The sequence below is a fragment of the Bradyrhizobium sp. USDA 4504 genome (assembly GCF_054063995.1).
Genome location: NZ_JBSSGV010000001.1, coordinates 6,372,166 through 6,429,836, shown reverse-complemented (window position 1 = coordinate 6,429,836; position 57,671 = coordinate 6,372,166). Strand labels below are relative to the sequence as shown.

49 protein-coding genes and 2 tRNA genes (1 of these 51 running past the window's edge) are annotated in these 57,671 nt (G+C 60.8%); 23 read left to right on the top strand and 28 right to left on the bottom strand.

All coding sequences use genetic code 11. The features are described 5' to 3' along the window. From ACVMB1_RS30255 to ACVMB1_RS30245, 3 genes are all read right to left on the bottom strand, one after another. A protein-coding gene (locus ACVMB1_RS30255; protein WP_456849640.1) for a methyl-accepting chemotaxis protein crosses the window boundary here: on the bottom strand, positions 1–1,276 show its 5' portion. Its footprint begins 869 nt before the window's first position; 1,276 of the gene's 2,145 nt are visible here — the first part of the coding sequence; its start codon is at positions 1,274–1,276; the stop codon falls past the left edge of the window. Between the two features lie 250 nt (positions 1,277–1,526). After that, entirely contained in the window at positions 1,527–2,270 is a 744-nt protein-coding gene (locus tag ACVMB1_RS30250; protein WP_076830931.1) for an outer membrane protein, read from the bottom strand. Positions 2,271–2,626: 356 nt separating this feature from the next. Beyond that, positions 2,627–2,947 (bottom strand): hypothetical protein, encoded by a 321-nt coding sequence (locus tag ACVMB1_RS30245; protein ID WP_141342966.1) that lies wholly within the window; start codon positions 2,945–2,947, stop codon positions 2,627–2,629. Positions 2,948–3,046: 99 nt separating this feature from the next. On the opposite strand from ACVMB1_RS30245, the gene ACVMB1_RS30240 reads away from it, so the two are divergent. Both ACVMB1_RS30240 and ACVMB1_RS30235 read left to right on the top strand, forming a co-directional pair. Beyond that, a complete protein-coding gene (locus ACVMB1_RS30240) occupies positions 3,047–3,172 on the top strand; it encodes a hypothetical protein (protein WP_256521266.1) in 126 nt (41 codons plus the stop codon). 641 nt (positions 3,173–3,813) lie between these two features. Continuing rightward, positions 3,814–4,209 (top strand): hypothetical protein, encoded by a 396-nt coding sequence (locus tag ACVMB1_RS30235; RefSeq protein ID WP_456849638.1) that lies wholly within the window; start codon positions 3,814–3,816, stop codon positions 4,207–4,209. Positions 4,210–4,356: 147 nt separating this feature from the next. Here ACVMB1_RS30235 and ACVMB1_RS30230 read toward each other — a convergent pair. Continuing rightward, positions 4,357–4,431 (bottom strand) — tRNA-Thr (locus tag ACVMB1_RS30230). 569 nt (positions 4,432–5,000) lie between these two features. On the opposite strand from ACVMB1_RS30230, the gene ACVMB1_RS30225 reads away from it, so the two are divergent. From ACVMB1_RS30225 to ACVMB1_RS30210, 4 genes are all read left to right on the top strand, one after another. After that, positions 5,001–6,698 carry an FAD-dependent oxidoreductase gene (locus ACVMB1_RS30225; RefSeq protein ID WP_141342968.1) on the top strand — a complete coding sequence of 566 codons (1,698 nt, stop codon included), beginning with the start codon at positions 5,001–5,003 and terminating at the stop codon, positions 6,696–6,698. A 168-nt stretch (positions 6,699–6,866) separates the two neighbouring features. Beyond that, entirely contained in the window at positions 6,867–7,175 is a 309-nt protein-coding gene (locus ACVMB1_RS30220; RefSeq protein ID WP_057018148.1) for a UBP-type zinc finger domain-containing protein, read from the top strand. Between the two features lie 177 nt (positions 7,176–7,352). Next, the gene (locus ACVMB1_RS30215; protein ID WP_057018160.1) at positions 7,353–7,853 is read left to right on the top strand and encodes a hypothetical protein; all 501 of its coding nucleotides are present in this window, start codon (positions 7,353–7,355) and stop codon (positions 7,851–7,853) included. Between the two features lie 140 nt (positions 7,854–7,993). Continuing rightward, positions 7,994–8,818, top strand: a complete 825-nt coding sequence (locus tag ACVMB1_RS30210; RefSeq protein WP_050382324.1) for an alpha/beta fold hydrolase — start codon at positions 7,994–7,996, stop codon at positions 8,816–8,818. Between the two features lie 352 nt (positions 8,819–9,170). On the opposite strand, the gene ACVMB1_RS30205 is transcribed toward ACVMB1_RS30210, so the two are convergent. After that, entirely contained in the window at positions 9,171–9,776 is a 606-nt protein-coding gene (locus tag ACVMB1_RS30205) for a TetR family transcriptional regulator (protein WP_229193278.1), read from the bottom strand. Between the two features lie 169 nt (positions 9,777–9,945). Here ACVMB1_RS30205 and ACVMB1_RS30200 point away from each other — a divergent pair, with 169 nt between their 5' ends. The 7 genes from ACVMB1_RS30200 (at position 9,946) to ACVMB1_RS30170 (ending at position 15,429) form a co-directional block, all read left to right on the top strand. Further along, positions 9,946–10,884 carry an SDR family oxidoreductase gene (locus ACVMB1_RS30200; protein WP_141342971.1) on the top strand — a complete coding sequence of 313 codons (939 nt, stop codon included), beginning with the start codon at positions 9,946–9,948 and terminating at the stop codon, positions 10,882–10,884. 29 nt (positions 10,885–10,913) lie between these two features. After that, complete coding sequence (locus ACVMB1_RS30195) at positions 10,914–11,573, top strand: Rossmann-fold NAD(P)-binding domain-containing protein (RefSeq protein ID WP_057018151.1); 660 nt, start codon at positions 10,914–10,916, stop codon at positions 11,571–11,573. Between the two features lie 84 nt (positions 11,574–11,657). Then, positions 11,658–12,086, top strand: coding sequence for a DUF2948 family protein (locus ACVMB1_RS30190; protein ID WP_057018152.1), 429 nt, complete (start codon positions 11,658–11,660; stop codon positions 12,084–12,086). 198 nt (positions 12,087–12,284) lie between these two features. Then, a complete protein-coding gene (hisD, locus tag ACVMB1_RS30185; RefSeq protein WP_141342972.1) occupies positions 12,285–13,580 on the top strand; it encodes a histidinol dehydrogenase in 1,296 nt (431 codons plus the stop codon). Further along, positions 13,577–14,083 (top strand): UPF0262 family protein, encoded by a 507-nt coding sequence (locus tag ACVMB1_RS30180; RefSeq protein WP_016841326.1) that lies wholly within the window; start codon positions 13,577–13,579, stop codon positions 14,081–14,083. Before hisD ends, ACVMB1_RS30180 begins: the two co-directional genes overlap by 4 nt. A 54-nt stretch (positions 14,084–14,137) precedes the next feature. Then, entirely contained in the window at positions 14,138–14,602 is a 465-nt protein-coding gene (locus ACVMB1_RS30175) for an arsenate-mycothiol transferase ArsC (RefSeq protein ID WP_141342973.1), read from the top strand. 197 nt (positions 14,603–14,799) lie between these two features. Further along, positions 14,800–15,429 carry a Maf-like protein gene (locus tag ACVMB1_RS30170; protein ID WP_141342974.1) on the top strand — a complete coding sequence of 210 codons (630 nt, stop codon included), beginning with the start codon at positions 14,800–14,802 and terminating at the stop codon, positions 15,427–15,429. Between the two features lie 332 nt (positions 15,430–15,761). Here the strand turns inward: ACVMB1_RS30170 and ACVMB1_RS30165 are convergent, their stop codons facing one another. Further along, entirely contained in the window at positions 15,762–17,078 is a 1,317-nt protein-coding gene (locus tag ACVMB1_RS30165) for an ISNCY family transposase (RefSeq protein WP_253625312.1), read from the bottom strand. 353 nt (positions 17,079–17,431) lie between these two features. Here ACVMB1_RS30165 and yacG point away from each other — a divergent pair, with 353 nt between their 5' ends. Both yacG and ACVMB1_RS30155 read left to right on the top strand, forming a co-directional pair. Then, entirely contained in the window at positions 17,432–17,626 is a 195-nt protein-coding gene (gene yacG, locus ACVMB1_RS30160; RefSeq protein WP_141342786.1) for a DNA gyrase inhibitor YacG, read from the top strand. 139 nt (positions 17,627–17,765) lie between these two features. Further along, positions 17,766–17,841: transfer RNA gene (locus tag ACVMB1_RS30155), tRNA-Phe, on the top strand. 1 nt (position 17,842) lies between these two features. On the opposite strand, the gene ACVMB1_RS30150 is transcribed toward ACVMB1_RS30155, so the two are convergent. The 8 genes from ACVMB1_RS30150 to ACVMB1_RS30115 form a co-directional block, all read right to left on the bottom strand. Continuing rightward, on the bottom strand, positions 17,843–18,208 hold the full coding sequence (locus ACVMB1_RS30150; RefSeq protein WP_456849636.1) for a hypothetical protein: 366 nt from the start codon (positions 18,206–18,208) through the stop codon (positions 17,843–17,845). A 9-nt stretch (positions 18,209–18,217) separates the two neighbouring features. Continuing rightward, positions 18,218–19,096, bottom strand: coding sequence for an ArdC family protein (locus ACVMB1_RS30145; protein ID WP_456849634.1), 879 nt, complete (start codon positions 19,094–19,096; stop codon positions 18,218–18,220). A gap of 809 nt (positions 19,097–19,905) precedes the next feature. Continuing rightward, entirely contained in the window at positions 19,906–20,964 is a 1,059-nt protein-coding gene (locus tag ACVMB1_RS30140) for a RecB family exonuclease (protein WP_456849632.1), read from the bottom strand. 152 nt (positions 20,965–21,116) lie between these two features. Then, on the bottom strand, positions 21,117–27,227 hold the full coding sequence (locus tag ACVMB1_RS30135) for a DEAD/DEAH box helicase (protein ID WP_456849630.1): 6,111 nt from the start codon (positions 27,225–27,227) through the stop codon (positions 21,117–21,119). Positions 27,228–27,230: 3 nt separating this feature from the next. Next, positions 27,231–30,197 carry a hypothetical protein gene (locus ACVMB1_RS30130; RefSeq protein ID WP_456849628.1) on the bottom strand — a complete coding sequence of 989 codons (2,967 nt, stop codon included), beginning with the start codon at positions 30,195–30,197 and terminating at the stop codon, positions 27,231–27,233. A gap of 202 nt (positions 30,198–30,399) precedes the next feature. Beyond that, positions 30,400–30,774: a very short patch repair endonuclease gene (locus ACVMB1_RS30125; protein ID WP_456849626.1), complete on the bottom strand. Its 375-nt coding sequence runs from the start codon at positions 30,772–30,774 to the stop codon at positions 30,400–30,402. Beyond that, complete coding sequence (locus tag ACVMB1_RS30120; protein WP_456849624.1) at positions 30,710–31,996, bottom strand: DNA cytosine methyltransferase; 1,287 nt, start codon at positions 31,994–31,996, stop codon at positions 30,710–30,712. Before ACVMB1_RS30120 ends, ACVMB1_RS30125 begins: the two co-directional genes overlap by 65 nt. Positions 31,997–32,160: 164 nt before the next feature. Further along, the gene (locus ACVMB1_RS30115) at positions 32,161–33,360 is read right to left on the bottom strand and encodes a restriction endonuclease (RefSeq protein ID WP_456849940.1); all 1,200 of its coding nucleotides are present in this window, start codon (positions 33,358–33,360) and stop codon (positions 32,161–32,163) included. 354 nt (positions 33,361–33,714) lie between these two features. On the opposite strand from ACVMB1_RS30115, the gene ACVMB1_RS30110 reads away from it, so the two are divergent. From ACVMB1_RS30110 to ACVMB1_RS30100, 3 genes are all read left to right on the top strand, one after another. Beyond that, positions 33,715–34,047, top strand: a complete 333-nt coding sequence (locus ACVMB1_RS30110) for a hypothetical protein (protein ID WP_456849622.1) — start codon at positions 33,715–33,717, stop codon at positions 34,045–34,047. Positions 34,048–35,144: 1,097 nt separating this feature from the next. Then, positions 35,145–35,501 carry a hypothetical protein gene (locus ACVMB1_RS30105; RefSeq protein ID WP_456849620.1) on the top strand — a complete coding sequence of 119 codons (357 nt, stop codon included), beginning with the start codon at positions 35,145–35,147 and terminating at the stop codon, positions 35,499–35,501. Positions 35,502–35,536: 35 nt separating this feature from the next. Further along, a complete protein-coding gene (locus ACVMB1_RS30100; RefSeq protein WP_456849618.1) occupies positions 35,537–35,809 on the top strand; it encodes a hypothetical protein in 273 nt (90 codons plus the stop codon). A 324-nt stretch (positions 35,810–36,133) separates the two neighbouring features. On the opposite strand, the gene ACVMB1_RS30095 is transcribed toward ACVMB1_RS30100, so the two are convergent. From ACVMB1_RS30095 to ACVMB1_RS30085, 3 genes are read right to left on the bottom strand one after another with little or no spacing between them, the layout of a single operon-like run. After that, positions 36,134–37,030: a plasmid partitioning protein RepB C-terminal domain-containing protein gene (locus ACVMB1_RS30095; RefSeq protein WP_456849616.1), complete on the bottom strand. Its 897-nt coding sequence runs from the start codon at positions 37,028–37,030 to the stop codon at positions 36,134–36,136. 25 nt (positions 37,031–37,055) lie between these two features. Further along, complete coding sequence (locus ACVMB1_RS30090; protein ID WP_456849614.1) at positions 37,056–37,934, bottom strand: ParB/RepB/Spo0J family partition protein; 879 nt, start codon at positions 37,932–37,934, stop codon at positions 37,056–37,058. After that, positions 37,912–39,450 (bottom strand): recombinase family protein, encoded by a 1,539-nt coding sequence (locus ACVMB1_RS30085; RefSeq protein WP_456849613.1) that lies wholly within the window; start codon positions 39,448–39,450, stop codon positions 37,912–37,914. The genes ACVMB1_RS30090 and ACVMB1_RS30085 overlap by 23 nt, the downstream gene beginning before the upstream one ends. A 121-nt stretch (positions 39,451–39,571) precedes the next feature. Between ACVMB1_RS30085 and ACVMB1_RS30080 the strand changes: the two genes are divergently transcribed. The 3 genes from ACVMB1_RS30080 (at position 39,572) to ACVMB1_RS30070 (ending at position 41,563) form a co-directional block, all read left to right on the top strand. Further along, positions 39,572–39,943: a hypothetical protein gene (locus tag ACVMB1_RS30080; protein WP_456849611.1), complete on the top strand. Its 372-nt coding sequence runs from the start codon at positions 39,572–39,574 to the stop codon at positions 39,941–39,943. Between the two features lie 428 nt (positions 39,944–40,371). After that, entirely contained in the window at positions 40,372–40,851 is a 480-nt protein-coding gene (locus tag ACVMB1_RS30075; protein ID WP_456849609.1) for a Panacea domain-containing protein, read from the top strand. Beyond that, entirely contained in the window at positions 40,820–41,563 is a 744-nt protein-coding gene (locus ACVMB1_RS30070; protein WP_456849607.1) for a hypothetical protein, read from the top strand. The genes ACVMB1_RS30075 and ACVMB1_RS30070 overlap by 32 nt, the downstream gene beginning before the upstream one ends. 243 nt (positions 41,564–41,806) lie before the next feature. Here the strand turns inward: ACVMB1_RS30070 and ACVMB1_RS30065 are convergent, their stop codons facing one another. The 5 genes from ACVMB1_RS30065 to ACVMB1_RS30045 form a co-directional block, all read right to left on the bottom strand. Next, positions 41,807–42,238 carry a hypothetical protein gene (locus ACVMB1_RS30065; protein ID WP_456849605.1) on the bottom strand — a complete coding sequence of 144 codons (432 nt, stop codon included), beginning with the start codon at positions 42,236–42,238 and terminating at the stop codon, positions 41,807–41,809. A gap of 12 nt (positions 42,239–42,250) precedes the next feature. Then, positions 42,251–42,559 (bottom strand): hypothetical protein, encoded by a 309-nt coding sequence (locus ACVMB1_RS30060; RefSeq protein ID WP_456849603.1) that lies wholly within the window; start codon positions 42,557–42,559, stop codon positions 42,251–42,253. A 269-nt stretch (positions 42,560–42,828) separates the two neighbouring features. Next, positions 42,829–45,435: an AAA family ATPase gene (locus tag ACVMB1_RS30055; protein ID WP_456849601.1), complete on the bottom strand. Its 2,607-nt coding sequence runs from the start codon at positions 45,433–45,435 to the stop codon at positions 42,829–42,831. Positions 45,436–45,753: 318 nt separating this feature from the next. Next, a complete protein-coding gene (locus ACVMB1_RS30050) occupies positions 45,754–46,221 on the bottom strand; it encodes a hypothetical protein (RefSeq protein WP_456849599.1) in 468 nt (155 codons plus the stop codon). Further along, positions 46,214–46,579, bottom strand: a complete 366-nt coding sequence (locus ACVMB1_RS30045) for a tyrosine-type recombinase/integrase (RefSeq protein ID WP_456849597.1) — start codon at positions 46,577–46,579, stop codon at positions 46,214–46,216. The genes ACVMB1_RS30050 and ACVMB1_RS30045 overlap by 8 nt, the downstream gene beginning before the upstream one ends. A 490-nt stretch (positions 46,580–47,069) precedes the next feature. On the opposite strand from ACVMB1_RS30045, the gene ltrA reads away from it, so the two are divergent. After that, a complete protein-coding gene (ltrA, locus tag ACVMB1_RS30040; RefSeq protein WP_069280038.1) occupies positions 47,070–48,419 on the top strand; it encodes a group II intron reverse transcriptase/maturase in 1,350 nt (449 codons plus the stop codon). On the opposite strand, the gene ACVMB1_RS30035 is transcribed toward ltrA, so the two are convergent. Further along, positions 48,386–49,366 carry a tyrosine-type recombinase/integrase gene (locus ACVMB1_RS30035; RefSeq protein WP_456849595.1) on the bottom strand — a complete coding sequence of 327 codons (981 nt, stop codon included), beginning with the start codon at positions 49,364–49,366 and terminating at the stop codon, positions 48,386–48,388. The genes ltrA and ACVMB1_RS30035 overlap by 34 nt on opposite strands. 363 nt (positions 49,367–49,729) lie before the next feature. Here ACVMB1_RS30035 and ACVMB1_RS30030 point away from each other — a divergent pair, with 363 nt between their 5' ends. Continuing rightward, positions 49,730–50,989, top strand: a complete 1,260-nt coding sequence (locus ACVMB1_RS30030) for a tyrosine-type recombinase/integrase (protein ID WP_456849593.1) — start codon at positions 49,730–49,732, stop codon at positions 50,987–50,989. A 123-nt stretch (positions 50,990–51,112) separates the two neighbouring features. On the opposite strand, the gene ACVMB1_RS30025 is transcribed toward ACVMB1_RS30030, so the two are convergent. The 5 genes from ACVMB1_RS30025 to ACVMB1_RS30005 all read right to left on the bottom strand — a co-directional run bounded on the left by ACVMB1_RS30025 (position 51,113) and on the right by ACVMB1_RS30005 (position 57,625). Continuing rightward, positions 51,113–51,853, bottom strand: coding sequence for a hypothetical protein (locus ACVMB1_RS30025; protein WP_456849591.1), 741 nt, complete (start codon positions 51,851–51,853; stop codon positions 51,113–51,115). 3 nt (positions 51,854–51,856) lie between these two features. Continuing rightward, positions 51,857–52,339: an MFS transporter gene (locus ACVMB1_RS30020; RefSeq protein WP_456849589.1), complete on the bottom strand. Its 483-nt coding sequence runs from the start codon at positions 52,337–52,339 to the stop codon at positions 51,857–51,859. Positions 52,340–52,434: 95 nt separating this feature from the next. Further along, complete coding sequence (locus ACVMB1_RS30015) at positions 52,435–53,784, bottom strand: nucleotide disphospho-sugar-binding domain-containing protein (RefSeq protein ID WP_456849587.1); 1,350 nt, start codon at positions 53,782–53,784, stop codon at positions 52,435–52,437. Positions 53,785–53,985: 201 nt separating this feature from the next. Continuing rightward, on the bottom strand, positions 53,986–55,707 hold the full coding sequence (locus ACVMB1_RS30010) for an ATP-binding protein (RefSeq protein WP_456849585.1): 1,722 nt from the start codon (positions 55,705–55,707) through the stop codon (positions 53,986–53,988). Between the two features lie 1,129 nt (positions 55,708–56,836). After that, on the bottom strand, positions 56,837–57,625 hold the full coding sequence (locus tag ACVMB1_RS30005; RefSeq protein ID WP_456849583.1) for a response regulator: 789 nt from the start codon (positions 57,623–57,625) through the stop codon (positions 56,837–56,839). Positions 57,626–57,671: the final 46 nt, after the last annotated feature.

Below are 57,671 nucleotides of genomic sequence, written 5' to 3'. Positions count from 1 at the left end.
CCTTGTTCTGGTTTTCCGTGAGCTCGCGGCTCTCGACCATGCTCTCGCGGAACACCTGCAGCGCGTCGGCCATGACGGCGATCTCGTCGCGCTGGCGGCTCTGCGGGATCTCGGTGTCGAGGTCGCCGTCGGACAGCAGCTGCATCGAGCGCTGCAGGCCGCGGATGCGGCGCAGGATGTTGCGTCCGACATAGAGCCAGACGAACAGGAACGAGCCGACCAGCGTCAGGGCGCCGAGGCCGATCATCACCATGGTCGCGAGCGAGATCTGCTGCCGTGCCTGGAAGGTCGAGCTGTCGGTCTCCTTCTGCACCGCGTCGACCAGCTGCTGGACGCTGATGCCGAGCCCGACATTGAGCTTGCGCGTCTCTTCCAGGATGGTCTGGCCGTAGTCGATCGCGTCGAGCTCTTTCTGGCGGATCTTGAACACGCCGGTCTTGCCTTCGCCGAGCACGAGCAGCCTCGAGGCGGTGTCGCGCACCGCAACGATCGCGGGATTGTTCGGCAGGTCCTCGAGGTTGGACTTGACGCGTTCACGCGCGGCCTTGAACTCGGCCTCGATCGCATCGAGCGTTTCGCTGGAATTGGCCGACAGCGCCGCGGTCATGTCGGCGGCCATCAGATTGCCGGCGGCGAGCACGTTGCTGATCTGGCCGACGGTGCGGGCAGCTTCAGTGGCGTCGTCCGCGGAGACTGCGGCCGCGGCGAGGATGGCGTTGAGCCGGGTCTGCGCGTCGAGCATCGCGGGACTTGCGGCGGAGACGAACGCCGCCTGCGCCTTGCGCAGTGCGTTGTACTGCTTGTCGCGCAGCGCGCCGACCTCGAGCCGCTCGCGCGCCGCCGAGATCAGGCTCTTGGTGGCCTCGTCGGTGTTCTTGACGTTCTCCTGCAATGCGCTGACCACGGATTTGTCGGCGCCGAGCTCGATGATCTCGCCGAGCTTGGCGCTGGTGAGCCGCGCGACGTCCTGCACCTTCTTGGTGCGATCGTTCAGCGCGTCCTCGCTCTGCACGGCGAGCAGGCCGGGGCCTTGCGCCGCGAGCGAAGCGCTTTGCGCGGCAAGTTGCAGGCTCGCGGCAAGCCGCGGAATGTCGCGGCCGGAGAGATCGGTCATGGTGCCGCCGAGCTGATGCAGCACGATGCCGGCGCCTGCGCTGATCACCAGCGCCATGCCTGCGATCACAGCGAACGCCGCGAACAGGCTGCCCCTGACGCCCATCTGCGGCAGATGGATACGCTTGAGATTTGGTTTGCCGAGCTTGAACCGAAACGCCATTGCCCCTGTGCCCCCTGGCCCACTACGCTTGGCCACTATCCTTGGCCACTACTCTTGGATGTTTCCCCGGCGCGGGAGTATCGGTGCGGCCGGTTAACAAAATCGGGAAAATTGCGACGATCTGCGGGATTTTTCAGGGCTGCCGCGCAGTGGCGACGTCTCGGTTCGCTGTGCGGAATCGATGCACGCGATCGGATGCAAAAAGGCCGGCGTGAGCCGGCCTTTTCCACTGTTGGTTGTGGGCGTGCTCTCAGTAGCGGCCGTAAGCAGGGCCGCCGAGGTTGCCGAGATTGAAGCGGTAGTTGAGGCCCGCCTTCACCGTGTGCTCGTCATTGTGGAAGCTGCCGACCGGCACCAGCGCGCCCGGCGCGGTGAAGCGGCTGTCGCCGAAGTCATAGTACTGGTACTCGACCTTGGCCGACCAGTTCGGCGCGAACATGTATTCGGCGCCGCCGCCGATGGTCCAGCCGTTGCTGTGGTTGTCGCTGAGCGTGAATCCGACCGGCGCGCCGCCGAGCGTCACCGTTTCGTTGTTGTCGGAATAGGCATAACCGCCCTTCACATAGATCAGGCCCGGACCCCAGGTGTAGCCGACGCGGCCGGTGATCGAGCCGATGCCGCGCTGGTTGTTGTTGTAGACGTAGCCGCCCGGGAAGATCGCGTTGAGCTGATGGCCGCCGACCCAGGAATACTGGCCTTCGAGGCCGATCACCCACATCGGCGACAGCTGCCAGTCGTAACCGGCCTGCACGCCGCCCATGAAGCGGGCGTCGGAGTCGGACAGCGCGAGGCCGTTGAAATTGTTGTTCTGGGAGAAAACGCCGCCGAGATGGCCGCCGAGATAGAAGCCGGTCCAGTTGTAGAGCGGAGCGGCGTAAACAGGCGCGGGCGCCTTCTGATAATAGCCACGGTTGAAATCGGCGGCGTTGGCGGTCGCGCCAAAGGCAGCGACGGCCGCCGCGACGGCGGCGGTTGCGAGCAGGAACTTCTTCATGGGGGCAGTCTCCGGACAAGTCATGAGGCGCAGCGTGAATGGCGCCATCCACGGCGACGGGTTAGACCGCATTTGAATAAAATGCAGTCACCGGAACGCTGCGCGGAGCGTTAAGTCGCAGCCTTTGCGGCGAAACGTTTTGTTGTGCCTAACGAACGCTTAAGGTGGAATGAAGCAAGGCTTAACGCGGTGTGCGCGGCGCGCATTTCCTGTTAACCAAGCCGTCGGTTAGAGCATAATCCGGAAAAGTGCGAAGCGGTTTTCCCTCTCGACAAACGCGGAACGCGTTTGCGCGGAGATCATGCTCAAACAAGGAGCTAAAGCGCGATGATGATTCAACCTAATGTGATCGCGCTTTAGGCCAGTCGCTTGCGCACATCGTCGCGCATCTGCTCGCGGAACGCCTGGCGGCGCGCGGCGCGATCCCTGACCGGGACGTCATGGCGATCGAACACGTCGAACTTCTCCAGGATCGGATAGTGCTCGCTCGCCATCGCCAGCACGCGCAGCACGGCGGCAACCTTCGGGGTCGGGCCGGTGACTTCCCATCTGCGCAGCTTCTCGGCACCGCCGGCGGCCGATAGCCCGCACAGCTTCGCCATATCCGCCGCCGTCAGCTTGCGGCCCAGCGCCTCGCTGAGATGTTCGCGCAGTTTCTTCAGTTCTGGGCCGGTCACGCTTGGTCCGCTCCGCGATGGCAAAATGTGAAGTGAGTCACATGAGGTGCTTGAGGCGCGGGTTATACGCCACGCAGGCGAGTTCTAAAGGAAACCATCATGCACGGCATCATCGAAAGCCTCAGCCCCGAACACGATCAGATCGATTGGAAATGGGTCGGCAGTGTGTTCGCCTTCTACGTCGTGCTGACGATCGGCGGGATGGGCGCGCTGCTGGCGCATTGATTCCAGCGCACGCGGGCGCACCGCGTGCCTGCGACTGCCATCGTTTTGCGAAGATCCTGGTGCTGCCAGACAGGATTGAACTAGCGCTTCTTGCTTTGATTTGATTGCGTTTTTTTCGGTCCAAGGATCTGAGCTCCGCTGTCTCGGCTTTTGCTTGGTCTGATTCGCGCATAAGTTGTTCCAACTTTTTTGGGCGTTGGGGGGCACATGCGGATTTTCGTAGTCGGTTTCTTATGTTTGTTTCTCGGAGCGTGCGCATACGGAGGAGGATCGTCTCAAGTTGCGCCCGGATCGCAGGTCGGCGGTGTGGGAAATATCCAGTACGATCATAAGCTACTAAATGCGAACACACACATGGTTACGGTTCATGTCGCGCCAGGAGTATTGGAGACGGAAAGCTCAATGAGTCAGCGGATGATTGTGTTCGCCAACGAATTCGCGGGGCAAACTTGTCCGAGGGGCTTCAATTTCATTGCTGACCCAAACCCTGACGTTCGAGTGAATCAACTCACTCAGCGTACCAAGGTCTACACTTTCCGCTGCACGTAGCCCCGAACGCGAAAGCGGGCTGCTTCTGTCAAAAAGCCTCTAAGCCTCGCAATGTAAGTCGGTGCGACCGGATTGAGTCATCTAAGACCAATATGGGCAACGAAAAGGGCAAAGAGCATACGGTGCTCAATCTGGGAGACAGCCGCATGCATAGCTTCCCACTCATGATGGAGCGGCTATACCCGGTCCAATTCAAGGGGGTATTCGACGCACTGGAGAATGAAGACTCCATTCCGGGCGAAGAAATTGGTCGACGGATCGAAGCTAGAGATCGTGAGGCCAATAATATCTCAAATCGCGAGGCCAAGAGGGCCTCTCGAGTCAGAGGATTGCCCCTCTCTCCCGAAGACGACGAATGGCTTGCGAGCACAAACGTGGGAAAGCACTTTGAGCTCTTCAGAAAGGCACTTTTAGCTGTCGCACGTCACGTAGAGAAATCGGTAAATGACGCCGAAAAGACCGGAAGAACCTTGGTGCTACTTAGGTGAAAATAGAGAAATAGCCCAGACCGACCGCTTTCGGTACCTTGTGCTTCAGCGCCGATTGTGGCCATTGCCCTCCAACGCTTGGATCTGCGCAAAATTGTTACTGTATGGTCAATGGGGGATCGGAGGCTAGCTAAGTCATTGAAAAGATGGTGCTGCCAGACAGGATTGAACTGTCGACCTCTCCATTACCAATGGAGTGCTCTACCACTGAGCTACGGCAGCATGCCCGGGAAAAATGAATCGGCCCCGAGGGCCCGTCCAAGCGGGCGGTTCTTGCCACAGGCCTCCCTTTGGCGCAAGCGAAACCGCGCCCCTGTCGCCCTTGAAATCGGCAGAAATCGACCGCCTCGCCGTTGATTCCGGCCAATCTGGCCGATTTCGGCCGGATTGGGTTCCCGATCGCGCCGAAACTATCCCGATCCGCGCTTGCCGCCGAATCATATCGCCGCAACTGACCGACCGGGCAGGGTGCGCGGGCACCCGCCATTGGCTATGCTCGCCTCGCGCGCAGCGCGGCGGCGGTTCGAGAGTTTTGCAATGACAGGCGACCAGGACAGAGGCGGCGGGCAGGCCGGAGCCCGCGTGAAGGATTCACGACAGGATCGTCTCAAGCTCGCGCTGCGCGAAAACCTGAAGCGGCGGAAATCGCAGGCGCGCGGTCGTGACGATGCGGCCTCTTCCGAAGCCGCCCATGGTTCGCTAGATGGCGGCTCACCAGATGACGCCGGCGGAAACGAGCCGCGCCGTTAACCCGGTTCGTGCGCATTGTTATAAGGAAGCGGGTTGCCGAGATGGCTGTAGATGAGACGACGATCGATCGGCTGAGCGCAACCGCCTACGCCTTCCCGCGCCATGAGCAGACCTTTCCGACCCTGACCGCGCACGAGATCGAGCGGATGCGCCGCTTCGGCGAGCCGCGCTCATACCAGGACGGCGAGGCGCTGTTCGAGACCGGCAAGCCCGGGCCCGGCATGTTCGTGGTGCTGTCGGGCAATGTCTCGATCACCCAGCGCGACGGCCTCGGCCATGTCGCGCCGATCATCGACCAGGGACCGGGCCAGTTCCTCGCCGAGATCGGCCAGCTCTCCGGCCGCCCGGCGCTGGTCGACGGCCATGCCGATGGGGTGGTCGAGACGCTGCTGCTGCCGCCCGACCGGCTGCGCGCGCTCTTGGTTGCGGAGGCCGATCTCGGCGAACGCATCATGCGCGCGCTGATCCTGCGCCGCGTCAGCCTGATCCAGGGCGGCGCCGGCGGGCCGGTGCTGATCGGCCCCGCCTCGGTCGGCAACATGGCGTCGCTGCAGAATTTTTTGGCGCGCAACGGCCAGCCGCACCACCTCCTCGATCCCGAGACCGACAAGGATGCCGCCGACCTCGTCGCGCGCTATTCGCCGACGCGCGCCGAGCTGCCGCTGGTGGTCTGTCCCAACGGCACGGTGCTGCGCAATCCGTCCGAGACCGCGCTTGCGATGGCGCTCGGCATGATCGGCAACAGCGCGCATGAAAAACTCTACGATGTCGCCGTGGTCGGCAGCGGCCCGGCCGGGCTTGCCACCGCGGTCTATGCGGCGTCGGAAGGCCTGTCGGTTGCGGTGTTCGATTCCCGCGCCTTCGGCGGCCAGGCCGGCGCCAGCATGCGCATCGAAAACTATCTGGGCTTTCCGACCGGCATCTCCGGCCAGGCGCTGGCCGGGCGCGCCTTCAACCAGGCCCAGAAATTCGGCGCCGAGATGCTGATCCCGGTCTCGATCAAATCGCTCGACTGCACGAAAGCGTCCGGCGCATTCGTGCTCGACACCGCCTGCGGGCATACGCTGCGCGCGAAATCCGTGGTGGTCGCCAGCGGGGCGCGCTATCGCCGGCCCGAGATCGACAATCTCGATGCCTTTGAAGGCCGCGGCGTCTGGTACTGGGCCTCGCCGATCGAGGCGCGGCTCTGCGCCAACCAGGACGTCGTGCTGGTCGGCGGCGGCAACTCCGCGGGGCAGGCGGCGGTGTTCCTGTCGGCGCATGCCCGCAAGGTCAACATGATGATCCGCGGCGGCGGGCTCGGAGCCAGCATGTCGCGCTATTTGATCGAGCGCATCGAGGCGACGCCGAATATCGAATTGATGTTCAACACCGAGGTGATCGGGCTCGACGGCGCGGAGACGCTGCAGCGGGTGCGCTGGCGCAGCCGGCTCGCGCCCGACGAGTTCACCATGGATATCCGCAATCTCTTTTTGTTTGTCGGCGCCGATCCGGCGACCGGCTGGCTCGAGGGCTGCGGGGTGCAGGTCGACCGCGGCGGCTTCGTGATGACCGGCGTGCAGACCGGCGAAGGCGCGCGCGCCGTGCCGCTGCTCGAGACCACGGTGCCCGGCGTGTTCGCGGTCGGCGACGTCCGCTCCGGATCGGTCAAGCGCGTCGGCGGCGCGATCGGCGAGGGCGCTCAGGTGGTGGCCGCGCTGCACGGCTATCTCGCTGACGCGGGTGATCACACACTGTAGCAACGTCGATGCGACGCACGCAAACGTTTTCCCGTCATCCTGAGGAGCCGCGAAGCGGCGTCTCGAAGAATGAATCGGCCACAGTGTGGCCGTGCATCCTTCGAGGCTCGCAAGAGCTCGCACCTCAGGATGACGGATCAGATAGCTGCGACAGGTAAGGGCCGAAAAATGACGAAAGGCTGCACCCATATCGCCGGCATCCAGGATGTCACGCCGAGTGCGCTTGGCTGCGAGGAATGCTTGAAGAGCGGCAGCCGCTGGCTGCATTTGCGCATCTGCCGCACTTGCGGCCATGTCGGCTGCTGCGACGACTCGCCGAACCGGCATGCGACGGCGCATTTCCACGCCACCGGCCATCCCGTGATCGAGGGCTACGATCCGCCGGAAGGCTGGGGCTGGTGCTATGTCGACGAGGTGCTGTTCGACCTGTCGAAGCGCAAGACGCCGCATAACGGACCGATCCCGCGCTATTATTGATGAGGCTTCTCGCACGGCGCACGTGCCGCATCGTGTGACATATGTGCGAAAATTTTCAGCAATCGCCCGCGCCGGCAATTTTTGATGGGATGTCGGCCGTCCTGCCATCGAAGCATGTAGCAATTTTCCGTCACGCATCGTAACCTCGCACGCGGGTCTCAACGGGGAGTGCGCCACATGACGACATTGGTGCTCGTGCACGTCATTATCAGCCTGATTGCAATCGTCGCCGGCGTGCTCGTGATGTTCGGGCTGCTCGGCTCGCGCGCGATGCCGGGGCTGACCGCGATCTTCCTCGCGCTCACGATCCTGACCAGCGCCACCGGCTTCGTGATCCCGCCTTTGGTGACCGAGAAGCTGCTGCCGTCGCACATCATCGGCGGGCTTTCGCTGGTGCTGCTCGCGATCGCCTGCATTGCGCTCTATGCGATGCAGCTCAAGGGCGCCTGGCGTCCGATCTATATCGTGACCGCGATGGTCTCGCTCTATCTCAACGTCTTCGTGCTGGTCATCCAGAGCTTCCTCAAGGTGCCGGCGTTGCAGGCGCTGGCGCCAGCCGTGCCGCCGAACCCGCCATCCGGGCCGGTCTTTGCCGTGGTGCAGGGCATCGTGCTGGTGTTCTTCGTCCTGGTGACCATCGGTGCCTGGCGCCGGTTCAGGGCGGTCACGTTCGCCTGATCCGGGGCGGATGACCTCATTTCGTGGCGACACGCAGCATAGAAGACGAGATGCGGTGGCGTGTCCGCGATGCGCCGTCGCCCAAGGTTCGTTCACGCCTGGCGTGTCCGGAATGACGATCAGCTGAAGGAGTGCTTCCAATGCCCACCATCACCACCAAAGACGGCGTCGAGATTTTCTACAAGGATTGGGGCTCGGGCCAGCCGATCGTGTTCAGCCATGGCTGGCCGCTGTCGTCGGACGACTGGGACGCGCAGATGCTGTTCTTCGTGGGGCACGGCTTTCGCGTCGTCGCCCATGACCGCCGCGGCCACGGCCGCTCCGCCCAGGTCGCCGACGGTCATGACATGGATCACTATGCCGACGACCTCGCTTCCGTCACCGCGCATCTCGATCTGAAGAACGCCGTCCATGTCGGCCATTCCACCGGCGGCGGCGAGGTGGTGCACTACATCGCCCGCCACGGCGAGAGCCGGGTGGCGAAGGCGGCGATCCTGAGCGCGGTGCCGCCGTTGATGGTGCAGACGGCGAATAATCCCGGCGGCTTGCCGAAGTCGGTATTCGACGGCTTGCAGGCTCAACTCGCCGCCAATCGCTCGCAATTCTACCGCGACCTGCCGGCCGGGCCGTTCTACGGCTACAACCGGCCCGGCGCAAAACCGTCGGAAGCCGTGATCCAGAACTGGTGGCGGCAGGGCATGATGGGCGGCGCCAAGGCGCATTACGACGGCATCGTCGCGTTCTCGCAGACCGACTTCACCGAGGATCTGAAGAAGATCAACGTGCCGGTGCTGGTGATGCATGGCGACGACGACCAGATCGTGCCCTACGCCGACTCCGCCCCGCTCTCGGCCAAGCTTCTGAAGAACGGCACGCTGAAGACCTATAAGGGTTTTCCGCACGGCATGCCGACGACGGAGGCCGAGACGATCAACGCCGACCTGCTGGCGTTCATCAAGGGCTGAAGGTGAGAGAGGCTGTGCTCTGCGCCGCGCGTCTCAACATTGCGCAGCCTCAATCCACCTCGCCCGGTGGCTCACTCCTCTCCCCACAAGGGGCAGGGCAATCGCATACGGAATGAACCGATTCTTCCGCGCCGTCATGGCCGGGCTAAACACTTGTCCCGGCCATCCACGTCTTCTCTTCGCGTGGAAACGAAGACGTGGATGCCCGGGACAAGCTCGGGCATGACGAGTTTGTGGGAACTCCGATCGCCTCAAACGGCCATATGCGATTGCCCTACCACAAGGGGGAGGAGTCCGAAGCATGTGCTCGCCTTACGGAGACTATGTTTCGGAAGCGCCGTGATCGGCTGGCTCACTCGAAAATCGCGCGGATCGCGGCGAACAGGCGCTTGGCGACCAGGTCCGGCTTCTCGCGGGCGCCATCGTCGGCCCAGAGCTCGCTGCCGACGCGCATCGCGCCGGTCGTGATCATCGCGACCAGCCGGGCTTTCATCCGGTCATTCTTGTGGTTGGCGCGCTTGAGCAACGCGTTGGCGAGTTCGCGCTCAAGCCCTTCATATTTGGCCTGATCGCGCGCCTGCAGCGCTGGATTGTCGCGCTTCAGCCGCGCCAGCGCGACCGCCTCGCGCGGATCGATCTGCTTGACCATGTCGGCGATGGCGTTCTCGGCGGCCTGCAGCATGGATTCAGTGGCCGGGCGCGCCGCAACGGCTGCGATCAGTGCCGCGGTGCCGTCCTCCTGCCAGGCCAGCACCACGTCTTCCTTCGAGGCGAAATAGTGAAAGAAGGTGCGGCGCGAGACGTCGGCGGCGGCGACGATGTCGTCGAGCGTGGTCGCCTCGAAGCCGCGCTCGAGAAACAGCATCATCGCGGCCTTGGTCAGCCGCTCCCGGGTCTCCTGCCGCTTGCGCGCGCGCAGGCCCGCCGCCGGCGACGCCGGATTCGCTTTGGATTGCACCGACTTGACCGGTTTCTTGGCCGATTTCCTGGCCGGTTTGCGCGCGGGCGCCGGACGTTGCAATTTTTCACCCCTTGCAAAAATGCACTTAGTGCACATTTCGTCGGATGCGGCTGGACCCGCAGGAACCCGACGAGAAACCCGAATCGTGTTGCAAGGAGATATAAGCATGACCGGCTGGAGCACTGCAGACATTCCGCGGCAGGGCGGCAGGACCGCCGTGATCACGGGCGCTACCGGCGGACTCGGCTACGAGACCGCGCTGGAACTGGCGCGCGCCGGCGCCAATGTCGTGCTCACCGGCCGCAACGGCGCCAAGGGGCAGGACGCGCTGGCGCGGATCCGCGCGCAGCTTCCCGATGCCGCGGTGACCTATGAAACGCTCGACCTCGCGAACCTCGCATCGGTCGCCGATTTCGCCGGGCGCTTCGCCGCCACGCATACCGCGCTCGATCTTCTGATCAACAATGCCGCGGTGATGTCGCTGCCGAAGCGGCAGGTCACCGTTGACGAGTTCGAGATGCAGTTCGGCACCAACTATCTCGGCCACTATGCGTTGACCGCGCTGCTGTTGCCGCAGCTCCGCCGCGGCCACAACACCCGCGTCGTCAATCTTTCCAGCCTTGCGCATCGCTCCGGCGTCATCAATTTCGACGATCTGCAGGCCCGCCGTTCCTACGCGCCGTGGCGCGCCTACTGCCAGTCGAAGCTTGCGATGCTGATGTTCGCGCTCGAACTGCAGCGTCGCAGTGCGATCAACGGCTGGGGACTGATGAGCAATGCCGCGCATCCCGGCTACGCGCGCACCGAGCTGATCCCGAACGGTCCCGGCACCGACAGCCTGTCGTGGCGGTTCGGTCGATATTTGCAGCCGATCATGAGCCACTCCGCGGCGGTGGGCGCATTGCCGACGCTGTTCGCGGCGACCTCAGCCGCGGCCCAGCCGGGCGGCTATTACGGGCCCAACGGGTTCTACGAGTTGAAGGGCCCACCTGCGCCGGCGCGCATCATGCCGCACGCCAGGGACACCGCGGTAGCGCAGCGGCTATGGGATATCTCGGCGGCGCTGACCGGTGTATCGTTTGATCAGGTCGCAACCGCCGCCTGAACGGATCGGGCGGCAGCAGGGCAATCGAGATGAAGGTCATCCTGTTCGGCGCGACCGGCATGGTCGGGCAGGGCGTGCTGCGCGAATGCCTGCTCGATCCCGGTGTCGAGCGCGTGCTCGCGGTTGGGCGCAGCCCGACCGGGCAGCGCGATGCCAAGCTTGTCGAGTTGATCCACGACAATTTCGTCGATTACAGCGCGATCGAACCGCAGCTTGCCGGCTACGACGCCTGCTTCTTCTGCCTCGGCGTCTCCTCGATCGGCATGGACGAGGCACGCTACCGCCATCTCACCTACGACATCACACTGGCCGCGGCGACGGTGCTGGCGCGGCTCAATCCCGGCATGGTGTTTACCTATGTCACGGGGCGCAGCACCGATTCCACCGAGCGCGGCCCGTTGATGTGGGCGCGGGTGAAGGGCAAGACCGAGAACGATTTGCTCAAGCTGCCGTTCAAGGCCGCCTACATGTTCCGGCCCGCCGGGATCCAGCCGCTGCATGGCGTCCGCTCCAAGACCGGCTGGGTGCAGGCGATCTATCTCGCGACCTCGCCGCTGCTTTCCTTTCTGGTGCGGGTCGCCCCGAACTACATGACGACGTCGGAACAGCTCGGCCGCGCCATGCTGAAGGTCGCCCGCGACGGCTACCCCAGGCCGGTGCTGGAGAGCGAGGACATCAATCGCCTCTGAAGCGCGGTGGGCCGGTTCCCTCGAGCGGCGATTTCGCCAGGTCTCTTGGTACCTCCCGGGCCGCGAGGCGTTATAACCACCGTCATGTCCCCACCCGCGCCGCTGAAACTGATTGCTCTCGATGCCGATGACCTCGCGGTCATCTCGGCTCATGTGCAGGACGCCCACGTCCAGCCCTCCGACATCGTCTGGCGCCAGGACGAGAAGCGGCTCGTGGTCGGCCTAAACCGGCTGGACTGGGAGCAGACCCTGTCGGGCGGCGCCTGCTCGCGGCGGCTGATCGCCGCGCTCAGGTTCGACCGGGTGCTGGCATGCAAGTCGCGCAATATCGACCTGGAAGTCCCGGAAGCCACCCTGGAACTGCTCGGGATCGAGTTCTATGCCTCCGACCCGCCGGGCGGCAGCGCGCTCCTGATGTTCGGCCATGGTGGGGCGCTGCGGCTGGATGTCGAGTGCCTGGAGTGCGAATTGACCGATCTGGGCATCGACGATCTCGGCGTGGCGCCGGGGTGATTGGGCACGTCATTCCGGGGCGGTCCCAACGGGTCCGCGCAAGGCGCGGCCCGATGACAGGCTCCGGACCGAACCCGGAATCTCGAGATTCCGGGTCTGGTCCTTGGGACCATCCCGGAATGACATCCCCCAAGGGTTGACGGCCATTATCCGTCGCGCCATTGAGCAGGGACCCGAATTCCTCCTAAGAAAGCCGTCATGCCCGTTCGCCTGGACCGACAGAGCGCCGATTTCGAGCAGCGATTCCGCGATTTCCTGGCGGCCAAGCGCGAGGTGTCGGCCGACGTCGAGCGCGCCACCCGCACGATCGTCGACGACGTGGCGGCCCGCGGCGACGCGGCGCTGCTCGAGGCGACCAAAAAGTTCGACCGGCTCGATATCGACGCGGCCGGCCTGCGCATTACCGCAGCCGAGATCGACGCCGCGGTTGCGGCCTGCGACCCCAAGACCGTCGACGCCCTGAGGTTCGCGCGCGACCGGGTCGAGACCTTCCACCGCCGCCAGTTGCCGAAGGACGAGCACTTCACCGATGCCGCCGGCGTCGAGCTCGGCTGGCGCTGGAGCGCGGTCGATGCGGTCGGGCTCTATGTGCCCGGCGGCACCGCGGCCTATCCGTCCTCGGTGCTGATGAACGCGGTGCCGGCCAAGGTCGCCGGCGTGCCGCGGGTGGTGATGGTGGTTCCGGCGCCGGACGGCAAGCTCAACCCGCTGGTGCTCGCCGCCGCCCATCTCGGCGGCGTCTCGGAAATCTACCGCGTCGGCGGCGCCCAGGCGGTGGCGGCACTGGCCTATGGCACCGCGACAATCGCGCCGGTCGCCAAAATCGTCGGCCCCGGCAACGCCTATGTCGCCGCGGCAAAACGGCTGGTGTTCGGCAAGGTCGGCATCGACATGATCGCCGGCCCCTCCGAGGTGCTGGTCATCGCCGACGACACCGGTAATGCCGACTGGATCGCGGCCGATCTCCTGGCCCAGGCCGAGCATGACGTCAGCGCGCAGTCGATCCTGATCACCGACAGTGCACGGCTCGCCGCCGACGTCGAGCGCGCGGTCGAGACGCAGCTAGCGACCTTGCCGCGCGGCGAGATCGCCCACACCTCGTGGAACGACTTCGGTGCCGTGATCAAGGTGGCAAAACTCGACGACGCGGTCGAGCTCGCCAATGCGATCGCGGCCGAGCATCTTGAGATCATGACCGCGGATGCCGAGGGCCTGTCGAACAAGGTCCGCAACGCCGGGGCGATCTTCCTCGGGGCCCATACCCCGGAGGCGATCGGCGACTATGTCGGCGGCTCCAACCATGTGCTGCCGACCGCGCGCTCGGCGCGGTTCTCCTCGGGCCTCGGGGTGCTTGACTTCATGAAGCGAACCTCGATCCTGCGGTGCGGGCCGGATCAGCTGCGTGCGCTCGGGCCCGCCGCGATGACGCTCGGCCAGGCCGAGGGTCTCGATGCCCATTCACGTTCCGTCGGATTGCGCCTCAACCTCTCATGAACAAGCCACCAGACGACGAGGATTCCAACAATCGCATCGTCGCGGTGACGCTCGACGAGGAATCGATCGGCCGTTCCGGGCCCGATATCGAGCATGAGCGGGCGATCGCGATCTACGATTTGATCGAGCAGAACCTATTCGCGCCCGAGGGCGCCGCCGGGCCGGGGCCTTACACCCTGCATATCGCGATCACCGGCAACCGGCTGATGTTCGATATCCGCAAGGAGGACGGCGCGCCGGTGGTCGCGCATCTGTTGTCGCTGACCCCGTTCCGCCGCGTCGTGAAGGACTACTTCATGATTTGCGACAGCTACTATCAGGCGATCCGGACCGCGACGCCGGACAAGATCGAGGCGATCGACATGGGCCGCCGCGGCATCCATGACGAGGGCTCGCGCACGCTGCAGGAGCGGCTCAAGGGCAAGGTGCGCGTCGATTTCGAGACCGCGCGGCGGCTGTTCACGCTGATCACTGTGCTGCACTGGAAGGGTGAAGGCGCATGATCGGTGAAGCGGTGATTGACGGGGGCGTACCCCGATCGAAAAAAGCCTGATCGCATGGAAGCGCCGCGCGCGCGCAATCCCCAGGCCGTGCTGTTCGCATGCGGCCTGAACAGCGTGCGGTCGCCGATGGCCGAAAGCCTGCTGCAGCAGATGTTTCCGCAAGGCCTCTATGTTCGCTCGGCCGGCGTCAAGAAGGGCGAACTCGACCCGTTCGCCGTCTCGGTGATGGCCGAACTCGGCCAGGACATTTCCAGCCACAAGCCGCAAACCTTCGAGGAGCTCGAGGACTGGGAGGGGCTGAACTTCGATCTCATCATCACGCTGTCGCCGGAGGCGCACCACAGGGCGCTGGATCTCACCCGCACGCTCGCCGCCGATGTCGAATACTGGCCGACGCAGGATCCGACCGGCACCAGCGGCAACCGCGAGCAGAAGCTCGCCGCCTACCGCGAGGTCTGCGACGGCCTGTTGCTGCGCATCCGCCGCCGCTTTGCCAAGGCCGGCGCGGCAAACCTGTGAGGCTCGGCCAGGCGAGGGGACCAGCGTGTTCCGATTCGCAGAACCGCCGCTTGTCGCCAGACTGACAAACAGCTGTGCTTATGGGGCCTGGTCTCAGGCGGGGGCGCGATTCGCGGCCGGTTCCAAGGTTGTGCATCCATGCCCCATCCGATAGGTTCCGCCCGCGTCCGTCCCCCCGATTCAGCCCAAAAGCCCGCATGATAGGCCGTCCCAAATTCGTTCTTGCTTCCGGTTCGCCGCGGCGGCTGGCCCTGCTCAACCAGGCCGGCATCGAGCCCGATGCGCTGCGCCCGGCCGATGTCGACGAGACTCCGCGGCGGGGCGAGTTGCCGCGCGCCTGCGCCAACCGCCTGGCGCGTGCCAAGGCCGACGCGGCGCTGAAATCGGTGCATCTCGACGACGACCTGCGCGGCTCCTTCATCATTGCCGCCGACACCGTGGTCGCGGTCGGCCGCCGCATCCTGCCCAAGGCCAATCTGGTCGACGAGGCCGCGCAGTGTCTGCGGCTGCTGTCGGGCCGCAATCACCGCGTCTACACCGCGATCTGCGTGGTGACGCCGCGCGAGGCATTCCGTCAGCGCCTGGTCGAAACGCGCGTGCGCTTCAAGCGGCTCAGCGAGGACGACATCCAGGCCTATATCGGCTCCGGCGAATGGCGCGGCAAAGCCGGCGGCTACGCGGTGCAGGGCATTGCCGGATCGTTCGTGGTCAAGATGGTCGGGTCCTACACCAACGTGGTCGGCCTGCCGCTCTACGAGACCGTGACCTTGCTCGGCGGCGAGGGCTTTCCGATCCGCCACGGCTGGCTCAACTCCGTCGCGGTGTGAGGTATCCACTGAGGTCGTATCGCATCGAAGATGCGATACGGATGGGGCTCTTTCCTCCTGAACGACCCGCGATGAGACCCCACCTCAACTGCTCCACATCGTCATGGCCGGGCTATGCAACGAGGCCGATAGCCGGACGCGATAGCCTGCCGCAGGGGCGCGCTGCCAAAATATCGAAAACAACCCCATGCAAAGGAGCCGACAGCTAGCGTGTTCGACACGGCAACTGTCCGTAGCGGGTGAAGATGTCGTGTTTTTGTAGCTCGTGATCTGTCGCCTTCGTTTCTGATTTGCAGGGGAGCCGGAAGGCGGGGACGGCTTTCCCTGATTGATCATGCCACGGCTGTTGTGGCGGTTTTAGCCCTGTGGGTGAGTTTCTTTGTTCGACTTGAAGCCCGTTTCTCCGTCCCGACCCGCGCTTTCTCGACGGCGGTGCGCGCAGGAGCGGTCAAGGACGCGCGCTTGCGCGCCCGCCAGGGCTTGTCCTTGACGGCTCCGAGCACGCCGCCAGGCTGGGGCGCGTCGGGGCTGATCTGCTGTCCGTTGGCGCTAAACATCGCCAACCGATGCGGTCCGAGGAACACGCTGACGGTGCCATCGGGATACTCATGGAGGCGCACCACAGCCTTGACGAAGTGAGGCCTGAGCCGGCTCTCCGGCAACTGCAGCCGCCGACCGTTCCATGCAACGGTATTGTCGTTGGCGACGGTTCGCTCCTCGATCACGCACAGCGCCTCGCGCCAGGCCTCATGCCGGTCGGCCACGAATGCCGTGCCTTCCTGTTCGGGCTTGATCGCAAACGCGGCGTTGTGCCCGGGGATGTAATGCGCCTTCAGCCACGCGTTGGCAGCCTCAACCGTCGTGATCCCGGCAAGCCGCAGCTCCTTCGGCAGCCGGTCCTGCAAGGTGCCGAACACCCGCTCGGAGCGCCCGCGCGCCTGCGGCGAATAGGCTGCGATATGCTCGATCCCAAGATGCGACAAAGCCCGTCCCACCTGGGTTTGTTGCGTCTTCGAGATCTTCTCGCCAGCTTTTGGGGTCAGGAAATAATGGCTGCCGCGGTCGGTGTAGAGCGCGCAGAACAGGCCATGCTCGCCAATCACTTCGCGCAAGGCCTGGAAGGTCGAGGCCGTTCCTTCTTCCTCGACCAGCACCATCGAGTAGATCTCGCTGGTCGCATCGTCCATCGTGACGATCAGGTCCCTCGCGGGCAGGCCTTCGATCCAAACGTGGCGCGATCCGTCCTGGTGCAGCAGCATGCCCCGAAGCGGCCGCCGCGGCCGCTTCTTGCGGTGCGCCGAACGCTTCGGAGCCTTCCGCACCAGCCCTGCCGCGTGCAGCGCCAGCTTCGTCACCGTATAGCCCAGCACATAGTCGTGCCGCTTTTGCATCTGCTCGTGGAAGTGCTTCACCGTGAAGTCCGCGTACTTGTCCCGGTACAGCGCAAGCATCCGTTCCAGCTCCTCCTCCGGCGCCCGCCGTGGCGAACGACGCCCCAGCCGGCGGTCGACAAGCCCGTCGTCGCCCTCCGCCTCATAGCGCTCCGCCCAGCGTTGAAACGTCCGAACACTGATCCCAAGAACCTCCGATGCTGCCTCCTGCGTCAGTTCCTTCGCCTCCGTCCGATCCAGCAAATCTGAAAACCGCATCCGTCGTACACCCTCGTGAATGGATGCCGTGCCCATCGTGCCCCCCTTGTTCCGGAGCACCGAAAACACGACACTTCACGAGCTACAAACAGGCGACAGATCACGAGCTCAGCGTTCGACACGACAACTTGACTCGTCGGGCAAATCGGCGGCATTCTTCCATTATCCAGAAATCGCGGAGACGCCCTTCGCTCCGAGGCTATCGCCCTGCGCTTGCGGGCGAGGCCGCCGTCTCGAGCCACTCGGCCAAGCACCTGCGCGGCCGGCGAAGACGCATATGCGATTGCCCTACCCGCAAGCAGGGAGGGAACGCAGCGGAACATGCGGCAGATGATGTAAACTCCGGCCCAGCCATGACCGACCAAGCCCGAACGCCCAAGGCCATACCCTCTGCCACCCCGCGTGCCTGCGCGATCTGCGGCAAGCCCGTCGAGCAGGCCTTCCGCCCGTTCTGCTCGGCGCGCTGCCGCGACGTCGATCTCAACCGCTGGCTGACCGGCCGCTATGTCGTCCCAGGCCGCGAGGACGACGCGGAGGACCCGGAATAGCCAAGATTTCCCAACAAGTTGGGGAAAGAGTGCCGGTCGGGCTCGCCGCGCCGAAGCCTTTGGCGAAGGCGGGTGGACACGGCGCTCCGACCTCTCTATAAACCGCCCGCTCGCTCTGGCCTTTCGGCCCCGCGGGTATGCCCAGGTAGCTCAGTTGGTAGAGCATGCGACTGAAAATCGCAGTGTCGGTGGTTCGATCCCGCCCCTGGGCACCATCTAACCACCTGAAATTTCATCTAAACTGGAAGAGAGGATCGCTCGTTCGGTTCGTTGCGGGCGGCGTTGCAACCGCTTTGCAACCTGAGCCGCTCTTTTTGACAGTCGCAGCGGTGGAACTCCGTTGCTTCCCGTGAATTCGCCGGCGCGTGACGAGGCCATCGCATTCCGGTACGCGGCGTAACCTGTAGGGAAAGGCCCGATCGCCGGCCCGGTAGGCGCGAACCCGCTCCGGCGCGGCCACCAGAACCAGCCAGCGCCGCGCCAGCCGAACGTTTCGAGCGACCGGTCAGCAAAGAATACCTCGATAGAGGCGCCGGTCACCGGGTGGATGTCGAAGAACGCCTTATGGGCGGGAGAGGCCATGACGGTGCCTCATGCTGCAACACCTGCCGGTGCTGCCAGCGCCAAGCCACGCAAATAGTCAGCGGCCTTTGACGCTTGGCCGCACGCGGTAAAGAACGCCCGCTTGTCGGCCTTCAGGAGATCGATCCAGGTCGCAATGTAAGCCGCGTGCCGGAGATCGCCGTCAAAGCCGAACTCTGCACACAGGAAGGCTGCGCCGAGTTCTGCAATCAATTCTTCCGCCGCGTAACTGCGCGAGCCGAAGCGGTTCTTCAAATCGCGATCAAGGCGGCCCTTGCGCGCTGTCCAGTGCACAATCTCGTGGAAGGCCGTGCCGTAGAAGTGATCGGCGCCCATGAACGCCTCGAACGCCGGCATCGAGATGAAATCGCGGCTTGGCAGGTAATACGCCTCCCCGTGCCCCTCACGGATGTCGGCGCCGGTTGCGTGCAGGAATTCATCGGCAAGCTCGTCACGGCGATCGGGATTGCGAACGCGCAGCGACTTGCCGGTGGTGACGGCGTCGGGGAGGTCATCACACTGCTCGACGTTGAAGACGGTGTACTCCCGCATCATGGGGACCAACCGCGCCGAAGTGTCGTCTTCCCCGTCTTCCCGGATTTGCAGCTGCTTCACGAAATACACTTTCGTGCCACGTTCGCCTTTGCGCACGTGGCCGCCTAGCTCAAGCGCTTGCTTGAAGGTGAGAAAGCGCGGCGTGCGATAGCCCACCGCCTGCGCCATCCACAGCAAAACGATGTTGCAGCCACTGTACGGCCGATTGGTCACGACGTTACATGGCGAATTCGCGCCAGGGGTTGCCGACCATGGCTTGATCCAAGGTGCCGCGCCGGCTTCAAGCTCGGCGAGGATGCGCACCGAGACTTCCGCATAGTAGTCGCGTTTCATGAGTGCTCGCTGGCTTGGGGGTGATGCGACCAAGGAAGATCGCGTTGCCATAGCCGCGTCGGGCCCTTAGGCCGCAGGCTTCAAATTTTCACCCACCGGGGGGCATGGACAGGCCGGGGGTCTCGCGCGCGCGAACACGTACGCCGAAAATATCTAGGGTCAAAAATCCGAAAGGTTGCTACTTTCTTAACGCGACTCGATTTGACGCCAGGACCGATCATCAGACGGAATTATGAATACCAATTAAATCAATCATTCGGGCGCGTGGGGAAAAAATGAAGGGCGAACCGAAGGCAATCAAGACGAAGTTCGGTCAGCTGCTGCGATCACCAAAGATCCGATTTCCAAGCGCCGGTGACCGACTCAGTGCCCCCAATCTTCATGGCGTGTACATTGTCTACTCGCCGAAAGGACGGGTGGCTCACGTTGGTCGAACTGTAAGGGGCAAGAACGGCATACGTCAGCGGCTCAACAACCACCTTCATGGGGCCTCCTCGTTCGTCACCAAAGCACTGAAAGGTAAAGGGGCCAAACTCCGGAAGGGTTACAAGTTCAGATATCTCGCGATTGAGGAAGGTCGTCTGAGAGCACTCCTAGAGGCCTATTGCATCGGTCAGCTCTGTCCGGATCACTTGGGCGAAGGCGGAGTCTGAAAGCGCGTAAAATGGTCATGGCAGGTGACACCGAACCTATCGTTCACATGGCGTTGGCAGGAGCGCACGCTGCAATAGCAACATGACGGCCCGCGAGCAAATTGGGCGGCCTTTGCGTTCGATGGTCTTGCAAATCGCGTCCCCTGGGTGCTGCCATCAACGCGCGGTGGCCTTGAGTGCGTCCGTCCCTTCGGGTCCAAGAAATACCTGCGCGCCCCAGGCACGCCGCTCGAGTCGGTCGCGTGGCAATTCGTAAAAAACGCGTGGGTGGTAGCGGTTTCCCTTGAAGTCCCTGCCAGGTCCCGGACTTTCGAGATCGAACAGCCAAATCTTACGACCTGCAGCTGAGGCAGTAAGACCGTGACGGTGAGCCAGTCGATCGACCCGAACGCGTCTTCCAGCGGCATCCTCCAGCGTCACGTCCGTTCCGCCTGCGCCCGCATTCACGGCCAGAACCGTCCCCCAACTATCATATGGGATCCGCGCCGATTTGTCCGGGTAAGTCAGCCACCAGGAGGGTACCTGTGTGAGATAAGCACGGCATAGATGCCGTATACGGCATCCTAGACAGTCAGCGCCTGGTTTAACCAAGCTTTCCATTGGATAATGCCCCGCCTCCGGAACGGGCGCCAATAGCGCTTCGATCCTCTCCCGCGCACGCGCGCGAGTCGCCTGATCGAATCCAACAGGAATTTCTCTGCCCACATCGACGATGAGCGTGACCTCTGCACCTGGCATGGCCTCCAAAAACATCAGGCCGTAGGCCTGCAGTTGCAGCGCGATGCTCTCCTTCACCTCACCATCATCGTCCAGCACTGCACCTGATTTGTAATCCCGGATCTCGTAGCTCTCTGCTGCAACGCGGCGAATACGGTCAGCGCGCCCTTTGAGCCGCAACGCTTGGCTCGTGAGCGATACTTCCACGCCCAACAACCGCCTCGGTGCCATTCGATTGAGTGCTTCTCCTCGGCTGCGACCCGAATGAGTTCGCCCCAAGGTCTCACAGCGACGAAGAACCCAAGCCCGGAAGCCACTCCATTCGGCCGGGCCGAACACTTCGGCGAGATCGGCAAAGACCGCCCGCGCGGAATCGGCCCTGAGCTCGTCGCGTAGGGCTTCATAGTTGGCAACAAACACTGTTGCCGGGTTGTCCGAGCCCTCGCCCTTGAACCACTGCTCGATGACTCGGTGAGCAAGAGTGCCCCTGGCAGCCACCGGACCGCCTGGCAAGAGCGAAAGAGCCTCCCTGGAGCGCTGAGACGCCTGCACTAACTTGGCGACGCACCCGCTCCAACCACCTAGCGAGGACGCCGCCAGCTTATCTGGCACATCAATCGACCGCAGCGCTTGAGGTAGCGCTTGCATCTTCAGGTCCAGTCGAGCAGCGCTCGCCGGATTGTCACCGGCCGCCTCGCCAGATTGAAGGAATCGATGATCGTGAATGGCTCGCTACCCAGTTGAGCCACCGCATCCCCGAGTACTCCATCGAGTGCCTCAGGGTTCCAGAGCGGATGCGCTATCACGCCCCAGCGTGTGTTCCCATCGAATCGTATCGCGCGTAGCGCGCCAATCTCGCGCACTTCCGCCGTGCTGAACTGCCGCCGAACGCGCTGCAGATCCCGCTCAACCAACTCCGACCACATCCTCAGGGCTGGCCCCTCGAACCGCCCATCGAGACCGCATCGGAAATCAAGGCGATTGAGCGCTTCAAGGAACGACAAGCCGAGTCGCCAATCCAGCAGGCCATGAAATGGCTGATTGCGGTACCGCAGCAAGCACCGGTAGCAGGACTGTTCGCAAGCGTGCTCATGATTGTCGCGCATGAAAGCATTGAGAGGATATTTGCTCTCATCGCTCACTGCTTGACGCAGCAACGATGCGATCAATGTCGCTCCCGATTCCGGGTCTGGTGTGCCCAGCGCATTGCTGAAGCCTGCACCGTTCACAAGATGATCGGCTATTTGCAGCACTGGCAGGGCGACGCCTCCCGCCGGCCGGAACATCCGCGGCTCGATGACGTCGAACTCCTCGGGATCGATGTCTAGCTCCAGAGCCGCCTTGTTCACTAGAATAAACGTCGCCGAAAGTGCAGCAGCGCGCACGCTTGTTGATGCAAGTGCCTCAAGGACATCCCTGCCTACCAGGCCATCCAAATTACGGCGCCCGACCACGCGCTCCAGACTGAGTCCACGAGGCATCTGGGCTGGTGCGATATACAGCGCATCCGTCGTTTTCGGCGCGGCGAGCCACACAGAATCGATGCGCCGCTGCTGATCGCCAGTGTACGCCGTGAAATCGCTTGGCCCCACTGCATCACCGATGAACTCGTCGGCGATCCATTGCGAGTCCAGAAATGCCTCTTGACCGGGCCTTCTGAGCCGCTCCTCGCCGGCCGCTGCACTGAATCCCTTCCATCGCCCTGGTGTATCGGGGTCGAGACCTCCCCGGTTGAGCCGATACGTTTTGATCTGTTCACCCACCTGGTAAGACAGATTCGAACCGGGCGACTGCGCCAACACAAGTGCACCCGCCTCCGACTGGATCGACCGATGACGTCCGCTCGGCCCATCGCTGTCCACGTCAGGTGACGGCCGGAAGTTGGTACGGAATCCGAGCGGTTCGCGGCATGGTGACGAACGGTCCGGGGAGAGCGGATGTCCGCAAGATGCACAATCGGCCAGTCCCTCCTCGGGCATCGTTTCGTGTCGGTACCACGACCCACAGTTCTCGCACTCAAGCATCCAGAAAGTCGGCCCAAGTGCTTCGGACATCAGCGGGACATGCATCGGACTCGGTGAATTCAGTCTCCGAAAGCCGAAGCTCCCTAGTCGCCCCGTGAAGCCGATGCAGACGTTCTCGCGCTTGTCCTTCACGATGATCGAACCAGGCGCGAACTCGAAGACCGCCAGGTCGAGATCGCGGTCGATCGTGGTCCACTCGCGCTCGTTCGTCGCGCGGGAGAAGCGATACCCGACATACAAATCGCGAACCCGCGTAGGCATCCCATACAAGGGCAAATCACCCTGCTCGGCGAGCGAATGCGCGAGGCCGTACTGCTTCGACTCCGGATGGTCCTCCAAAGTGTCAATCTCCCGCACCAATTGCTCGGGATCCATCCACACCGCGTGAAAATCCAACGAAGAGTCCTGACACACCAGGTCCACAAATGCCCGTGCCGACGCCTCCTCCGTTATCAAGGCGTCTCGCAGGCGATCGCGCCACTCTTCGGCGAAGTACACATTTGACTGCATGAACTCGCCGTGGATGTCGGGTGGACGCATATCGTCGGCCGGCCAATTGGCTGCATGCGCTTCGCGTAGGCGCCCGAACGCCGCGTTCAGCCACCACTTTCTCAAAAAGCGACGGGCGATGTTCGGCATGCCACGGGTCAAGAACGGAGGCGGCGGCACGTCACCAGTGATCCTACGTGGTTCGCGGAAGTAGTAAAGGTCGTGGCTCTTCGTTCTGCATACCGTCAGCACCATAGAATACGCCTGGCGCCTACGGCCAGCACGTCCGACCCGCTGCTGGTAATTGAACCGTTGCGGTGGCATGTTGGCCTGCAACACGGCCTGCAACGGCCCGATATCGATTCCGACTTCCATGGTGGTGGTCACCGCTAGAACGTCGATCTCTTCTCGCTGCCTCAGGAAGGAACGGTCGTCGGGAACCAGAACCTCCTGCCCATCCTCATCACGGATGAGCTGGCCGTTTGCATCACGCGCCGGCTTTACGTCGGGAAACAAGATCCCTCGAAATTTTCGCTGACGTTCTGCGCCGTTGTCGGTCTGGCCGGTCAGCTCCTCGCAATGCAGCCGGAACGGTTGTGCACCCCGACGGATCAGCCGCTTGGCCAGAAAATTCTGTTCCACAACCTCGGTGACCGAGCCGCTAGGCTCGGTAGGTAGATCACTGAAGCAGCGTGTGCATATCTCTGCTCCCCGGTGCAGGTGCACACGCGCGCATTTTCCGCATCGCCAATATCGATCCGACGGATCTACCAGCTTGACGCGCAAGGCTGAAGTCGTGAGCAATCCGTCTCGATGACCGGCTTGAGAAAGCTGCTGCAGAACGTCGCGCAGCCGCGCTCGCGCCTGGTCTCCCCACAGGCGCGTTGCGAACTTTAGCACACGATTGTTTTGATCGATCCGGTTCTCATCCACCCAGGGATCAGGCGTCCGATCGTAAGGACTATCAAGCAATCGATAGGCATCGGCAAAGACGCGCAAAAACGCCGAGTGCACTGCATGGGCGCGCGCATCCTCACCGAAAGCTTGGCGCGGCATACAAAGATGGCCGAGCCCCGCCTCTTCGATAGAAAAATATGTGCGGCTCACCAGGATTTCCGTGACCAGCTTCTGCGTATCCTCGACGACAAGCCGCCGGGCCTGATCGAGCCATTGCTGCTGCTGCACGTCATCGCGCCAGTCGAACCCGCCATCATGAGGCTCGAATAGCTCGTTCCACTCGAACCAACGGGTCTCTCCATCGGCCACCGCAGCAATCGACCGCGTTCCGGCCGGGTCAGTGGGATGGACGCCAAGCTCGACAAAGGCGCGGATCAATGGCTTGAGCAACTGTCGCGCCCCGCGCACGCCAAAAAATCTCGCGGCGGCGCGTGCATCTTCAAGGATGTCCCCGATGAGGACGCTATCCTCGCCGACGCCTGCTCGCGCGCGATTTAGCGCACCGATTTGTGCGCTGAGCAGTTCTTCGGCGGTGTGATCATTGATGTCTTCGGCGTTGCGGCGTTGGGCACGCAGCTCCCGAAGCTGTGCGTCAATCGCTTCGGTAGACGGCCGACCACGCAGAACGGCCTGAAGCTGCGTGACGACCAAATCTCGCCGCAGGTCCTCGTGGTGCCGGCTTTCCACGTCGAGCGCCGCCTTGGCGGCGTCCTGACGACTATCCGAGAACGAGACCAGTTTGGGGCTCTCGGCATGCAGTTTGAGGAGATCGAAAACCTCGCTCGCAAGGAGCTGTGTAGTCTTTGCAAAGCCTGTCCGAAAGTGTCGAAGCGGCGAAAGTCTTGCACTGGTTTCGATCCGACGCGGCGAATAGTCTGTCTCACAATTCGGACACTGGTACGGTACGTTCGTGCCAGGGCGGGCATTGCTCCGCTGGTGCCGATCAGCACTCTCTCGTCGTGCGAATAACCAGCCCAGAATATCGGTGTCCTGTGCTGCTTGCCTGCTGAGGCCAATGGTCCGGACCACACCGGTCGCAGGATCGAGCCTGGCTGCTGCCCAACCTTCCGGCGAGCTGCCGCGATACTCGGCCACCTTGGGCGGTTCGCTCCGAGCTGTCGGCCAGAACACAGCATACTGGTTGAATGATAAATCCTCGAAGCGCTGGCTGACGGCGCTATCGGGTAACCCGTCCAGATCCGCATCGCTCGGCAGCAGCTCGATTTCGTTGTTGCCGCGGCGACGACGCATGCCACCGATGAACATCTCGCCGCAACATTCGCAATACAGCATCTCGAACAATCGCAGCGGCAGCGCCGCGCCCGCGCCGCCCACTTGCTCCTCGCTGACCGTGCGCTCGATCGAAAGGCTGCCGGCCACGCGGCTCTCGGAACGAAAAGCCGGCGCGACGCCCAACCCGCGGTCCAGCGGGGCATAAAGCCCTTCGATACTGCGGAAGAATGTGTGCAGCCGGAACGAAGGCGCGTCGATCCGCGGAACGGCTTCCCCGAACCATCGCCCGAACGCATCGCCGAGACCGCGGACCAGCATGAGGCCGCGGACTGCGCCGCGCTCCCGATCACCGTTTCCTCCAAACAGTGTGCTGCTCAAAACGGACCATTCCGTCGCTCTGACCCGCCCATCCTCCTCCGACCAACAGGCCACCGCGAGTCTGCGTCCCGCCTCTACGACGCAAGTCCGTACCACATCTACAAGGGGCCCATCCGATGTCACGCCCAACCCAGCCGCGACGTCACGCCACGGCGCCTCAAGAAGCGGAACGTCTCCAGCGCAGGCCGGTTCGGTAGTCGAGCCTCCATGGGCTTCGACGAAGGCAATAAATGGCTCGGGTACCAACGGCTCCGTTCCAAGCGGATGCTCGGGCTCGGTGTCGCCGGTGATGATCGCCGAACGCCAGCCTTGCCGGTCTGCAACACCAGTTCCGTTTGCCTCGTATGTCCCAAAGCGCCCGAACATGTCCCAAAGATAGGCAAGGCTTTTCGTCCCTTCCTCGCCCTCTGCGGGCAACGATGCACTGGATGCCAGAATACGAAGCTTGTGCCGGTGCGCCGGTTCCGTGAGACCGAGACGCGCGAGAAGGGTACGAATGAGATATGCCACCTCCGTACCCGCGGCGCCTCGCTGCAGATGCAGCTCATCCAGGACCAAATAAAAATATGCATCCTCGGACTGCAACCATCGACGTGTCCGGTCGAAGATCGGCGCGTCAACCTCACGATTGAGCATGGCGCCCAGCATGCTGACGTTGGTGATTAGCAGATCCGGAGGAGACGTCTGCATGTCCCACCGAGACAGCAGCTCGGCCCCATCGACCGATGGGAAGAGGTAACGATCATCCGGTTCTGCTTCGCCGCTCGCGATCAACGTCTCCACGTTGCGTTGTGTGCGCTCGTAATCGACCATCTCGGCGAACAACTTGCCGAGTTGGCGCGCGCGACGTTCCCAATCAACCTCTGCTGCTTTGCGAGGGTGCACGTTGAAACCGGTAACCGGCGTATCGCTCGTGTAGCGGCCGAAGAAGATGCGGTTGCCCTTGAAGCTTTGCGCCGTGATTTCGCGCGCAGAAGCCGAATCGAGCGCCTTGCGCAAGCGCGCCAGCTGATCCTCGACCAGCGCGTTCATCGGATAGAGGATCAAGCAACGCACGGCTGCCGCGCGTCGCTCGCCAGCACGATGCGCCACGAATGGATCGGCCGCGGGATTGCGCTTCAAGGGGCGACGCTGCTTTGGAATTCCACCCTCGCCACCGTAACTCTCGTAGCTTCGTCCATTCGCATCCTGCCACCACCGACGCGTCAAGTATCCGGCCTGTGGCGCTTCCCAGCTCAGTGCTTCACGCGCGATGCTTGCGAGTACTGGCAACAGAAAAGACTCGGTCTTTCCCGATCCGGTGCCAGAGGTCACGATTCCAGGTCGCGCGTTCCTACTGCCGCGGCAAAGCATTTTCGCTTGGTGAAGGTAGAGCTCAATATCGGCACTATCGAAGAGTCCCGAAGCGACCAGCTGAACGAATACTTTGCGCTCGTTACGCGTGAAGTGATCGAGGGCCTGTTCATCCCCTTCGCGGTCGACGAGTTCGCTGAGCTTCCATGAGGTGGTGCGGTAACGAGGCAGCGGCTCAAGAAGCGGATCCGTGCACAGGGTTCCTGGACGCTCGATCAGGGCCCGGCGTTCGGCGCGAACCATTGGATCGCCAATACGAAAGGCGGTGTCGAGGTACGTGACGTACAACTCGCGCACTCTCAGAAAACAGCCGATCGGATCGTACATGGCTCATCCCATCATAGCTTGCGCATGCCGTCGAAGGCGGTGCGGATCGAAAATTGTCTCAAGAACACTCAATATGCTTCTGCTCAGGGCTGTTGACGCGCACGGATACCTGTATCGGCCATCCTCACCGACGCCTGGCGCGGTCCCGCTGAGAATTGCCAAGCAACGCGCCATGGGCAACGGAAGAAAGGCTTGTGCCGCAATCAGCTGTCCGCCGTCCACTGTGGCGAATGGGTTTTGCCTCAACATTGCTAGCCCCCAAAGGCGGGCCGTGTTGAGGTCAAACGACCACACCGAACGATCTCCGGCCTCCAAGTGCCAATAGTCTGGGCAGCCTGCGCGGACGCAATGCGTGAATGATATTTCACTCGTATCGAGCCCAGCGCCCAACGACCACCTCGTCCAGGGCGTTCGCTCGTCGTAATTCTGTGGTGCTGGTCCAAGTCCATCATGCCGATTTTGTTCGGCGTAACGTACGAATTCGAACTCCAGCCACCGCAGGGGAACGCCGGCCCGCTTCGAGATTGCTTCAAGCTGCTCTTGCCGGCTGCAGCGCACGGTCATGATGGCAGGCGCTTGAGTAGTGACATGGGTACGTTCTTCGATCGCCGCTCCCACGTGCTCAGCAGCCAACCGTACGCTGCGTCGCGTGGTCGGCAGTAAAAGTCCAAGGATTGTCGCCCCGAACCCTCGCTCAGTTCGAAATCCAACGAGAGTAGGGGAGCGTACGAACACGCTGCAGTGCCGCCAGCGGGCATAGAAGGCGATGTCCAAGATTCCGGCCTCGGCCCAGCTGCGCGTGAGCGCGCGTATCCCCTCGCGCGACAGCCCCATGACCCGCTCCACATGGCCGGACCATTCCCGGAAGGGAATTCCCGTACGTCCGCCAGCGCGTGCCGCTGCAATCGCAAGCAGGCGATCAACCTCTGCAGCGACGGTCAAGTTTCGCGGCGCCGCAGCCTGGGCCGAAGACACAATATTTTCGTCGGTCGGCAATTCCGTTGAGATCACACTTTGACGGATTCGGCTCCTCGCAGCATTGAAATCTTCATCCGAGGGATCCGGCCGGCAGTTGAACAGCAGCTGACGCCACCTCCGCCGAGCCGAAATGTCGGATACGCGTGCGATACCCGACGTCTCCGCGAGATCGGGGCGGCATCGCGCTCCCATCGCTTTGCCGCCAAATTTCGTTACAGACCATGCTGCCTCCTCAGGTCCATTCAAGAATTGCCCCACGACCGGGCCAAGATGAAATGTGAGGTCGGCTGCCGGAGCTGACTCAGTGCTTGGGCTGTCGCGAAGCGGTGCGGTTCCCGCCAAGGTCGTCGTCCCACCCAATCCCTCTAGGATCCAAGCATTCAGCTCGTCGGGCAGGCGGACATCCTGGCCAGCGACCACGCGATTGAAGCGGGCCGACAAGCCAACTGTCCCGCCTTCCTCCAGGCTGATTTCGAATTGGAACTCTCCCTCAAGATCGCGGGAAGGCAGTTGCCAGGCGCCTTCTTCATCCTTTCCAAGTACTTCGCGCCTACTGTCGACACCGGTCATCACGACCGCACTGGCGCCGGGCGCCACAATGCGGGGAAGTATCTCGCGCAATCCTAGCCATCCGTCATCCGCCCTCACCCCACGTTGCAATCGCGCAAATGGCCTTACGATCGAATCATAAAGCTGCCAGCACCCGACCAGCGCCGTCTCCTCCAGCGTCTCGGCTGAAAGGCGGCGAAGCTCCAGGCCTCGCAACTCGACCCACCCGCGGTACACTGATGGGTTGGATCGCACGCGCGCCTTCCCGAAGAGAGTGATCAGAGCCTTTGCCCGCTCATCACGCGCAAGAACGGTCCTGGACTGCTCCAGTTGCTCTGGTCCCCCCAATTCGAGGCAGCCGTGGACACCCTCCACCAACGTGACGAGACCTTGCGCAACGAGGCTGCTGAGACGTGGAGTCGAAATGCGGCCGGTGAGCACATCACGCGCGGTCGCGTACGCACCTTCGGGCGCATCTGCCACCTGCTTGTTCTCGATCACGGCGTAGCGCCATCGATCGAACGTCACGGGCAATTCTGCCGTCCGAAACCGTCCTTCGGAGATTGGCTCATCCGTTACAAGGAATAGATGGAGCCTATCATCCTGCTCTTCGCACAGCAGTTGAAGCAGTGCATCCTCGCCGTCTTCATCAACGCCCGCACCACGTCCACGCAGCGCCGCGTCTCGCACTGCCGACCAGAAGCGATGCTCAAGCGTCTCCCTCGCATGGCGCGTCCCATTCGCAAAACTGCTTCGAAAATTGTCGAAAGCTTGCTGGAATGCTTGCCGAAACCGGCCACGCGACGCCGCGACCAGCGCAATCACCTTACCTACCGGAGGCTCATGTCCCTGTAGACCAGCGCGGTCCAGAATTTCGGACAGCACTCGCTGATCGCGCCGATCGGGAAAGGCGAGCTTCACCGAATGGCCGATCCGGGTATAGCCGCCTGGCTGCGGCAACCTCAACGGCCTGAATTGCCGAGCATTCGCAGCAAGCCAGGCAGCAAGATTGCTCCATAGCGTTGGCAGCCATTGAAGCGTGTAATCCGGCAGCGTGCCTCCGGCTAGCTCACGCAAACGCAGCAAGTACGATCCCTCGCTCGCCAACTCCTCCGAGGACTCCGACGCTGCGATGCAAGAAAAGATCAGGTGAGAAACGAACCTCGGCACGCGTTCTGGCGGCGGCGGATTCGGCCAATGCTGATAGTTCGCAGCATCGTCGAAGAGACTTCGGTTTGGACCAATCGCTTCGCGGAGCTGAATGATGAATCTGTCCCTGACGTCCGACGGGTTCGCTGTCACGTCTCCAGTGACGCGCGCCAGTTCTTCGGGTGTCGTCAGAAGTGCGACAACGGGAGCATCCTCCCCAGGTTGACGGCCGAAGAAATGCACCAACAGGCGCTCATTCCACTCCGGAAGCTGCCAGCTTCGCCAATCACTCATTCCGACCACCCCTCAGGGCGCCTCAAATTGTCAGGCCGGAATTGTTGCGGATAACGGCGCCTCAAGCACGTGACATGCTTGACGCGAGGCCGCCCACTTACGCCTTACCGATCTGAACCACGGCTCCGGAAAGCCGCTCAAGCACTTGGCCCCCGACTCACCTACTGCTTGCAGCGGATGATTCCTTCGCTTAATCGGATCGTCAACGCCTCCCTTTGACTACATCGCGAATTCGAGCTACTGCCGCATCAGTGTCTTCATGCTCCCAGATCCGAACAACGCGCCAACCGGTCGCCGCTAGGAGCGCGTCCGTTTCGCGGTCGCGTTTGCGGTTGGCCTCGATTTTCTGCCGCCAGAAGTCCGCATTTCTTGCAGGCCACGTCGCATGCTGCGGACAACCATGCCAAAAACAGCCGTCCAGGAATACCGCCAGACGTGAGCCTACGAAGGCCACATCGATCGAGCGTCGCGCGACTCCTGGAACGCGGTAATGGACACGAAAGCGGAAGCCTTCACGAAACAGAGCTGATCGCAGCGCTCTTTCCTGCGGATTGTCTCGCCCGTGCGTCCGGCTCATCCGCGCGCTGGTCCCTCCATCCGTTTGCAGCTGTACCTTGGCGCGCGACGAAGTCCCTGAGATCGCGGGTGAATTCCGACGGGACACGAAGGCCGCTCCTCTCAAGCCTACTAAGGAAACCGCTCGCGGCCCGCAGTGAAAGGGGCGGCGCCTCGTCGGAGAGGAATTTCGATATACCTACATATCCCTTACGACCAGGCCACTCCGACACCTCCACCTTACACCGCTGGTTTCTTCCGCCGTAACCTGCGATGGGCCAGGAATGGGCCGCATCAAGCTTTTCCGCTTCGGGGCGCCTTTGTGCAGACTGCCCAGCAAGAACCCGCCCTACCCATCCAGCTGCGGGCACGCTGACGGCGTTCCCGATGAGGCGCCACCGTAACCGATCGGCAACGGCCTCTTCCGCCCTAAATGCTGTCCAGCCACGTCGAAAACCTTGGAGTGCTTCCGCGTCCTCAATAGTCGGTGTAACGAAATCACGGCTGCCTGACCGCCAAATCGCTGGCGGTGACGCGATGCCCACGCCCGATGTTCCCTTCAAGGGCGGCGTGGCATCGACCGCCCAGCCCACACCTCGATTGCCTTCCGTCCAATAGAACCCACAAGGCGTGTCTGGCGCCCACTCTGGCTCGCGCGATGCACCGACATCCGAGAAAAGAAATTCAGAGGGATCCTCGACACGCGATGCAAGTAAAAATATCCGACGGCGTCTTTGCGCCAACCCGAAGGCTCGGCTATCGATGACACGATAGGCCCAAGTATAGCCAGCCTCTTCTATCTTCCGTGTCAGATAGCGCATCCCCGCACCTCGCTTGAGGGAGAGCAGGAACGGCACGTTCTCGAAGCACATCCATTGCGGTTTGCGACGCGCAGCGTGAACGAGGTGAAGGACGTGAGAAACGAGTCCAGACTTCGGGCCATGAATGCCAGCTGTGCCGCCTGCTGGGCTGAGATCCTGGCAGGGAAATCCACAAGCCAGAACATCGCATTCTGGCAACTTCTCGATCCGAGTAATATCACCGAGGTTCACTACATCCGGAAAGCGTCGGGCTAGTACCAAGCTGGCGATGGGATCGTTTTCAGCAACGATCTCCACACTATGCCCTGCAGCCTTCAGGCCCAGTTCTAGTCCGCCGATACCCGCAAATAGACCAACGACCCTCAAAACGCCCTGCCTCTGATCAACGACCTGTTGCCCCCGCTGGGGCCTGTGAGTCGGCACGATACCTGCTTCGGGCGGAATTCTCGAGAAAGATTTGAGTTCGTCTCACGCCGCGCCCCCAATTTTGGTGCATCTAAAGCATGCGTCGCAGTCCTCCACGCGAGTGCCACGTCCGACCAAGCGCCATCGATACAGCCACGCTCGCCAGCCTTGCAATAGACAGTTCAGGTTAGTGGGAATTCGGTAGTTAGGAGAGAACTCACCAAGTCCGGCGTATTGAATCCATTGGCGATGAGAATGTCTGCAATATCCTTTCCGCTTAAGAAGATGATGGGGTGTCGATCTTCGCGCACCTCCTCATAGGCCTGGGGCGCAACCACGGAGGTGGTTACTAAGACCCCGAATTGTCGGTGGCGGATCCTCGAAATCAGACGTGAGACCTCGCGAACTCCTACAGTATTGGCCGTTTCCCCGTCGAACGCCGGTTGATAGCATTTAGCCTCGAGCGAGAATTCGGCATAGACCGGATCGTCTGTCAGGCCCAAAAGGTAGCGACCGACTGCGTCACGACCTCCATCTACGCTGCCTCGCGTGATGGCGTCGATGATCACTCTCGGATCGTGCATTTGAAACACCCGAGCGGCAAAGGACTCGAAAGCAATAGGCGCCGGCTCGAAATAATCGAAGACTACTCGCAAAATCGCAGTCTTCGTCGGGGTATCAGGACGCTGCTGGTTAGCGCTTCTAATGGCCGTGGTATTTTCCGAGGCCAGTGCTTTCGCTTGACCTGATTTCACCCAATCTTGCCATGGCGCAGGCGCGGCCTCCGCGCGTGCGCCATTTCCACCAGCCAGCGCCAATAACCACGAGCGCGCAATCACCGGCACGTCCAGCACGGTGAAGACAGCGCGGTAATTCTGAAAGCGTTGACCTTTTGTCGTCTTCCAAACAGCGACGAGATCGGCGGTCGATGGCAGGCCTGCAAATCCCGGCACCGCTAGACCCTTAAATTGCACAGATCGAGAACTCGTAGTTGTGGGGTATTTCTTGAAAATGAAGAACGGTGGCACCTTCGCGCGCAACTCGGAAGGACCGTGCAAAAGCTCGAAAACTCGACGCAGGATTTGATTGCCGGATGTTTCATGCAGCTCGTGACCCGGCTTCTTGTTGTCACCGAAATAGATGAATTGGCCAGTGCTCAAATCCAATGTGTCTGGCCAATCGCTATCCTCGCCACTGGTGTAGAGCACAACGAACTTCTTGTCCGGGCCGCGCCCTGCTTCGCGAAACCCGCCCTGGTTTCCGACGCCCGCCAGAACCTTAGAAATTGGATCGTCGGCAGCGTTTCCAGCCGTGCCACCCTCATAAACAGCGTCAATGACCAGGTCGGAGGACGCCAACAGGTTATGTGGGACAATGCGCACCAAGTCCGGCTCCGTCAGGGGACCCGCCTGGGGCACCTTGCATTACCCCTAGCGAATTACGCTCGCTTGATAAATCCCTAAGTCGTTGAATGACTGGCAGAGTGACGGGGTTCGAATCTGCCACCCCGGGTTTTTGAGGCATGGGGTTCGCCAATCGTCACCGAAGCTGCGCAGACCGAAGACGACGCCGGTCCATGAGTTAGAGCGCTGTATGCGCTGCAAAGATTGTTGGCGAGTGCAGGGGCATCCCTGCAAGCGAAGTTGTCTTGTAGCCTTGCGGACAAGTAAGATTTCGGCGAGCCATCCGTCGTCAACATGGTGGCCAGGGGAACGATAAGGCTAGGAGACTACGAAATGCCGTTAACTCTAAATTTTCATTGGGAAGAAGCGCCTGGCGCAAAAACACTGAGCAATCCGACCCGGCTCCGTCCGGCGAGTGAATTTGGTGACGCTCCTGCCGGTGCAACCGCCCGCCAGTCGGCGTTCTACAGAAATCTTGTCCGACTTGCCGAACAAACGGGCGAACGCACGTTGCCAATCTCGTTTCTGACGATAGATGGCGTGCCAAAGCGTATGGACTATGGCTGTATGAAGATCGCTGAGTACGCCGGGTTTATTCAAACGATCACGAATTCGCCGGGCGGCGTAGTTGAAACCGTGACATTGAACTGGAATCCGTCGGTCTGATCCCGCGTTTGATTACGTCGGTGATCTCGCGCCGATGAAGGGAATGTTTCCCGATTTTTCTGCCCCTATGGTTCGCAACACCGACTGCGGTCCGAGCTTGCCCTGATGCGATGACCTCGTCGGCCAAGCCGGCGTCAGCGATGGCGAAATCCACGTGATCGCATTCGCCTATGGGGAATAGATGAGCCAGTAGCCGATCAGCTTTGTCGCGGTGCGACAGCAATCAGTATTGGTGCGGTGCGCAGCCGGAGAACGAACTGGATGCTTTCCTGGCGTCCCGGGCAGTCCGGTGTGTCCCGCTCAACGCTGACCGCCACGGGCGTACTGTGGCGGCTTGCAGTGTGGATGGCACGGACTTGGCGCAGTGGCTGGTATCGTACGGACACGTGTTGGACTGGCCCCGGTACTCGAAAGGCAAGCACGTCCAAGATCGACTATCGGCCGAAAGGGCAGGGCTTGGTATTTGGGCTGGTTCATTTGCAGCACCGTGGCTGTACCGGGATTGCGTCCGACGAGTGGCAAGCCAAGCAAGTGTTCGGATGAGTCGCTTAGGCGATAACTGCTTGCAGCGCGCCGCAGAGACCGGGTACGAAGTACAACGGATTGATTAGTGATTTGCTCCGCCGAGTTAATCAGAAGCGGCGCAGTTCATGAACACGGGTCGCACGATCGATATGAAATGTCTGCTTCCTGCCCATGGGCGAGTAGATTGCTCTCTCTGTCACGCTAGGACTGTATCATTCGACGAAACGCGAACAGAGAGCGCGGATCAGGGATGGCGCATTACAGCTAACCCGCTTGCGTGGGGAAATCGCGAGCCAGAAATACTGGTATTGGGCTTTTCAAAAGGACCCAGGCAGGCTGGCGAACTCCGAAACCTTCCGCACAACGATGTCCCTTACCGGAAGGGAAGGAAGCAGGTCGGGAGGATACTATCTCATGTAGGCCTGTTGCCAACCGCGAGCGCGGACCAATTGAAGACGTTGGTCGATAGAGCAATTGCGGACACGGACGGTCGATTTGGATGGGGATCGCTCGTCCGCTGCACTGTTGAACGATTCGATAAGAAGACTAACGCTTGGGTCGGGAGCGGCGGGATGATCGACGAATTCATGGATCATGAATTCGGTCGTCGGATTTCGCTGGCTTGTGTCACCAAATTTTTGCGAGTTCTACCGGAGCGGACGAAGCTCGTTGTGATGTTTGGTCTTGGCGCTAACGGAAGCTATGTCACGAGTGCTCGTAGGGCTTTTGAGGTCGCTCGCCCCGGCAAGTGGCGCGAAATAAATGAAGTTGCGTACTCGGATGAATCACTAACCGTGGTTCACGTCGAACACTTCGCATCGCGGGGAGCGAACATCCCGAATTGGCTCGGACAAAATAATCATCGTCGTTCGAGGTTGGGATTGCTCGCGCGCGAGGCAGTTTCACAATCTGGGGTCGGTTCGCTGTGACTCTCTAGCAAGGTTAGACGTTCTGGTGAGACTTCATGGGGTGGATACAGGACCCACCAGGTGTCTTCGGGATCCGGGGAGCAGTCGGTGTCATCGATTATGATTGGCAAGCCGCTGGTATCGACCACCCAAACGTCAATTTGCGGCAACGGTTCCGGCAATTTGCTCGAAAAGAAAATGCCACCCGTAATGCTAAGCATTTCGCCTGTGACCGGATGATTGATTTTCAAACCATGGTCGAGGATGCTTTGTCGGTTTGTCGTTTCTGTCCCGTGATACAGCTTCATTGTTTTTCACTTGTGCTGTGACTTGCGGTGCTCCGCAATCTGCCTACGAAATTCGGTTGTTCGAAATCCATTGTACTTTATGCCAACTCCACAACAGTGCACTTACTGGCATCCAACGGATACAACGCTTATCCGACAGCATCGGCCTACTGATGCGCCTCCAGCCCATCGAATTTCTCTTCGGTTGTAGATGCCACGCCGTAGGCTGCGAGGGAGTTTGATTAGGCCGTGGATCTATAAAGCGAACCGACCGCCGCGAGCTCCCGCCATGCCCCGGTAGCCAATCTTATCGTCGGCATCGTCTTCTGAATGAAGGGCGCGGTTGTGCCAGGTGGTCGTTTTAAGTTAGGTCGCAGCGACTTCGCTTTCGCTGATCTTCTGGAATTCGAGCAGAAGCTCTTGATAATGCTTTGCCAAATAACCTACCACCTTTGCGTTGCGCAAAAGTTTTGAAATGAAGCCGTTCGCTAGCACCAGATCGAGGTGATCAGCGCCATAGCTCTGCTCGGCGACCTTGAATTCGCGAGCGAGCGAGGCTGATTCCCGTTCCATCAGTGCCAGTTGCTCATCCGACAGGCCCCTGGGTTGACGTGGCTTGTAGCCGGGTGCGAGCTGTGCCTTTGGCGTCGCTGCCAACAGCGAGCGGACGTAGGAGTTGGAAAAGTTATTCATCGCCACCATCAACTCGGCCGCCTCGATCTGTCGGATCGCGCCTAACTTGCGCAATTCGGAGAAGGTGTTGAGCGCAATATGCTTCTCTTTCAAGAGTTCGGCCGCTTCCGCGCAGATACCATCGAGCAACCTGCGCCGACGGCGGATACTTGCCACATCGACATTGAGCGACTTTGCGATTCGCTCTTCCGATACCCCGTTCTCGACCGCCTTCAAGATCATCTTGTGTTCTTGGATGATAGCGATCCGGTTGATCCGCTTGTTGTAAGTGAAGGCTTCGTCGTCGGTCGAGACCAGACAGGCGACTTCCACGATCCCCTGATCGCGTAGCGCCTCGAGCCGAAGGTGTCCGTCGAGCAGCAAGAACTTGCCTAGCTCCTCTCGGCTACGTGCCACCACCGGCGGCTCAACCAGCCCGATCTCGGCGATAGAGGCCAAGATCTGCTTGTACTTGGCCGAACGCTTAATCTCGTCCGAGATGTATTTGAGGGGCTGGACATCGGAAAGCCGCAGCTGGATGGTGCGTTCCTCGAACCCGCTGCGTACCGCGATGTGGACCCGGCGTGGCATGATTCGTCAATTTGGCAAGAGGGCGTTACGCCTCGCCCTGCAGGCGAAGCGCCAGGTTCTTCGGCAGGGTGTCGAGCTTTTCTGCCTCAAGCACCGCGACAAACTCTGGCTCAGCAAGCAATTTGCGCAGCGCCTCCAAGATGAATAGGAGCCGAGCTTTCGTGTTGTTGGATTTGCGGATCAACACCTTTTTGCGGTCGACGTCTGCGCGGTAGGCGCGAAGCAGCGCATTCGAACTGATCGGGGCGCCGTCGACCCGGCGTGCGCCGGTTTTATAGCCCTTGCCACGCCGGCGCCGCTGCTCAATCAGCTTTTTTGCAGCCATCAACCTTTGTCCGCGAAGCAGCTTTTCCTCATAGGCTTGCTGCAGCACCGCCTGGACGTCGGTGTCCTCGGCCTGAGCTATCAGGACGGCAACGGTGACAGGAATCTGACCGGCTTCCACTGCACGCAAGAGCCGGTGCTCGCCGCTTTCCAAGAGGCTGATGACTCCCTTGACGTATTCGATCGTAAGCCCGGTTTTGCGAGCAATTTCATCGTAATCATAGCCGCGGGTCTTGAGACCATCGATGTCGTGCAACAGATCGATCGCGCGATGCTGCCTTCGCGCGCAGTTCTCGACGAGGCTCATGATCGCGCTGTCCTCGCTGCTGGCATCGACCACCACCGCGGGGATTTCGCGCTGACCGAGCGCTCGGTAGGCCTCAAGCCGACCCTGGCCGCAGACCAGCTCGTAGCGCAGTTCGCTGTCCGTTTGTGTTCGTCGGACTGTGATCGGCCGCTTCAGACCGAGCTCGGCGACACTGGTCACGATCTCCTTGAAAATGCGCCTATTGCGAGCTCGCGGGTTGACCACGTCGATCGCATTCACCGGAACAATCTCAACAATCTGCCCCGACCCCATGGCGGACCTCCATCAGTTGCGAGCGAGCGGCGAGTTCGAACAGGGCGTCGAGCTGGTCAAACCGGTAAGCGTCGAGCCCGATACCGTTGTGCTCGGCCAGCCGCAGTTTGGATTGGTCCATGTCGAAGCGGGGAAGGAGGTAGTAGTCGAGGATGCCGGAATTGGTCTGATTCAGCCGGATAGCGACGGTGATGTCTGGCCGCAAGCCCATGTCGAAGCGGACATGCCAGCGATAGGTGCCAGCTGGTGTGTCCTGGGATCGGACCAGGCACAGCGAGGCGGTGAACTCGTCATTGACCGAAAGCAGATCGGTCTCGGCATCCTGTCCAACCGTGCCGCCGATCTCCTCGATGCCGCGGATGGCTTTGGCGATTAGTTCCGGATACATCCGACGAAGCGCCCGGTTGATCTCGATGTAGCGATAGTCCCGCTCCGGGGTGAAGCCGATCAATTCGTAAGCCCGAACCAGACTGCCGAACCGAGCCCGGTAGGCGCTGCTCGAGGGCCCGAGCTCCAATTCATCGATGATAATGCCAGATAGATAGCCATGCTTGTCGAGCAGGCCGCGGAGCAAGTCGAGCAGTTCTTCGTCGGAATAGGTTTTGGCGCGGTCATTGATGATTTTCTGCGCGGCCTGGAAGGTCTCGTCGTCGACGATCGCCTCGAAGGCCTTGTCATGCCGGACCCAGCGCTCGGGCGGGTTATAGACGCGGTGGCCCTTCAGTTTGCAGGAGCAACGGTTCCAGACATTGTTGCCGACGTACTTCTCGTTGATCAGGATCTGATGCACGGTAGCGCGGGTCCAGGGACGATCGAGGTCGGTGAGGGTGCCTTTCTCATTAAGCAAAGCGGCGATCTCGCGCTCGCCCTTCGAACGGTGAACAAAGCAATCATAGATGAAACGGACCGTCTCGATTTCCTCGTCCGGCCCGGGGACAAGGACGATGCGATCGGTCTGGATACTCTTGTGTTCACCGCGAACTAATGCCGCCTTGGGAGCGCCGTTTTGGTCGATCAATTGCCGCCTAAGCCCGCAGCCGGCCGGCCCACCTTGGCGGTAGCCCAGTTCGATTAACCTGCGCTGGCCGGCAAACACCTTGACCGAGAGCTCACGACTATACTCGCCTGCCATGGCTCGCTTGACACCCTTGACGATGGTCGAGACCGGACTTCCATCGTTTTCGAACTGCTCGGCGCAGTATCGAACCGAGATACCGGCGCGCTTACAGATGTATTCGTAATAGGCGCTTTCATCAGCATCCTGGAATCGTCCCCAACGGCTGACGTCGTAGACCAGAATAGAAGAGTAAGTGGCACTTCCGCTCTGGACATCCTCAATCAGCTCTTTGAGAGCATCCCGATCGTCCAACGTGAGGCCCGACTTGCCGCTGTCGATGTAGGTCTTTTCTATTCTGAAGCCGTGGCGAGCGGCATAGTCGTGAATGGCCTGTGATTGATTGGCTGTCGAATACTGCTGATGATCGGTCGACATTCGTACGTATTCGGCTGCGGCCATGATATGATCCGATCGCCACGGTTCAGTTGTCGTGTCTATTTTCGTGGACTGCATCACCGCCCAACTCCGGTCATGAACGCATGATGACGTAAGCAGCAGTATAGCTAAGCTCGGAGGAAACATGTTTCCGAAAACGGGCAAAAAGTTTCCAGGTGCTAGCGGTGGTCTGAGTGCGACCTACGCGCTCGGTATAGCTGAGATCCTCAGGCGCGAACTCGGCAACACGCACCGGGCACATAAGACATTAATGCGGTGGACAGGCGCGAACGAACGGACCGTAAAGAACTGGATCGCCGGCCTGAACGGACCGAGTGGTGAACATCTGCTGCATTTGATCCGAAATTCCGACGCTGTTTTCGAGCGTGTGTTGCAGTTGTCGGAGCGCAAGCCGGTCCCACTGGATCGTAGGCTTTCGGAAGTGCGTAGTGCCTTGCACGGCACCATCGAACTGCTCTCGGAGATTCTTCAAGAGGAACGAATCTCCAAGCCCTGAAGTTCGTGGGCGGCTCGTCAATCCCCGGCGTGGCGATCAACGCTCTGTATCGTTATTTCGCGGCACTGGACGAGCCATTGGCGCGAGGCGCCATTCTTCGGATCCTAGGCCAATTTTGGCTGGCTGATGCAGCGCAAGACCGGTTACCGGCTCCTTCAATGGTGCCAGAAGGCCAACGCCACGGAACTGGCGTCAAAGTAAGGGCCGTCTGCTTCGGTGGCGACCTAGGTCGGTAGTCGTCGGAGCTCGGAAGCGCAGGAAACAACAAATAGTTAACCGAGCCGCGCGGACGGCAAGCGGTTCGGGACGCGACGCGAATCACCTCGCCAATACTTTCCTGCACGGCCGCGGAACATCTTGACAAATCACGACTTTAGAGTCCGTGACCGACGAGTCGTGATGTGCTATCCTGGTTCAAAGGGTTCAACATGAACATCCAGGATGCTTGCGACTACATCATTGTGAGGTTCACCGAGGACGGCGGTTATCTGAACGTCCTGAAACTTCACAAGCTGCTCTACTATTGCCAGGCTTGGAGCCTGGCTTTTGGTCGTGGTCCGCTCTTTCCTCAACACAGTTTTCAAGCGTGGGTGCATGGGCCCGTAAATCGTGCCGTTTACGATCGTTTCGTTCAAACGAAGGCGATGTACTCTGCGGTTGGGCTCACCGATGTGCGAGCCGGCTTTGACCCGATGGGATTGGCCGAGGCTGATCGGGCTTTCATCAACTCGGTGCTCGAGGTCTATGCACCGCTTTCCGGCGACCAACTTGAAGAAATGACGCACCGAGAAGAGCCGTGGATCGAGGCCCGTGCTGGAGTATCTCCAAGTGCTCGTTGCGAAACTGTGATCCGCAACGAAACTATGCAGAGATACTATGCCGGCCGCCTTCAACAACAGACCGCTTAGGCCTGTCCCGGGCTACGTCCCGGCGAAAGCTCCACGTCCGCTAGCAGGTAATATTCCGCCGAAGAAGAAGTGGAAGTTTTCCTTCCGATACTGGAGGCAAATCGAATACTTCGGGATCGACCAGTGCGACAAATCGTGGTTTGCATCGGTCCTGACGCGATTCACTGAAGTATCTTCGCTTCATGTTGAGGACTCGCTTGCCGGTTCGTACGGATCGTCGTTGCGGTGCCATCCGATCGATTGGCATGCTAAGAACATCCCAATTTCAAAGGACGACATTGACTGGATAGCTGAATACGCCACTGAAGAACTCGAATTTATGCAGTTCTCGATTTCTACTGGCAGAGGTCGGGTCGTCGGCTTTTTTGATGATGAGCAGATTTTCAACGTTGTCCTGCTCGATCCCATGCATAACATTCAGCCCTCCAAGAAGCATAATTACCAAGTGAGGGCGACCTACATTGCGCAGTGCGCCATCACTAAACTGTCGGTGACGTTTGAAAAGGTCATCACAGGTTGCCCGCACCTCTCGCCGGAGCAACAAAGCGAGATGCTCGCCACTTTAAAGGTACAGAACTTGAAGTACTTCGATGCAGCTGTGCATCTATCTATTTCAGACGGCCACCTGCAAAAGGCCTACGAGTTCGCTCGCCTCGGCGTCATCACAGACCTGGGTGAACTTCTCGAAGCAACCATTGACGGCCTTGCATAGGGCTACGTCGCACAACGCGACGAATCCAACGTTACCGCGCAGAGTTTCTGGTACGCCCCCCAATCCCGCCGGCAAGGGCATCTGCCTGTATCCGGCACGCGCAAGGAATAGGAGTACGCGCCAAAGCCTCCCCAATGCCTGGCCGCTGGACCCAACGGCCTTGTATCCTTTCGATTGGTCGCGCGATTGCGGGACCGATACACAGCCCGGACCACGGCGGGGACAACGCTCTCCTGAGTACAGTTAGCGCACCTTCGTCCAGCAGCATCCGACAAGGTGAAGGGCAGCCGGCCTGATGTAGTGCTCAGCCAAGAACATCGCTTCGCGCCGTGTGTGGGCCCAAACTGGCACATGCTGAAATGCGAAGGTCAGGGCTTGCTGCTCATCGGTGACGAAGTCCATGCGCTCGACAGCAAATCGACGATCGCGGACTCTGCCAAACTGCGAGACCATCAAACGGTAGTCGCCGAGGTACTTGATGAAATACCCTCGTTCAACCCTTTCCCAACCGGAGGGGCAGCACCTACCCGCCACGCAACCTGCGTAGCGCAGCATTTTCCGGCCAGCGAAGAGCACACCCGGAGCCTGGGGCAGGTAGTTTGATGGCAGCCCGATCAACTCTCGTTCTTCGAGTGATCCCTCGAATATTGGAGCTTCATTGCCTGAATGCGCCACGTTGCCACCTTCTTACTCGTCTTTCGGCCTGAGAAGGCCGCTGCCTCGAACCGGCTTTGCCCATCCCCTTGTCACCGTGTCTCGAAATCCGCCTGGCATCAGGCGGCGCGATTGGATCGGGATGAAATTTAGATCACGCATGATTGCGGCCAGGCGCCGGGCGTTGCTGGTCGTGGGGCGAGCTCCGACGACGTCAAGAAGCGCAGCAGTGCTCATGGCCTCCACGTTGTCGACGGCCTTGGCAATGGTCTTCCGCCAAGGGTCGGGCGGCGAAGCATCGAGCTGCTTGCTGGCTTTTTGCATCTGTTCAAGGAAGGACATTGGCACCTCCAACTGATACGGTCCGCGGCTTCGCGGCGGTCAATTTGTGACGCTTCGGGCGGGTAATGCCCTCGGCGAGCGCCAGTACGGCGTAGCCGACGACGGCAGGGAGCGACCTTGCGATCTTCGTCGGCAGAGAGCGCGGCCAATGCGCGTGGTGAGGGCGGTAGGCGGTCAATGGCCCCCTAAGGGGGGCCCATTGACCACCACCACTGCCGCGGGGAATTGGCCAATCAATTGACCAGGAATTGACCAATTGCCCCCCCGCGCTAGGTAGCGACTTCGTCGTCGGCTGCATCGGAGCCTCCTTGACCGGCAGGTAACGGGTTGACCTGAAGACCCTGCCTTCTGCGAAATGGTCCATTTTCGATATCGCGAGATACGAGCGTGCCGTCCTTCCGAAGCATCTTGACCATGTTCTTGACGACCGCTGCCAGATCGACCGGAGCCCATTGGTGGGGCGCCGTAGCGCTCGCGGCTGCACCGACAGCGTCGTCGAGGAGTGATCGGGCGTTGTCGGCGCCGGCGGCGCTGGGGCTATAGGGCCAATATTGTCCGTCGATTTGTTTCCCGCGGCGGACAAGGTCGAGGATGGCCTGCCGTATCTTCTCGCCATCGACGGGCGCGGTGGCCTGAGGAGGAAGGTGTACTCGCGTGACGGCCTGTACGCTGTCGCCAAGAGGGTACGTCGGAGGCTCAGGGTTGGGCAGTTCCACGCTATGCAGGTGGTAGAACGGTGCATCGGCGACGCGGGGGGCGAGGTTGGACTTCGCATCGACGAGTCGGAAGTAACGGAGGCGCTCGGATACCAGGATGCCGAGGCTCACTGCTTCTTTTTCGGTCGGCGTCACCGGCATGATGGCGCGGCGAGCCAAGTTGACGATGGACGCGGCACCGCTGATCGCGTCAGCACTGCCAGCGTCGCCGCCCTTCCGGGTGTGGTGGACGATCAACACGGCACAATCGAATTCCGCCGCTATGCGCTTGAGCGCCCGCATGACAAGCGACATGCTGGAATTGTCGTTCATGTTGCCGCTCGCGCACAGAGCAACAAGAGGATCGAGCACGACGACATCGGGTGACAATGTCTGCAGCGCTTCCCGCAGTGTGGCGAGGCCGACCGCGTCGACTTCGGAGTGCCCCTTCAGGTTGGTGCGCAACAGCGAGAGACCTTGAACACTGGGGTTATCGGCGCCGGTGATGAAGAGACGGTCCAATTCCTGTTCGCTGACCCCGTGTGCCAGGCAAACAGCCCACACGCGCCGCCGAATTTCATCCGTGCTGTCTTCGGCGTTGATAAGCAGGACCTTCAGGTTGCTGCCACGGATTTTCTCTTCCAGGAGTTCCTTGCCTGTGGCGATCGACACCGCCATGCCGATAGCGAGGGACGACTTGCCGACGCCGCCCGGTGACCCAAGGACAGTGAGTTCGCCACGGACCAAGTCGTAACCGTACAAGGTGCGACGGTGCCGGACGTTCGAGAACGTCACCCTCAAGTCCGCCGGCGACCAGATTGCCGGCGAGTTAGTCGTCGAGCCAGGATTTACCGTGGCGGTAACAGGGCCGGTGAGGTGGAGTGGTGACTTGCCTTGAGCGAAGAACGGGCAGCTGGCGCACGACTTGCACCCCGCGCCGCGAATAGTTGCGCAGCTGGGCCAGCCGATACCGCGCTCGGCGCGTTCGGCGAGCTTGCGCTCGTACATTTCTTGAGTTTCGGCATGGGCGTAGGTGGGATGGCCCTTCGAAATCTCATGCGCAATGGCGTTGCCGTTCTCCAAGAACGATGCGCAGAGCACTGATAGATGCCAAAGCGGGTTGTCGTAGTTGCCGCCACCTGTATCCCTGGCGTGGCGCATGAAGGCACACTTCTCGAACACTGGTCCAGAGTGGAGCAGTGTGTTGCTACGTCGTACGACGCCTGCAGCGAGATCGTCGGCTACAATCAGCGATGCGAACGCGGGATCAGGTCCATTCTCGAAGCCGCTCTCGTAGCCAGGTACGATTGCTGAAACTAGCGAAGGCGAGGGCGTTTTCGCTGCAGACTTGGTCGGCGCTGTGCCGAGTAGGACGGAAAGCACCGATGGAAAGTCATACATCTGCCCCATGTGGATTAATCTCACTGGCCGAGGCGGATCGTATTTATGATTTTTGGTTCCCGGAACTCGCAGAATGCGGACGCTATCGGTGGTGAGACCAGTGTCGCAGAGGACCTTCTCGGCGAGCAGGAGCTGCTTGAGACCCTCAGCGAAGGGCCGCCATGTGGCGGGGTCGAGCGCGACGTCGCTGATCCAGTAGACGTGAAAGCCCCCGCCGCTGTCTACGATCGCGCTTGGCTCCGGCAAACCCACCTTCCGCGCGAACGCGAGGATAGCCTTGAGCGCGACGTCGGCGGTCTCGTAGTGCGTCCACGGCTCTCCGGCTGGGTGATCCGCCGGCTTGACCTTGACGTCGCAATCGATCCAGACGGCCTTGAGCGAGGTGGCGTTGCCGGCCTTACGCACCGCCTTAAGGCTCCCACGCTGGTTCTGCGCCATCGCGTTCTGCTGGCTGGTGCAGTACCACACGTCGTAAAACTGCGGGACACCCTCGATCCAGATGGCGCGGGAGACGAAGTCGTCAAGCGTCTTAAAGGGCCAGCCGACCACCCAGTCTTTGCCTCCGTTCTTGCTGGGGTCGTCGTTCTTGAGATGCGTATGCAAGTTGATCCAGCCGGGGCCTTGTGGCCCCGGCCAGACTACTACGCGCTCAAGGAACTGGCGTCCCAGATCGATGGGAGGGGAGGAAGTCGGCTGGGCGGTTGCCTCGCAGCCGTTTACCGTGGCGGTAATTTCCCCGGGGCGCGCAGTGGCGCTCTTGGATGCGGCGTAATCGCTCATCGCTGATGCCCCCCATTCGGGGGCGTCAGCAAATCGCCAAGTCCGTAGCGAACCAAGCGCCCGAACTTGATGAAGGGCGGCCACTGGCCCTTCGAGCGCCTCACGGATAGCGCCGTTTCGGTCAGCCGAGTGACGAGCGCCGTTTCCGCGGGCGTTAGGAGGGCATTAGTAGGAAGTCGATAAATTTCGTCGAGCGAGCGAGGCGCCAATCTAGGGCGCACTCTAACGCTTGCGCTTTGGTGAGAACTGATATCTGCCATCGTGGATTACCTCCACGATGCGTCTAGCAAGATCGAGAAACGGTCCTTGTTACGTTAATTATTTGGATTGAAGCGGAGGATCGTTGCGGCGCACCCTGCCCAACATCTTGCGCGCCTCACTGACGCGGGCGGGGCGAGACATTGTGCTGCAGTCCTTCTTTCGTGCTTGGCGAAGAGCTGCTAGGGCGACACTTTCAAGCTCTGCAACAACGCCCATTACGCCATCTTCCTGCTCGTCACCTAGACCTAGCCAGTTGCCGCGAATTCCATGTTCACTCAAAACGTTGGCAACGAGAACCGACAAGAGCTTTTCAGGTCCGTCAACCGGGCGCCCGCGACCACTCCCCCGCAGCTTGTGTTCGCCGCCCGCAAAGGCCCATGAGACCTCGTCTATCAGTGCTTGAACTATGTCCGAACGATCGCTCAAGCCATGGCGCTTGAGGACCTCTGTGGTTCGTTGCTGCAAATCTTCCGTGATTTCTTTGGGAATAGATGCGCAGCGGAGATTACCCTCCCACTTATACATCGCGCGGCCTCGCTGCGGTAAGCGACGCCACCGCATCGCTCAGCGCCTGCCGCGCGTCCTCGCCGGCCAGACGAACGTAGGCCCGTGCCGAGGCAATGCTCCGATGCCCGAGCCCGGTCGCAATCAGGTGCGGGCTTGCACCTGTTCTGGCCATTGCTGTGCCGACCGAGCGGCGGATGTCATGAATACGAAGATTTTTTATTTTTGCCCGACGCAGCACTCGCGCCCACGCCTTTGGCAGGCCCACAAGATGGCCGGCCCCGATAACGCTCGGGAACACCCACGGCTCGCCGGCTGAGCGCTCCAACTGCTGTTGAAGCAGCTTGACGGCCGGTTCTGTGAGCGTTGCGCCTTGCAAGCGCGTTGAAGTCTGCCGTCTGAGATGACGGCCGCGGCAAAGCCTAGCGAGCAGCCGCGAACCGAGTCTTGCGTGGCGTCCGGTAACGGCCGTTGCGAAGCGTAGACAGGGAGGTTGTAGGCCGGAATGAAGTGAACGGGAAAATAGCCCCGAAATCGAACGTGATCGGAGTAGCCGACCCTGTCTCTCAAAGGGGAAGGCGGAACCGCAGGCCGCGACAACGCGAGCGGTCAGAGGTGCTCCCGGGGTTCGTACCGCCAGCATGCAATCAAAGGAAGCAGCGTGAACAAGGGAGATCCATCCGGTTCAAGCGCAAGCTTGTAAGACCTGCCAAGCCGCTGAGGTGAGAAGGGTCTGACGACCGGGTGGAAGTCAGACTGACCGATAGTACTCCGAGGACGGGAGAGCCGGCCACATGGGGAAGCGGTCAGCGGTAGTTGAATTGTTCTTGGGCGACATGGGCTCCATTCAACGGGAGTTACGGCCTTCTATGCAAAGAGAAGATCAGCTGACCATGGAAACGAAACTTGAACAAATAGCAGTGAAAGCTCGGCGCGAGACAAATCTTCGCTTCACCTCGTTGGCCCATCACATCACGCGCGACCGAGTGCAAAAGAATCTATTACAGATTCCGAAGCGCTCCGCCGCCGGGGTGGACGGACAGACGGTGGAGGCGGCGAAGGAGAGCTTCGAGGACTGGATAGGGCCAATGCTCCAATCCATCCATCGCCAGGGATATCGGGCGCCGAACATTCGGCGGGTCTATATCCCCAAGCCCGGTAAGACGGAGAAGCGCCCCCTCGGGGTTCCAACTGTCGCCGACCGGGCGCTCCAGCGCAGCACGGCTGAGGTGCTGGCCGCTATTTACGAGCAGGACTTCTTACCCTGCTCGTTCGGCGGCAGGCCGAAGCTCAGCGCCCATCATGCCTTGGCGACCCTCAATGAGGTGATCGCCGGCGGCATGATCAGCTGGGTGTTGGAGGCGGATTTGAAGAACTTCTTCGGGAGTCTCGATCATGATCGGGTCCTCCGGTTTGTCGAACATCGAGTCGGTGATCCGCGCCTGATCAGCTTGATCCGGCGCTGGTTGAAAGCGGGCATCCTGGAAGACGGAGCGGTGCACCCGAGCGAACAAGGAACGCCACAAGGCGGATCGATCAGTGTGCTTTTGAGCAACCTCTACCTTCATTACGTTCTCGACCTCTGGTTCGAACGCGTGGTGAAGGGTCGGTTGCGGGGCGAAGCCCGACTGGTGCGCTATATCGACGACTTTGTGATCTGCTTCCAATATCGATCGGACGCCACCCGCGTACAGGAGGCCTTGCGTCTTCGGTTGGGGAAGTTCGGCCTCACTCTAGAGCCGACCAAGACCAAGTTGGTCGAGTTTGGTCGGTTCGCGCAAAGACATGCGGGCAAACGCGGCAGAAACCGCCCGGAAACAATCTACTTTCTGGGGCTGACGCTCTATTGCACGCGAAACCAAAAAGGCAACTTCAAGGTTGGGATGCGCACCGAGAAATCTCGGCTAAAGCGCAGCCTTATGTCTCTGCAGGAGCTGATGCGGCAAATACGGCATTACAAGATCAGTGACCAGGCCGATGAAATCAACCTCGTCCTGCGCGGCCACTATGGCTATTACGGCGTCGCCGGAAATCTCCGGAGCCTCGTAAAAGTCTATCGGGCCGTGGAGCGTTACTGGCGCGGAATGCTGCGCAGCCGCAGCTGGGCAGGCCGACGCCTCACTTGGGACGCCTTCAACCAAATCAAAGAACGGACACCGTTGCTGAAGCCTAAGCTGCGCCTCCCTTATCGGGAGCTGCAAGCGCTTGCAGTGCTGTGAACCAACTGTCGAAGAGCGTCGGTGCGGGAAATCCGCACGCCACGTTCTGTGGGAACCGGGGGCGGGCGACCGCCTCCGGTGACCCGGTGGATCGGGGTGGCTGTCTTGTTCTTCGCGACCTCTGCCGGTATCGTCCATATGGCAGCGCCAAGATCGATATCCTCCCAGCGCATGCTGACGACGCTGCCGCGGCGGGCGCCGGTGAACATCAACATCAGGAATACGCTGATCCAGGGCTCTCGCTCCGCCTCGATCGCCTTCATGAGGTTTTCGAGTTCATCGGATTTCAGAACGCGGGACCGCGATGTTTCTTGGAACCGGATCAGACCCTTCGCCGGATTGACGGTCAGCCGATCTGATCGAACGGCAAAGTTTAGAAGGGCCGACAAAAATGCGGCAACGCGATTAGCAGCAATCGGGCGGTCGGCCCCAATCCGATCAATCAGCCCCTGGCAATCGCTGCGGGAAATCTCCGCCAGGGCCTTCTTGCCAAGAGCCGGGCTCACTTCGGTCTCCCAGCGCTGTTTGTCTCGGCGCCAAGTCCGATTGCGCTGTTTCAAATGAGAGAGATAAGAGGGCCACAGATCGGACAATTTGGTCTTTCGCGCGCGCGCGGCCTTCCGCAAAGCCACCGGATCGTCGCCTTTGGCGATTTCCCCGGCGATTGTTCGCGCGGCTTGACGCGCGTCATCAAGTCTAAGACCGGGGTAGCGACCCAGCGTAATCCGATGGGCTGTGCCGTTGATCTTTTTGACGACCACGAACGAGCGTTGGCCGGTCGACGCAACACGAACAGCGAGGGAAGGTGTGACGGTGTCGTAAACATAGGCGACACCCGCCTGCGGCTCTGCGAGGTTCGCGATACGCTGCTCCGTCAGCTTCAGACGTGCAGGTGGGGTACGTTTGGATGGTGAGGGCAATTCGGATAACGACAAGGCGGTACTCATTCCGACAACTCGATTTTTGCAACCCTATTGCAACCGGAAAAGCGAATGAATGAAAACTCTAGCAACTGAGTTGGGAGAAGCTTGATTGATTTTCAAGGGCAACAATCTAGAGCAAACTTACGAAAGCGAAGCGTCAGAGACTGAAAATCGCAGTGTCGGTGGTTCGATCCCGCCCCTGGGCACCATTAGCATGTTCCCCAGCTTCCCCCTTTGTTCGCCGATGTGCTAGAAGTGCTTGAATCTAAGCGCTTTCTCGTTCGCTGACATTCGCGACCTTCCGCCAGCAGTCGCCGACTTTGTTGGTATCTCTGTTGGTATCTCGTTGGTCGCGTGTTGGTAGATTTGACCGCGGGGATCGAATCGATGCCACTTTCGGATGCCGCCTGCCGTTCCGCCAAACCCGCCGAAAAGCCCTACAAAATCAGTGACGGTGGCGGGCTCCATTTGCTCGTTGAAAAGAACGGATCGCGGCTTTGGCGGCAGGCGTATCGGTTCGACGGGAAGCAGAAACTGATCGCTCTGGGCGCCTATCCGGCGGTCAGTCTCGCCGACGCCCGCGCCGGTCGGGACGCGAACAAGGTGCTTCTGGCCAAGGGCATTGATCCGTCCGAGCAGCGCAAGTTGGATCGCAGTGCCGCGCGCATCGCGCGTGCCAATACTTTCCGGGTCGTCGCCGACGAACTGATCGTGAAATTCGAAGCCGAGGGCGACGACCCCAAGACAATAGAAAAGAAAAAATGGCTTCTCGGCTTTATCAACGCCGATTTGGGCGATCGACCGATCGCCGAGATCAAGGCGTCGGAATTGCTGGATGTGCTTCGAAAGATCGAGAGGCGAGGGCGGTATGATACGGCCCGGCGCGCCCGCAGCATAAGCGGTCGTGTTTTCAAGTATGCGATCAGCACCAATCGCGCCGAGCGTGACCCATCGGCTGATCTAGCGGGAGCCCTCATAGCTCCAAAAGTTAATCACCGGGCCGCCATCACCGAGCCGAAGGCTGTCGGTGCGCTTCTCCGCGCGATCGACGATATAGACGGTCAGATCACAACACGAGCGGCGTTGCAGTTGATCGCCCTTACGTTCGTTCGGCCGGGCGAACTGCGGCACGCGGAATGGAATGAATTCGATCTGCAGGGCGCGGTCTGGAACATTCCGAAGGAAAAAATGAAGATGCCGCGGCCGCACAAGGTTCCGCTGTCCCGGCAGGCGATTGCGATCATCAATGACCTTCGCGAAGTGACGGGTACGTCACGATACTTATTTCCGCAAATCCGCTCGTGGCATCGCCCAATTTCGGACGGCACCCTGAACGCTGCGCTGCGCCGGCTTGGGTATACGAAAGCGCAAGTGACCGCGCATGGCTTTCGCTCGACGGCTTCGACACTACTGAACGAAAGCCGCCGTTCGGATGGCAAGCGCCGTTGGGATAGCGATGCTATCGAGCGTCAGCTAGCGCACCAAGAGGAAGACGAGGTTCGCGCTGCCTACAACGGCGCCGAATATTGGGAGGAACGCGTCCCGATGATGCAGTGGTACGCGGATTATCTGGACGACCTCCGCAGGTTAGGAACCGTCCCGTCGATCGCGAAGTCCCCGCGATCCCGATCGTTGTCAGCATCCTAGCCCGTCGAACGAGTGTCGTGCAAAATATTCGTCTGGCCGATCCGCAAAACGGCCGCCGCCCAATGCGCCGCTCGGATATTCAACTGATAACGGTGGCGAGCGGCGAGAGCCCGGCGAAACAGATCAGAGATTCGAACGCGTTTCGTGGGTTTCGGCGAAACTGATGCGGCACTCGATAGGATAAGCAAGCTGCCAATACGCGATGAAGGCAAACATGAATATAACTGCCGCCATCGATAGCGTCGACCGCCCATCGAACAGGATCGCTACCAACCCACTGGACACTGCACCGGCCATCACCTGTGTGCTTCCGACGACGGCGCTGACGGCTCCTGCGATATCGGGCAGTGACCGTAAGGTGGCGTTCAATATGCTCGGCATGGTCATGCCAAAGGCGAGCGCTACAGTCATCAAGAGTACTGCGATCAGCGCCGGGGGCGTACACCCGGTCAGTGTTAGTGCGAGTAGCGTCGAGGAGGCCGCGACGAGCAGTGAGAGACCTATCGTCAGAACCTGCCGCGCCGGAACGTCGTAGAAGCCGAAATAGCCATCGAGAAGGGCTCCGCTCATCACGGCTACCGAACAAGCGCTGAGGATCAGACCGTACTGGCCTGCCGTCGACCTCACGATGCCGATGAAGAACAGCGAGCATCCAGTGACATAGGCAAATACCGCGGCGCCACCGGCGGCGCCGACCAGGATGTACGCAAGCGAAAGGCGATGGGTCAGAACGCGAAGAAAGGATCGAACTCCGGCGGCCGGAGCCGGGTGTTTCATCGGATCGAGCCTCACGCTCTCGGCAAGTCCATAAAACACAGCTAACAGCAGCGCGGTGCCGATCCCAGCTTGAATCGCGTAAATCAACCGTCAACTTCCGATCGACAGCAGCGCGGCCCCCGCGGTCGGCGAGATGATGGTCACAACATTGGTTGAGACTATGACGCTCCCGATCTTTGCGCGAGCGACTGCCTCATCGAAGAGGTCGCGAATAATGGCAAAAGTCATCGCAGCGCTGGCGGCACCGACGCCTTGGGTGAATCGATAAATCAGGAGTTCAAGTAAGGACCGCGCAATCGTGCAGGCTAAACTCGCGGCAATGAACAGTGCGAGGCCGAATACGATGACTGGCTTTCGGCCAAGCCGGTCGGAGATGGGACCATAGAGGAGGGGTGCAACGGCAAGGCTAAACATGAAAGCGCTCATTGTCAGGCCGACATCAGAGGCGCTCCTACTGAGCGAGGCGCCGGTCGCCGCGAGCGCCGGCAGATTGATGTCGATGCCCGAATACGGCACGGCCGCGAGAAGGCCGGGCAGCAGGGTGAAGGCAAAAGATGTTTGCCGGATTTGCATGATGCCTACCTTCGAAAGGTTTCTTGCGATTCTGACGAGAGAGCAAGGTGCGAAGGAGAGGGTGACTTTCCTTTCGCAACTGATGGTGGTTCGGTTTACTGGCTGGCGATCTGGCGGGTGCGGCTGTCCGCTACCGCGCGAGCCCGGGGCTTGCGTTCTTTGCCGGTGACAACCTGATTGATGATTCGCAGGATCTCCGATCGGGTGTCTATCCTCGCGAACTCGCGCGCCAATTCAGCGGCGCGGAGGCCATAGCTGGGCCGATCTAGCACTGTGCGCACCGCCTTGCGCAACGCTTCCGGTGTTGGCTCATTGGTCGCGAGGTCGATTCCGACGCCTGACCACGCGACGCGCGCGTTGACGTCAGCCTTGTCCTCCGTCAGCCCCGCGGTAACCAGCGGAATGCCGAAGCTCATTGCCTGATTGACGGTGCCATAGCCTCCATTGGTCAAAAGTACGTTGACCCGCGGCAACAGCCACTCGAACGGCAAGAAGCTCGCGACGCGGGCGTTGGACGGAATGCGACCCGGGATCGCTTCGATCGGGCGGCCACCGGCCGTAGCGACCACCAGCACGTCGGGCTCATTGGCCAGGGCCGCGAGCGTCGGAGCAACAAGCAAACCGAAATTGTGATTTGCGACGGTGCCTTGCGTCACCAGCACGACTTTGCGCGACCCATCGAGTTCATCGGCCCAGGGAGGCAGCGGGACCTGGCCGGGGATAATTGGAGGCGTACCGACGAAATGCACTGATGAAGGCATCTCGCGTGGAAACTCAAAGCTTGGTATCGACAATTGCAGAGAGGCATCTGCGAACTTGACGATAGTTTCGAACAGCGGAGTTGCTATCCTGCTTGCACCTAGAATTGTCAGCAGGTGATTCGCGCGATCAATCACCGGCCGATCGACCGCTACCTCAAATTCTCGGGCGATAACGCCGTACTTCGCGCGCTGCTCCGCGGTCGTTGCTGGCGGCAGACCGAGAAAGTTCGGTGCCCCGTCTTCCCTTGGCCAGTGGAGAACGGATGTGCCGCAGAGAACAATCGGCTTCCGTTGCCTTCGTAATTGCAGCAACATCGGCAATGCGCCGAGGAACATGTCGTCGCCGACGATGACGTCGGCCGGAAACGATCGCAGGGACTGCTGCAGGCCGTGGTGTTGCGCCGGGATCGCGTCGACGAAGACGTGCTCAAAGGCAGCCCGAATCCATCCAAGTCCGGGCGTGGTATTTTTGAGTCCTGGGACTACCGAGGAAATGTCTCCCGGATCGAAATCTGCGCTCGGTGGCAAGGCAAAGAATGCGGCTCCGCTACTTTCGATCCGCTCGCGAAAAGCGCTGCCCGTCAGGAACGCAACCTCGTGACCATCGCCGATAAGGATCCGCGCAATCGCCAGCAGTGGATTGAGATGCCCGGTCGCCGGTGTCGAAGGGATTAGAATTTTCATGCAGGGAGTCCTCTGGTTTGGCGATAGGAGCAACCGTCTCTGGGAGAGGGGCCGCTCGGCAAACAGAGGGACGTTATCGAGATCGACGTTACGCGTTTATTTCCGCGGAGCACAATATGATTGCAGTCGCAACGCGTGGTGACGTCACCGTGGCGAGACGGCGGCCTTCGCTCAATGCCGGGTTCGACACTCGGAGTGCGTCTATACCGTACTTTGGACTAGCGCGGCCGCGATCTCTCTCGGAATGATAGGCCAGCTCACGACGCTAGAAATTCCGGCAGTCATCAGTTTGTCAGAACTCAATCCGATGACGGCTAAGGAGGCTAGCACGATCGGAAGTCGCGGGACGGACGCGTGCAAGACTGTCGCAAGTTCAAGTGAGCGTGCGGTCGACTCAAAGTGGCCCACCACGGCCATATCGAATCGGTTCGAGTCGGCACGACAGGCTGCCAGCGCCGCGTCCGGATTGGTAAATCCTATGGGTTCATAGCCAAGTGCAGCGAGCATTTCCTCGTCGCACCGAACGCGCTCGCGATCCGAGGTTACGAGGATCACGGTTTTGGGAACCGTGACGTCGTGGGAGGCCGACATCGACGGGGCTTCCGGCAACCAGATCTCGAAGCGGCTTCCCTTGTTCGGCTCGCTCTGCACGTGCACTGCCCCGCCGTGATCAGAAATGATCTCACGGGCGGTCGCCAATCCGAGGGAATTGGTGGACGATCTGCTAGCGAAGAAGGGTTGAAAAATTCGTCCCTGCGTCGCCTCATCCATGCCATCTCCGGTGTCGGTCACGGTGATGCAGACGTACTGACCTGGTCTGAGCTCATCATGGCTGAGCGCAAGAGTATCTGGAACATCGCGTAGTTCGGCCGCAATCTCGATGCGTCCGCCGTCACGTATGGCATGTACGGCGTTATCAAAAAGGTCGATAATGACCTGCTGTAACGAAGCATTCTCACCCAACACGATAGTCGCAACTGGTGCTTCACGGATGATGAATTCGATGTTTTCTGGTAACGAGGCACCAAGCAGCGATGCGGTCTCAGCGATCAGGGCGCTGACCTTTAATGGCTGGCGATGCACGCCGTGCCCAGACGCGAAGGCTACCATCTGGTCCACAAGGTCCCGTGCGCACTCCGCGCCCCGGCGGATTGCGGCTAAACTGCACATGGACCGGTTGTCCAGTTCCGCACGCTCTTCCATCATCTCGGAATGGCCGAGAATGCCCCCCAATATGTTGTTAAAACTGTGCGCTAAGCCGTTCGCGAAGATACCGAGCTTTTCCATGCGCCGTGCCTTCTGCAGACGTTCCTCAAGGCGCGCGCGCGCCGTTTCGGTCTCGTGTCGCTCGACGGCCCTGGCGATGCAATCGAGCGCCGTCTGAAGGAGCGAAAGCTCTTCATGCGTTCTGATCATGCAGTTGTTTCCGACCGCATCAAAGCCGAGCACGAGGCGAGTTTCATCTTTGCCGCTAATCCTCGCACAGGCCCATCCTCCGAGGCCCCACTCAAGGCATCGAGTCCTTCTTTCTCCGACCGGCATTCGACCGACATGGGGAACATGAATCGCACCATCGGCGAACGTTTCTACCTGTGTCGCCAGTTCGACGGCCGCAACGGGCCAGCCGGGAGGAGGCGGCAAGCTCGACCTGTGCCAAAGATGGAGCCGCGGCGTTGAACCGGACATTACGAAATAGGCGCGATCTGATCCGATGCAGGCCGCCAGATCAGCCACGGCGCGATCAATCTCCTTGTCGATGTTCTCCAACCGCGCGCCGATAAAGCGCATGGATATATCGGTGATCACATGTGCAAGCTTTGCGCTGCGCTGTAGCGCGATCGCGCGTGACCTCAGGCGGATGCTGAGGTGGACCAGGAACACCACGACGATCAACAAGGTGACGCAGAGGATCTTGCCGTCCATCTGGATATCCCCTCGCGATGTAACTAGGTGTGTTGCGAGCTTTGCGGAGGTGCATCCTGCTCCTGCTTTTGAGGCAGCTCCCGCATAACACTCAATGTGCTATCCGCTCGGGCGGTAATCGTTCGCAGGAGCGTGATACCTCGACATACTCCTTGCGCCATCCAGTTCACCTTTTGGTCAAGTTGATCTAGGCGATGCCCGATCTCGAAGACGGAGGCCGACGCTGTATCCTGGCGTCAACTACAAAATTGCGACCGCGCCGCTTATCGCCAAATTCATGGCCGGCGGATCGCGAATGCGATCGGAACCGCGCGAAGAAGCCTGCTCGGAGCGTTGCGATTGAGCTCGACGAAAACGCATCCGAATAGCCCAGCCCCGCAATCAAACGTACGCAGCAGCAAGGATGCCTGTAATAGGGCGGGGCGTGGCGAGAATTCTGATAGCTCGAACCGCTTTATGGCGCAGCTTCGCGCTGGGTCGAACAAGCGCCGGCCACATACGTTGATCGAGCTTCGCGTTGGGTGACAGCGCCAGGTTGAGCTTCCATCGGCACGACGGGGTCACCCAGTCTGATGTTGTGCGAAATAAGGTGCAGGGTGGGTCGTTGCCGCTTCACAGGAAGACCGGTTGGCGCGGAGAGGTTTGCGTCTTCGTCATGCATTGCTGGAGGTATTCCGTGCATCGCCTGGGCATAAGCGGCGCATCCAGCAAGCATTTCTGCGACCAGCCACGCCGCGATTGCCAACAGGCTCTCGCCGAGAGCTCCGATACAGCGTGCCGCGGTCGAGAACGTCGGTCTGTACTTAACTGGGAGCGATCGGATGATCGCTCGTGCGTCAGACTCCTCATCGGAATGAATGCGGAGATGATAGGACGGAGCTCCATTGGTTCGTCGCGGCCGCTCTGTTCGCGATCGCGGGTTAACGTAGGACAAGAGCTTTGCGACTGCCATCGGTGCGTCTCCCTTGGGGTCAAGTTCGGGGGAGACCATCTCGCGCGCATGCTTCTGAATTATTCCAATGATGGGGATTAAGGCTACAATTGTCATGGGAACCTGCGCCTTACCGCGGCGGCAAGGATCGGTCCATGTCATTGGCACGAAACGTCGGCGGTTCCGGCAGTGCCGAAGTCATACCAACTCGACGGGTAGCGAGAAGACATATCCCACGCCCCGCTCGGTGCGGATGATGGACGGCATGCCGGGATCAAGTTCGAGCTTACGTCGTAACCGCAGCACTTGCACATCGATGCTGCGATCGAAGACATCTTCGTGAATGCGCGTGGCCTGCAACAGGTGCTCGCGCGACAGTGGCCGCAGCGGCGCTTGGAGAAAAGCGGTCAGAAGGGCGTACTCGCCTTTGGTCAAGGCGATTGGCTCGCCGCCGGAGTTCGTCAAGAGCCGGGTTCGACGATCGAGCTGCCAGTCACCGAATCGGTAGCGGCCTTTTTCCATATCGCGCGGTGAATTGGTCTGGCCGGCTTCGCGGCGCCTCAGCACCGCGCGGATACGGGCCAGCAGCTCCCGCAAGCCAAACGGCTTGGTGATATAGTCGTCCGCGCCCAGTTCGAGCCCGACCACGCGATCAATCTCGTCGCGGCGCTGGCCCGTCGTGATGATGATGGGAACGTTGGATTGAGCGCGTATCTCGCGAAGCAGATCGAGCCCGTCGTCATGACCAAGCCGCAAGTCGAGCACCACCAGATCCGGCTGACTACGTGCCATCAATCCACTGACCTCGTCACGACGGCTGGTGGACACCGCGCGGATGTCGTGATCCTCGAGATAGCTCGTTACTAGATGCCGCATGGTGCTGTCATCTTCCACGACCAGGCATGTCGGCGATTTGCGGCCTGCCGCGTTACTCGTTGCCGATGGTTCGGCCGACTCGAACGGCTGATCGTCTTCTTGATTGTCCATTGATGCAGCAGCGTGCCGTGGCTCACCCTCTATACTTGTCGTCACC

Coding starts and splice junctions, on each gene's coding strand:
- ACVMB1_RS30010 (WP_456849585.1), bottom strand. CDS start 55,707: ATGGACGGCAAGATCCTCTGCGTCACCTTGTTGATCGTCGTGGTGTTC.
- ACVMB1_RS30070 (WP_456849607.1), top strand. CDS start 40,820: ATGCCGGCCGCCTTCAACAACAGACCGCTTAGGCCTGTCCCGGGCTAC.
- ACVMB1_RS30110 (WP_456849622.1), top strand. CDS start 33,715: ATGCCGTTAACTCTAAATTTTCATTGGGAAGAAGCGCCTGGCGCAAAA.
- ACVMB1_RS30190 (WP_057018152.1), top strand. CDS start 11,658: ATGTCCCCACCCGCGCCGCTGAAACTGATTGCTCTCGATGCCGATGAC.
- ACVMB1_RS30175 (WP_141342973.1), top strand. CDS start 14,138: ATGGAAGCGCCGCGCGCGCGCAATCCCCAGGCCGTGCTGTTCGCATGC.
- ACVMB1_RS30130 (WP_456849628.1), bottom strand. CDS start 30,197: ATGAGTGATTGGCGAAGCTGGCAGCTTCCGGAGTGGAATGAGCGCCTG.
- ACVMB1_RS30075 (WP_456849609.1), top strand. CDS start 40,372: ATGAACATCCAGGATGCTTGCGACTACATCATTGTGAGGTTCACCGAG.
- hisD (WP_141342972.1), top strand. CDS start 12,285: ATGCCCGTTCGCCTGGACCGACAGAGCGCCGATTTCGAGCAGCGATTC.
- ACVMB1_RS30080 (WP_456849611.1), top strand. CDS start 39,572: ATGTTTCCGAAAACGGGCAAAAAGTTTCCAGGTGCTAGCGGTGGTCTG.
- ACVMB1_RS30250 (WP_076830931.1), bottom strand. CDS start 2,270: ATGAAGAAGTTCCTGCTCGCAACCGCCGCCGTCGCGGCGGCCGTCGCT.
- ACVMB1_RS30100 (WP_456849618.1), top strand. CDS start 35,537: ATGGGGTGGATACAGGACCCACCAGGTGTCTTCGGGATCCGGGGAGCA.
- ltrA (WP_069280038.1), top strand. CDS start 47,070: ATGCAAAGAGAAGATCAGCTGACCATGGAAACGAAACTTGAACAAATA.
- ACVMB1_RS30145 (WP_456849634.1), bottom strand. CDS start 19,096: ATGAAACGCGACTACTATGCGGAAGTCTCGGTGCGCATCCTCGCCGAG.
- ACVMB1_RS30195 (WP_057018151.1), top strand. CDS start 10,914: ATGAAGGTCATCCTGTTCGGCGCGACCGGCATGGTCGGGCAGGGCGTG.
- ACVMB1_RS30035 (WP_456849595.1), bottom strand. CDS start 49,366: ATGAGTACCGCCTTGTCGTTATCCGAATTGCCCTCACCATCCAAACGT.
- ACVMB1_RS30015 (WP_456849587.1), bottom strand. CDS start 53,784: ATGAAAATTCTAATCCCTTCGACACCGGCGACCGGGCATCTCAATCCA.
- ACVMB1_RS30170 (WP_141342974.1), top strand. CDS start 14,800: ATGATAGGCCGTCCCAAATTCGTTCTTGCTTCCGGTTCGCCGCGGCGG.
- ACVMB1_RS30210 (WP_050382324.1), top strand. CDS start 7,994: ATGCCCACCATCACCACCAAAGACGGCGTCGAGATTTTCTACAAGGAT.
- ACVMB1_RS30225 (WP_141342968.1), top strand. CDS start 5,001: ATGGCTGTAGATGAGACGACGATCGATCGGCTGAGCGCAACCGCCTAC.
- ACVMB1_RS30180 (WP_016841326.1), top strand. CDS start 13,577: ATGAACAAGCCACCAGACGACGAGGATTCCAACAATCGCATCGTCGCG.
- ACVMB1_RS30240 (WP_256521266.1), top strand. CDS start 3,047: ATGCACGGCATCATCGAAAGCCTCAGCCCCGAACACGATCAGATCGAT.
- ACVMB1_RS30030 (WP_456849593.1), top strand. CDS start 49,730: ATGCCACTTTCGGATGCCGCCTGCCGTTCCGCCAAACCCGCCGAAAAG.
- yacG (WP_141342786.1), top strand. CDS start 17,432: ATGACCGACCAAGCCCGAACGCCCAAGGCCATACCCTCTGCCACCCCG.
- ACVMB1_RS30135 (WP_456849630.1), bottom strand. CDS start 27,227: ATGTACGATCCGATCGGCTGTTTTCTGAGAGTGCGCGAGTTGTACGTC.
- ACVMB1_RS30055 (WP_456849601.1), bottom strand. CDS start 45,435: ATGAGCGATTACGCCGCATCCAAGAGCGCCACTGCGCGCCCCGGGGAA.
- ACVMB1_RS30235 (WP_456849638.1), top strand. CDS start 3,814: ATGGGCAACGAAAAGGGCAAAGAGCATACGGTGCTCAATCTGGGAGAC.
- ACVMB1_RS30020 (WP_456849589.1), bottom strand. CDS start 52,339: ATGCAAATCCGGCAAACATCTTTTGCCTTCACCCTGCTGCCCGGCCTT.
- ACVMB1_RS30005 (WP_456849583.1), bottom strand. CDS start 57,625: ATGGACAATCAAGAAGACGATCAGCCGTTCGAGTCGGCCGAACCATCG.
- ACVMB1_RS30085 (WP_456849613.1), bottom strand. CDS start 39,450: ATGGCCGCAGCCGAATACGTACGAATGTCGACCGATCATCAGCAGTAT.
- ACVMB1_RS30220 (WP_057018148.1), top strand. CDS start 6,867: ATGACGAAAGGCTGCACCCATATCGCCGGCATCCAGGATGTCACGCCG.
- ACVMB1_RS30095 (WP_456849616.1), bottom strand. CDS start 37,030: ATGCCACGCCGGGTCCACATCGCGGTACGCAGCGGGTTCGAGGAACGC.
- ACVMB1_RS30215 (WP_057018160.1), top strand. CDS start 7,353: ATGACGACATTGGTGCTCGTGCACGTCATTATCAGCCTGATTGCAATC.
- ACVMB1_RS30090 (WP_456849614.1), bottom strand. CDS start 37,934: ATGGGGTCGGGGCAGATTGTTGAGATTGTTCCGGTGAATGCGATCGAC.
- ACVMB1_RS30150 (WP_456849636.1), bottom strand. CDS start 18,208: ATGGCCTCTCCCGCCCATAAGGCGTTCTTCGACATCCACCCGGTGACC.
- ACVMB1_RS30200 (WP_141342971.1), top strand. CDS start 9,946: ATGACCGGCTGGAGCACTGCAGACATTCCGCGGCAGGGCGGCAGGACC.
- ACVMB1_RS30165 (WP_253625312.1), bottom strand. CDS start 17,078: ATGCGGTTTTCAGATTTGCTGGATCGGACGGAGGCGAAGGAACTGACG.
- ACVMB1_RS30105 (WP_456849620.1), top strand. CDS start 35,145: ATGATCGACGAATTCATGGATCATGAATTCGGTCGTCGGATTTCGCTG.
- ACVMB1_RS30060 (WP_456849603.1), bottom strand. CDS start 42,559: ATGTCCTTCCTTGAACAGATGCAAAAAGCCAGCAAGCAGCTCGATGCT.
- ACVMB1_RS30125 (WP_456849626.1), bottom strand. CDS start 30,774: ATGAGCCGGACGCACGGGCGAGACAATCCGCAGGAAAGAGCGCTGCGA.
- ACVMB1_RS30050 (WP_456849599.1), bottom strand. CDS start 46,221: ATGTATAAGTGGGAGGGTAATCTCCGCTGCGCATCTATTCCCAAAGAA.